This window comes from Microcoleus sp. N3A4 (genome assembly GCF_036701805.1).
GTDB lineage: Bacteria > Cyanobacteriota > Cyanobacteriia > Cyanobacteriales > Microcoleaceae > Microcoleus.
On the sequence record NZ_JAUBRJ010000001.1, the window covers coordinates 114,829 to 172,499 of the forward strand.

Below are 57,671 nucleotides of genomic sequence, written 5' to 3' on the forward strand. Positions count from 1 at the left end.
GGCGTCCCAAGCGGTGTGTTCCGCTTGTATCGAGTCGTTGGTTTCGTCAAATGCGGCGTTGTAGGATTCGATAAAGGTTTTTTGAGCGGCTTCCGACAGGTGCGATCGCACTTCTGGAGACAAATCTGCCGGACTATTGCAGCGACCTTTAACGGCGCGCGGCAGGGTCTTCTCGCTAACTGAAACTTCTTCGCCACCTGCACTTTCTAGCAATAGTTGAAATTCGCCCGATTTATCTGCGGGAACTTCTGCCATCACGAGAAATTCGCCTGCTTCAACGCGGGTTTGATAGATAGTGGCTTTGTCTTCGGGCATTCCCAAAGCGACCAAAGCGGAAACTAGACCCGCACCGGCCGAACCTGCGATCGCCCCGCTAGCTGCACCCAACAGTGCAGCACCCAGCGGGCCCGCCGAGACTACCGCACCAACAAAGGGAATAAACAGCACGCCGACGCCAGTTAGCAAACCCAAAAAAGAACCGAATAAGGAACCAAAAATCGCCCCGCTTCGCAGACCGCCTAATATCACATCTTTTTTAGTAATAAAGCCGGCAATTTTAGTTTTAGATTGAAAGTTTTTTCCCATTACTGAGATGTGGTCGCGGGAAACTCCGCGATCGAGCAACCGCCGAATTACGCCGTCTAATTGTTCTTCTTCCTTAAATACGGCTGAAACTGTGCGTTCGGCTAAATATTCCTCTGTCATTGTTCCTCCTTGATGGTTTTTCCATTAGTTGTATTGGTTTTCAGTATAGGAGGACACCGCAGGGCGATCGCATCGACCGCGAGATAGAGGTCGATCGACGGCTGGTAGATTGAGTCTATATCAAAGGAGTTAAAGAGGCTGCTAGTTTCCGGTGTTATCGGTTATTTCAATCTTTTATTCATATCTAATGTACTCAGCTAAAAATACCAATTCATTGATCATTTCTTCGGCTGATTTAGCAGCAATCAAGTTGAAAAACCCCCGCAACTGATCGCCAATCGAGTACCGCTGTTGCACTCCCATAATAATTCCAGCATGACCGATATCTTTGGCAATAAAGGTACTGTGCAAACGACAAAAATCTTTAGTGTTGAAACTGTATATGGCACGCCCTTGCTCCGCGGCCCAGATCAGTTGTTCCTCATCTGAACAGCTAAGCTTGTTAGCGTCCGAGGTAGTTATTACGTCTACACCAGAGGTTCGCAGAGCGAGTATCAGCGAGCGTTGGAGAATATCCTCATCCATGTATAAACAAATTCGGCTCACGATAGCTTACCTGCCATATATTCTGCTTCCAAACGGTCATACTCTTCGTAGTAAGCTGCTATTTCGGCGTCCGTTGCTTCCTTGTTCGCGTAATAGTAAGTGAGTGCTGCATAAATTTGTGCTAAAGTCAAATGCGGTATTTCATCAATGATTTGCTGTGGAGTCATCCCGGCATTAAAATCAATAGCAATATTCTGTACCGTAATTCTAGTTCCTGCAATTCGCGGGCGGCCGCCGCAAGTTCCGGGCGTGCGGACAATTAGCGTTCCAATATCAACGGCAGTTGTCATATTTACCTCGATTGAGTTAACTTTATCCTATTGTAACGCAGCTTCATTTCTACCCGATCGCACTAAACAACATTAATCAATGCCACTATCACCCCTGTTTCCTGTGATTCATCCCATTCTCAAATCTGCTTTTCCCAGATGTCTGTGGACGGGAGATATCAACAGCCGAGAAATTGCCCTAACATTTGACGACGGGCCGCACCGGCAGCACACACCTCAACTGTTAAAAGTTTTAGATAAATACAACATCAAAGCTAGTTTTTTCTGGCTGGGATTTTGCGTTGACAGGCATCCAGAAACGGCTAAGGAAGTTTGCGATCGCGGACACTGGATCGGCCTCCACGGCTACCAGCATATATCGTTTCCCAAACTCAAAACCCACGAACTAAAACAAAGTTTAGAAGACACGCAAAAAGCAATTGCCAAAGCTTGCGATTTAGACCCAGAATTGATCCGGGACGTGCGGCCGCCCAACGGCATTTTTACGCCGCGAACATTAGAGTTATTGCAGCAGTGGGAATATCGCCCCGTAATGTGGAGCGTCGTCCCGGAAGATTGGGTGCGGCCGGGGGTGAGGAAAGTTATTAGTCGCGTCGTGCAGCAAACTGAAAGCGGATCAATTATTGTACTGCACGACGGCTTTTGCGGTGGCGAAGATGTTGCAGCTTCTGCTGATAAAATAATTCCATTGCTTTTGTATAAAGGTTACAAATTTGTGACAGTAGAGCGACTTTGGCAACAAGCAAACATTCAAATAACCGGAAATTAAGTTAATGAAAAAAACACTGTTTATTGCATCTCTTTGTTTGGCGAGCGCCGGATGGGCGATTCCCTACGGGATAGCTTCGCTTCACGAGCTTTCTCCTGTTTCCCTCAGTGCTGAAGCTCCACTTGTAGTGCAGCAGCCAGCCCCTGGCGTATCCGCGCCTGCTCCCAACTCTAAAACCCCGCAAGTGGAACTGCTAAATCCGGGAGTGGAACCCCGACAGCAACTGCGCTTAAAACCAGCTATCGATGTCAAAGAAACAAGTGTTATCACCGTAAAAATGGATATGGAAATATCCGCATCCGGTCGGTCTTCGCCTGGGGGTAAAATTCCAGTATCGGTGATGACTTTCGAGACCAAAGTCACTAAAATCGATCCCAACGGCGATATTTACTACGACTTTGCTTATACTAATGCAGATATCGTCGGTGATACTGGAAATACCCAGCCCGCCGCCCTAGATGCCATGCGTTCTGCACTCAAAAACATTGTGGGAGTGAAAGGATCTTTCATCATGGACAATCGCGGTTTTCATAAAGGAGGTGACATTATTTTGCCCGAAGGAGCTGACAAAAACGTCAAACAAATGGTTGGACAAATGTCTAAATCTCTAGAGCAAATTGCCTCGCCGCTGCCTGCAGAAGCAGTCGGAAAAGGAGCCAAATGGCGCGTTTCTTCTTCCTCTGATTTCAGTGGCATTAATGTGAATCAAATTGCTACTTATGAATTGGCTAGCTGGCAAGATGGAGTTGCCTCTATGAATGTAAGCATAGAGCAGCAAGCAAACCCCCAAAATATTACCTCTCCCCTACTGCCTGCTGGAACTACCTTAACCCTAAAATCTTTTAGTTCTCAGGGTCGGGGAAAAGTTACAGGGCGCTTGGATAGATTAATTCCTTTTCGCTCTACTGTGTCTATTAGTTCAAATAGCGAAATGAGTGCTAAAAATGCTGGCAGCTCAGAAGAATCAACAATCACAACAAAAATGGCGATGGAGATGACTTTAGAGTCGAAGTAAGCTTTATACCAACTCGAAAAAGTAGGGACACGGCAATGCCGCGTCCCTGGCGGCAGCTAAATTTTTAATAAATGGTATTAAATCGGGCTAATATACTTGATATTATGTAAAATTTCCGAAAGTTTCGATCGCAAATTTGGAAGTAGAGGAGGCTGTTCTATGGTTCGATCGCACAGATGGCAAGCTATCATCACTTTAGTGGTAGCCCTGGGGATAATCATCGGGAATTTAGTGTTTCCGGGCCTGAATGTAGCGCCGGCATTTGCTGAACCCAAATTTAAGGATGTTAACGACCATTGGGCGCAAGCTTGCATTGAGGAGTTAGCAGAGAAAAAAATTATCACCGGCTACTACGAAGACGGCACTTTTCGCCCGAATCGCCCCGTCAGCCGCGCTGAGTTTGCGGCAATGATTCGCATGGCTTTTCCCGATGCCAAAACCGTCCGCAATCCGATCGACTTTGCAGATATTCCTACAAATTACTGGGGTTTTAAAGCGATTCGAGAAGCTTATCAAACAGGTTTTATGTCTGGATACAGCGGGAGTATTTTTAACCCGACTTTGAATGTTACCCGCTGGCAGGTTTTGGTAGCTTTAAGCAGCGGCTTGAAATATACACCTGCGGGGCCGGCGGCTGAGACTTTGGATGCGACTTTTGAGGATGCACCGGAAATTCCCGAACTGGCAAGAAATGCGATCGCCGCCGCCGCAGAAAAACAACTTGTGGTCAATTATCCCGCCGTCAAACAGCTAGAACCTACACGCAATGCTACTCGCGCCGAAGTAGCAACTTTTCTCTGTCAGGCGATCGCCAAACCAGGTCAAACTGCCTTAGTTCCTGCCCAATATATCGCCCAAGTTCCGCCGAATATCGGCCCGCCGAGAACAACAGAAATCTCCGAAGCTGCGAAAGTTCGGGCGGAAGTTTCTTTCGTAAAAGAAGCAGAAGATGCTAAAAATCTCCGCATCAAAATTATCCGCGACGGTAAAACTTTATTAGAAGAACCAGTGCTGATTCCGACTCGTTCTCTAGTAGATAATCCCGACCAAAGAGCCAGCGAAGAAGTATCAGAAGGACGTTTTTTATCGCTGCTAATTCGCGATTTTGACGGCGACAAGGAACCGGAAGTGCTAGCAGATTTAGTTTCAATCAAAAGCGGCGTCCGCTGCTGCAATTATTCGTTTATTTACCGCTACGATTCCGGCGCTAACAAATACACTCATATCAAGCATTTCTGGGGCAATGTGAGTTACGAAATTGTTGATTTTGGGAAAAATGATATCCCAGAGTTCAAGAGTCAGGACGGGCGATTTGCCGAGGCTTTTACAAATTATGCTGATTCTCGCTTCCCGCTGCAAGTTTGGCAGTACCGCGCCGGAAAAATGCAAGATGTTAGCAAACAGTATCCGGTGGAAGTATACACGAATTCTGCTGAGCTTTGGCTGGAATCTAACAAGCGTCTGAGTGAAAATGGGGAGGCGAAAGGGGTTTTGGCGGCCTTCATGGCAACCAAGTATGTCATGGGCCAGGAGGCGGAAGGTTGGCAGTTGTTGGAGAGGGTTTATCAAGGGCGCGATCGCACTCAATTCTTTGGGAAGTTGCGGGAGTTTTTGGTAAGTACGGGTTATGCTAGTAAGTAGATTTGCAGGTCTTTAACCGCTGATTTAAGGATCGTGGATTAAATAACTTCCGTAGGTTGGGCCCGTGGCACGAACCCTCCGTTTCACTCCGCCCAACAATCAAGCGTGGGGTTGGGTTTCGTTCCTCAACCCAACCTACAAAAAATGCAAGTTATTTAATTCTCATTCCTAAGCGGATAAACGCTGATAATATCTGTGGGGGCGGGTTTATTTAAATCTTTAGTTACAGCCACGTATGGTGGGTAAAACCAGCCCCTACAGAATTCAAATATTCATCTAATTTGCGATCGTGCGGCTGAAAATACTCGCGCAATCGCTGGCTGACAACATCATCCGCAGGCTGATAATCACCACCGTTGTACTTTTGATAATTCCCGAGTTGAAAATCTGGCAAATCTAAAAACTCAAAAACTTGTTTGAGTGTCGCAGCCGGATTGGCATAAAATTCTTCACTCTGCAAAATCAAAAACTGTTCCCTGGGAAAAATTCTCATCCACTGTTTGAGACTGCAAGCATAAAGACTCTTATAAATATAATGACAATCTTTCCAATGATTTCTATCTTCTAAGCTGGTTTCGGTTGCGCCATCAAGCAATTGCAACTCGGAACCGATCGCCTTTTCAAAACTTCTGCCTTCCGTACCGCGTCTCACTAGCATTTGATAGTGCGAAAAAGCCCGATCGACCGGATTTCTCAAAATCACAATCAGCTTAACTTTGGGCAAACAACCGTGCAATCTTTCCGCAGCCAGCGGGTGAGTGAGATAAGTCGGAGTTGCTTCTCCTGTCAAAAAATGATGCGCGTCTATTGATGGCGGGAAATGCGATCTATACCAAGCTATTCCCTTGTTGAAATGTTCTGAAAAAAAACAGATTTCTTTATTGGCTGCCGGTAAAATCTGAGGGTGCGAAGTGATATATTTGTAGAGAGAAGTTGTGCCGCAACGGGGAGAACCGATGATAATGAAATCTGCCGATCGCGATGAGGCCCAATTCCATTCTACTTGCGACAGTTGCGGGCGAGATGCGACTGTTTGCAAACGAACCGCGGTTTGAAAAAGCCCGATCGACTCCTGAATTTTTCCCTGCTTGCTCAGCGCTACAGCCAAGTTAATGTAAGCTAATGGAAAATTTGGCAAAATCTCGATAACTTCGCGGTAAAGAGCAACCAGGCTGTCAATCAAAGGAGAATCTTTAGGCAGCGGCGCGTACAGCAAGGGGAAGTAAGCAGCAGTAAAGTTTGGTTGGAGGAGAATGGCTTTTTGGTGACAGGCGACAGCTTCGGCAATTTGCCCGTTTTGTTGCAGCGCTTTTCCCAAATTGTGGTAAGCTGAGGGCGAATTGGGATTTTGGGCGATCGACTGTTCGTAAAGGGCGATCGACTCTTGCAATTTTCCCTCATCCTTCAAACTATCTCTAACAGTATCTGTAAAAGTGCGATCGTCTCCGAGGGCTTCGCTAACGGCAAAACTCATGCTGGAATCCTGTAATAACCGCGCATCATCACCTTAACATCTAAATGCTTCATTTCGGCAGTAGAAGCATCGTGAATCATATTCTCAGTCGGTGCAATATAAGCCTCGCCCGGTGCAATTCTCAGCTTCACCACCGGATATTCTGGATAGCGCTGCATAAACTCATTGGTTAACTGTCGCGTCCAAGGTTTTCCAATATCAGAATCACCGCACCCCAGCATTTCAAAAATGTCCATCTCAGTCAAATTCACAAACAAAAAGTAACGGCTATCCCGCCCTAAATTCACGCAAATCCGATTAGTAGCCTCCTGCTTTTTCACCAGCGGCAACCCGTCCCAATTATCAGTATGCAAACCGTTGCGGCAGCCCCGTTTATTATCAATTGTTGCCGTACTCAATCCCGGTTGCCTGCCTCCCATACCGTTAATAATCGGCGGCGCATCCGACAGACAAAAAGGCTGAAAATACTCAATTAATTTATCGAGTGCCTGCCGACATTTGTCCTCGGATTTAAACTCAGCAACCTGTAGCGGAGTTGTTAGCGAAGCGATACCGGCAGCAGCAAACAAAGCTAAAACATCCGCAGGTAAACGCACAATTCCTACACCAGAATATTGCGGTGGGGGTTCATGAACCCAAAGCAGTGCAGACTCTGCCGGTGTCGGTTCCCTCCAAGGTTCTTTTGGCATAAAAGCCTCTTGGCAATACTGAATGCGATCGGGTACGCTGTCAAAAGCTAGCTGCGTGCCCGAACTCAGCCGCACTCTAGGAATTTGCAACTCTGGTTCTGTTGTTTCTGACTCCAGATTTTGGCAGCGATAAATTACTATACTTTGACGGAGACTGGACATTATTTAATATTGATTAATCGCAATTCTCAAAAAAAAACAGTTTTTAGTCTGGACTTGAGTTTTTTCTTCTGAGTTTCAGAACTTAGGTAAAAAGTGGTTTGAGGTGCTACTTATAGCGGTAAGGTGCGAAGTGCAAACCTGCAATGCAGCAGATTCCAAGTTTATGAAGTACACCCGCCTATCGCTCCCCGTAGGGACACGGCACTTCCGTGTCCCTACCTCTGCCATGTACTTTTTATCCTTTAGTAATCTTCCTCATCCCTCATGAGTGCAATGGGTGCAGTGAGTGCAGTGAGTACACATCGCTCCCACCTCAAACCCTTCAGCATGGGGAAACTGCCAGAGAGTTTGCGTTAAAGTTGCGGGGTCAATATCCGGCCGGGGAACTGAGGAAAGAGTCAAAACGCGGGCTTCATCGTCTGTACTTTCTACCAAAATTTCGCCCTCAGCAACTTTAATTGCATCTCGGTGCAAAATGCTGATGCCGAACATATCAGTCATCCCCAATTCGGACAGTTTACCTGCTATTTCATTGAGAAATTCTGAGTTATTGACAACTGCTTCTGACCGTTTAATTGCTGCCGACACAGCTTCACTAACGCGGACAAATTCTAAGGGAAACCAAACCCAGTTGCCTGATGCTCGATCTTTTTCAACCTTCCACATATATGGAATAGCATCGCCGTATTCTGCCGTCGGCTTGACATAAGCACTGTTGCCGTCAAACTCTTCGACCAACCTTTCGTTATCCGCCAGGTCAAAGTGTTTGTGAAGCAAGCAAATACCTACTTGCTTTTGCAAGCCGTGACGGCGGATAATAGCACCCAGTTCTGTCATGTTGTCTTGGGCTTGCTCTAGCAGGTCTCTAGCCGTAAAAAAATGCTCTAAACTATCGAAAACATCTGGTTTGTAAGATGTCAGCATACAGGTTTAGGTTTCCTTCTAAATATTCACTAGATAGAGCATATTTAACTTGATCTCGAATGTCAACTGTTTGCCTGCCATCAATACATTAATCTTTTTTATATGTAAAATTACTAAGATTTTGTAAAGAGATACCAAAAACTGTTGCTTTTTGATAAGCCAAGTTAAAATAAATATCAAATTATACATTTGAGCGCTAAAAATGGTATATCCACCTGCACCTTGGAATCTGCAAGGTTATGCTGTTCAGACTTTACAATTGGTAGATGTGGCACGAGTGCGCCCCTTGGTTCCTTCTGAGTTAGAAATTGTCTCTTTATTGCCGGGAAAAACGCTAGGTGGCATTTATATATCCTCCTACGGCTTGGGTTCGGTGATGGAGTACAATGAGTTAATTGTAGTGAGCGCGATCGTCAATTATGCAGGAAAATGGGGCGCTTGGATTTCCCACATCTACGTAGACAATCCTAACTCGGTAGCCGGCGGGCGCGAAATTTGGGGACTTCCTAAAGAATTAGCTACATTTAGTTGGGAAGGCAGCGATTCGGTAAAGGCAGCACCGCTAGGCTACCGCGTCACAGTTCGCCAAGAAAACTGTCAACTGTGCAGTCTCAATTACACCCAGCAAAGTTTAGCTTTACCGCTGTCTTTGAGCGGAAAGTTTTTTAGCGCTAACCGCAGCAATTTGCTGTTGTTTAAAGGAGAATTTGGCTCTCGAATCGGCTTGATTAGAGGCCAGTTAGAAGTGGCAGAAGAAAGTCCTTTTGCCAGTTTAAACTTAGGTCAGCCATTGCTAACTCTTGGCTGCGAAGATATGCGTTTAATTGCAGGTGCGCCGGAAGTTGTGGGAAACAGATCCCTTGAATTCAGTTATTAGCTGTAAAGTGCGGATATTCGCAGTAAACCTAAAAAAACAGAACAGCCAGAAACCCGGTTTCTGGCGCGGCGTATTAGTTTGAGCTACTTACTAATACAGCAGATTCCACATTTATGAACTACACCCGCCAGTGAGCTTCCCTGTAGGGACACGGCACTGCCGTGTCCCTACACTTCACAAACCTGGAATACGCTGTATTTTTGAGGACTTACGCATCAAACGGCTAAAAACCCGGTTTCTTCCTAGATGCCTCGTTGTCGCACCCAATATTCTCCTAGAAACCGGGTTTTTTTTCGTAATACCAATTCTCGCCTCCACAAAGCAACAATGATGAGTGTGGGTTTGTTTACGCTCATTATTCTGCACCGGTGCGTCGCTCAAAGATTGTGGATATTATTTAAAATTTTTGATGGCGACGCACCCTACAGATACTGTTGCATGAGTTTGGAGAATTAGTATAAGTCCTATTTTTAAATGCCAGCACCCGGAGCGGCTTCAGCACCCATTTCTAAAATTGTGCCGCGAAGGAAATCAATTTGCTGCTGGAAGTCCATGCCCTCAATCTTTCCTAATAAAGCTTTTCCTGCTTCGGGAAGTTGATAGTCGGGAGGCACGGGAATAATAGTTCCTTCGTCCATTCCTACTGCTAGGAAATACCAAAAAGCCAGCTTGGTTTCAGGACTCATTGAACCGTACATCCGGCTGATTTCTGTATTGGCTTTTGAGGCAATGTCGCGCATTACTTGTAGTTGTGCTTCGTGGGGCAGCGGCTTGACTTGCTCGAACAAACCCTGAGCGATTTCGGAACCGGAAGCACCGGGAGCTGCTGGCGTTATTGACTTGCCCATTTTCGTGTAAACAAACCACAGCAAACCTAATTGGTCGTCTACACTCAAGCTCTGAATATCTGCTTTTCCTTGGTCGTAAGCACTGGTAGTAAAAGTCATTCAAGCCTCCAAAATAATATGTATTGCTCAGTTTTCTTATTTGTGAGAAAACTTTTGTTTGCTACTTAATTAAAGTATCTAATAAATAGTGATGCTAGAATCTTGCTTAAGACAGAGATGGTTCCCAACATAAGTTCGTCAAGTAAATTCACCAAAATAGGGAAAATTTGCAACCAAAGGATGAGGCAAATTTGACAATATTGTTGTGAGCTGTACTCCTGATTAGCATTGTTTAGCCGATCGACGATCGCCTATAATCGCAACAGACCTGTATTGAGGTGGCTGTTATGTCGATCGCAACTGCAAAACGCTTCACCATAGCGGAATATCACCGCCTGACAGAACTGGGGTTCTTTGGTGAGGACGATCGAGTTGAGTTAATTAATGGAGAACTTGTGAAAATGGCAGCTAAAGGTACCGCTCATTCAGTTTGCGAGACACGCTTGGAACGCGAGTTATTTAAGCTGCTGGGAGAACGGGCGACACTGCGAGGACAACAACCGATTATTCTGCCGGATGACAGCGAACCAGAACCCGATCGCGCGATCGTCCAAAATCGCCCTGATGACTATTTATCCTCTCATCCCACAAGAGCGGATATATTGTTACTGATTGAGATTGCAGACTCTTCTTTGAGTTACGACAAACAGGTCAAGTTGCCCCTTTATGCTGAAGCGGGTATCTCTGACTATTGGATATTTAACTTATTAGAAACTTGTTTGGAATGTTACAGCGATCCGTATCAGAATTCGCAAGGCAAATTTGGTTATCGCGTCAAGAGAATTTTTCTGCCTAACGAGACAGTTGCCCTCCCTAATTTTGGGGATTTGTCCCTAGATTTATCTAAAGTATTTCCTCCTAATTTTATCGGCGATAAATAATATCATTTCCGGTGGCATCGGAATCATATATTTGGATAATGTCAGCGCTCACGTCGTCCTCGCTCGCGGTATAGATCGCGAGCGAGGACGCTCGCACTGCATAGTAATTCCAATGCCACTAAATCATATCAATTCCGTTAGCATCGGAATGATATAAACGGAGGACACGGCAGTGCCGTGTCCCTACAATTGATCGTGGTAGGGACACGGCAGTGCCGTGTCCTCGCTTATCATTCCGGTGCAGCCGGAATTGATATCAACCCGACATATGATAATACGCATTCCCAAGAAAATAGGGTTCTACCGAACCTAGTATGTAAAACTAACTAGCAAAATGCCAATGTAAGAAGCTCCTAAGAATAAAGTTGTCAAAATTTCTAAACCCATAGCCTTTTCTTTTGATGAGCTTTAATTTGTTATTAATTCCTTCCACAACTCCTTGAGTAGTCCTCCGATCAAAATACGCAATAATTTCTCCAATCCACCTAATAATTGTCCCACAGCTTTTGGGGAAAACGGAAATTGCATCTTTTAACCAATCACTTAAACTAAATAATCCTTCTACCCAATCTTTTGGGGCTTCAAAAATTTGTCTAAACTCTTCTTTCATTTGATGCATTTTTTGTAATGTAGGAGCAACTTTTTTGAGTGATTCTAACTGCTCTTTTTCGAGGTCAGTGAGATCCTCTTCATTTTTTAGTAAGACATATTTACTTTTTTTTATTCCGGAGAGTAGTCGCGATTTTTCCGAGTTATTTTTTAAGGCAACGGCTGCTTTCTTAATCTTTTTTCTAGCTCCATCTAATTCTTCATTTACTTGCTTCATAACATGAAATCTATCGGCCACAACTTCTGCTTGTGGCATTAAAGCTTCTGAGACATTTTTATAAGGTTTCCACATATCTATACTGACTTCTTCTATTTGGTCTAAAACCTCTTCTCCCCAGGCTTCTAGGTATTTTTGTATTTCCACTTGAGTTCGATTTTTGACCATTCCTACTATAATTTTTTTATCGATATCTACTAAAACTACACAATAATTTTTCTGTCCTTTTACTAGAGCAATTTCATCAATTCCTAGCCTTTTTAATCCTGATGGTTTTTGTCCGATCAATTCCTTTCCCCATTCTTTTAACATGGTTTCTATTTCTTGTTCGCTGACTCCATTCCTTTGAGCCACATTTTTAATATCGCTTTCTAATAATTCTGACAAAATCTTTTTTTTCAACCTCTCTGTATAGGTTCTAGTTTTTTTAACAAATTCTAAGTCTTCACTAAATTTTTTTGGGCAACCTTCACACCTCATCTGACGGCGATTTACTTGTAAATATACTTTTTGCTCTCCAAACGGCAAATCCCTCACTACATAATAATGATTTTGATGGAGTTTATCAGTTTTCTTCCCACAGTCGGGACAAATGGCTTTTTTGTTGTTATTATCTAAGTAAATCGTGATTCCTATATTTTCAATAATCTGATAACTTTTGACGGTCACTCCCTCAATATTAAGGAGTTTCGTCATTAGATGAAGTTGAGGATTGGAAGCCATAGGTATAATTTTTATCTTAATTTCTCTAAAATCTAACTTTATTATACTACAAAAAGCCCTGTAAGTCAATATATAACTGCTTTGCCAGCGCCTAATGTTTATATTTTATAGTTAATTTTTATAAAAATTATTAACTTTTTTACATACTAGGTTCGGTAGAGCCGAAAATAGGCTGGCAAATAGCCAGCCTAGAAGAATCAGGAGAAAGTTAATTGAAACTCGTTTAAAGTCTAGCTAAACAAACCCGAAATACCGCCGACTGCTATTGCTCCAGCCAAAGCCGAAACAACCACAGAAGTTAGAGCCGTACCGAACAGCCACCAAGCTGCGGCTGCTGCCGCTTCGCGCGCATCTTCTGCTTGCTGCTTGGTCTTTTTCTTGATCTCTTTGATGCGTTTTTTGGCTTCAGTTTGCAGGCGTTCCGAGCGCAATAAAACGCTGTCCCGGGCTCCTTCAATTTGGTCAACAATTCGGTGAGCGTCTGTCTCGGAAATATCGGAACGAGAACTCAGCAGGGCAACTAAAGTACCGCGATCGAACTCACCTAAACGCTCTTTAATCGCGTCAAATCCGGCCTGCGGGTCGTCAAACACTTTGCGGAAGTCCCGCTTGATGCCTTCGTAGTTGAGCTCCGGTCGATCGAGCGAATTGAGGTAATCCCGAATTTTCGCGAAAATACCGTCGATTGCTGACTGAAACTTGTCCTGAACCATTTGAACTTGTTCGACAATTTGGTTGCGGACAGATTCAATTTGGTCGGCAATTTTGTTAGCTTCCTCTTCCGAGATGTCTTCCCGCTGCGACAGCAATGCTACCAGAGTCGATCGATCGAACTGCTTCACGCGATCGCCCAAACTTTGCATCCCCGCTCCCGGTTCGTTAAACAGCAACTGCAAATCGCGTTTGATCCCTTCAGGATTCAGCTCTTCCTTGTTGGTATTCTGCAAGTAATTTTCCAAATTTCCTTGGAAATCCCGGACTGTTTTTTGAGCGCGAGATGCCAAGCGGCGGGGCGATTTCACGATGCTGCGAATCGAATTTTGCACGCGATCGATCGTCCGATTTATCTGTTCTTCGCTCAAATCTTCCCGCTGCGAAAGCAGCTTAACTAAAGTTTCGCGATCGACCTGAGAAAGTCTTTCCCGAAGTGCCAAAGCACCCTCTTTCGGATTTTCAAACAATTTAGTCAAATCCCGATTGATGGCTTCTGGATCGAGTTCTTCCAGGTTTGTATTCCGCAGGTACTCGCCAATTTTTGCAGTAACTTCCTCGTACTGCTTCTTAGCTTTATCCGCCACTATTTGCGGCGCGTTGATAATGTTGTCGCGCACAGATTCGATCCGGTCGATCGCCTGATTTACCTGTTCTTCGCTGAGGTCTTGGCGCTGTGACAGCAACTGCACCAGCGTATCGCGGTCGAATTGAGACAAGCGTTCTCTCAGCGCTTTAAATCCGGCTTCCGGGTCGTTTAACAGCGTTTGAAACTCGCGCTCGATCGCTTCAGGATTGAGTTCTTCCTTATTAGTATTGCGGAGATAGTCTTCCACCTTTTGCCGCAATTCTTGCGCTTTCGATTTCGCTTGCTCTTGCAATTCTTGAGCTCTTGAAATTACTCGATCGCGCGAACTTTCGAGCTGCCCGATTAACCGATCGGCTTCCTCTGGACTGAAATCTTCCCGCTGACCGAGCAACTGCACCAAAGTATCGCGGTTAAACTGGGACAGGCGATCGCGCAAAGCCTCAAAACCAGCATCCCGGTCTTCCAAAAGCGCTTGGAAATCCCGCTCGATACCTTCAGGATTCAATTCCTCCTTGCCGGTCGATCGCAAATAATTCTCAATCCGGCTCCGCAAATCTTGAGACTGTTCTTTACCAGCAGCATCTCGCACAATTTCCAACACTTCTTGGCGGACACTTTCAAGCTGTTGAGCAATTTCCGTCGCCTGTTCGGGAGCAAACCCCTCGCGGCGGCCCAGAATCCCTACAAAATAATCGGGATTAAACTGCTCTAACTGGCGCAAAACTGCCCCAGGAGAAGCCTCCGGGTCGTAAATCACATCCCTAAATTCCTGCTTGATTGTCTCCGGGTTGAGATGCCAAGGTTGGGCATTCATCAAGTAGTTTTCCACATCAGCCTTAGCTGTATTGAAAGGCAGCGCAGGCACTTTGTCGCCCACCTGAGAAGCCAAAGATTTAGCTTTTTCCGTGCCTTTTGCTGTCAGTTGCTGCAACTGACCGGAGATTTTTTCCACATCCAAATCCGACAAATCCGTCCGCGATAAAACAGTACCCACAAGAGCTTCGACACCCAACTGCATCGCTCGTTTCATGCCGCTGCTGGATTCCGATTTGTTTTCCCTACTTTCCAGAATTTGAGACAGCTTGGCGTTTAGTTCGTCAGACTTCAGCAAATCGGGAGCCGCAAACTTGAGAAAATCAACCAACTCTAAATTCGGGTCTTTCTGCCCTTGCTGCTTGCCGAATGTTTGCTTCCAAACGCCTTCGAGTTGGTCGGAAACTTGATTTATTTCTTCCTTAGAAAAGTCGGTGCGGCTGCTAATTAAATCCACAAAAGTCTGGCGGTTAACATTCTTCAGAACATCGCTTCCCGCAAGAGATTTGATATCGGCATCGCCCAGCAACTTTTCAAATTGACTGCGAATTTCCTTAACATCTAGTTTCGGTAACTGCAAAGAACCCACATAATCTTGCACTGTTTCGCGAATGCTCTCCGTGTCTACAGCCGAACTCAACTCGCGGCGGACAGCGGCAACAGATGCCTCTACAGTGTTGACCATTTGGTCGCTGGCCATCTTGCCGCCGATCGCTGCACCAGCAGTACCCATGACGCCTTGAACGCCTGAAAAAGCAGTTTTTATCAAGGAACCGATCATAGAACCGACGGCGCTAGAACCTAGCCACACCAGCGTTAAAAAATACGCAGACCAAATAACTACACCAATAATTGCCGCTCCGTCTACCGAGGCAATTGAAGTTAGTTTGACTGCCAGAAAACAAGCTAAAAATAAAGCCAGATTAACTGTGACTAAAATCCAACCCCCGACTAGACCTTCAGTCTTGCGAATTTTAGTGCCTAAACTTTCGGACTCGCCATCATCGTCATCGTCGGGTAAAGCCTCGTCCCAATTTGAGATTTTGGCGGCGATAGAGAAATTTGTTAACAGGAATTGGAAGCCGAAAGCCATAATGACTCCGGCGATTAATGCCACGAAAAACTGCGGGCTTAAAAACATCAGCCCTCCGATATCGGGGTGGTCAAATCGCGCATCTATTTCTACTGGCATTTGAGCAATATTGAATTTGGGACTGTACAGCGACATTAATAACTCGCTTTCAAACATAAATTACCTCCTTCAGTTTGTTTTATGCCTAACTCGGCAGATAGAAAATATCCCCCAATTTTTTTAGAGGGTATTTTGTAATCTTTAGATGATGGTTTGTTTGGGTCAGGCTTAATCTTACGGAAGCCCTTATTAGTGAAATCAGGATGAGTAGTAAATTTAGTTCTCTAGTGTTCTCATCCTTACTGCTTATTATGCCTGTGGAAGCTAAAAAATAAATCCGTCTAAAGTCAGAAATTAGTTTTTATGCGACTGGTAGCAGCCGAGTTAGCATAAAAGCGGCAAGTTTGAGGCGGGGGGCGATCGCCACCAATTATCTATAGTAGTAAAGTGCGAGGCACTTGACTTGATATTGTAGAGTTCGCTATTAACTTAGGATTCTGTTTGATTTTTAGGCTCAAAACGAGCGAGTAATTGCGGGCGATCGAGCTGCATACTCAGTCGCGCGATTTCAAGAAATTCTAGTTGAATCAAAGGCTCAATTATTTGGGCTAATTCTTCATCAATTTCGCCAAATCTTACTTGTAATATACTCTCAAGAATCTCGCGTTTACTTTGCTGAATACCTTGTTCGATACCTTGCTGAATAACTTGCTGAATACCTTGCTCGATACCTCGCTGAGTTGCTTCTTCAAGCCGTTGTAAATAGAGGGGTGATAGTTCCATAATTAACTCCAGATTTTCTCGATAATAAATAGTAAAGTGATATTTAGCGCACCCTACATATCGTAGAGCGCGCTGCTGAGTTAGGATTCCGGTTGGTTTTTCGACGCATCGAAACGAGCTAGTAATTCAGAGCGATCGAGCTGCCTAATTAGTCGCGTGCGATCGAGGGTTTCTAGCTGAATCAAAGGCTCGATTATTTGGGCTAATTCTTCATCAATCTCGCCAAATTTTACTTGTAGCATACTCTCAACCATCAGGCGTTGAGCGCGCTGCATACCTTGCTGAATACCTTGCTGCATACCGCGCTGAGTTGCATCTTCCAGCCGTTGCAAGTAGAGGGGTGACAGTTCCATAATTAACTCCCGATCTTCTCGATCTATGTCTTGGCGGACTTCTAAAATAGTTCGCAAGTTGTACAACAATTCTAACGCACTCACCCGAAACACATTATCTGAGGGTAATTCTCTCAATTCGGCAATAGCTTGCTTCTGCATGTTTCCCTTCCCTAAAACTCTCAGCCACAGCGTTTCGGGAGTGCGGGGCAGTTGGTGAATGGCAACGATCGCTGCTTTCAGAGATGGGCCCAAAAAATAAACTCCATTTACCCAATTTTCCGGTTCGGGAAGGGCTCGAAATCCAGCTAGCATCGTATCGGAAACAGTCGGCGACAGTATCCAGAGTTGGGGCAAGTCTGCCTCTGCAATCCGGGTATTGTCTCTAACTGCGGCCCGTTCAAATTCGGCGTGGATATCGAAGAGTTTGCCCAGACAACTGCGAATTTCTCCGATCTGGACTGGACTGCGGAAGGGTTCAAATACAGCGGGTTGTGCTGCTATTTGACCCAGAATGCCGAGGGCTGTTGGTTCGACTTCCGGTTCCGGTTTCGGGGAAAATAAAACGTCAATCTGCCTCACTTCTCCAGCAACATCCCGGCTGGTTTCTACATTACCGAGAGGGGTTAATAGTTCTTTCAAATACTGTTTGGCAAATTGGTCGTGGATGAATCTGGTCATGATAATTTTTAGCTATCAACTGTTTAAAAACCTCGCCATCAACTGTCAACTGTCAACTGTCAACTGTCAACTGTCAACTGTCAACTGTCAACTGTCAACTGTCAACTGTCAACTGTTTGCAGCATTTACCCTCACAGTTGCGAATGCTGCGAATACATCCGTACTCCTCGAAACGTTTGCTGTGTTTGCGAACAGTAGGATAGGCCAGTAAATATAAGGGAATTCCGATTATTTTGTAAAGCAATCGACCAGCAGCATGAACAATATCCCAAATTTCGCTTAAATTAGGTTCTCGAATAAATTCTCCTATTTCATCTTTTAAGGCAAGCCACTGAGATTGCACAGTAGGAGAGTGACAATTATCAAATACTGCCATACCTTTTTCGTAGTTTTGCCAAATTTTATTCATATATTTAATCAAATCGGGCTTAGTTCTGATAATATCAGAAGTTGATCTAAAATTACAATCATCCGGTATTTTAAGGAAATCAGCTATGCGACTCTCTCAAATGCTTTTTGTCACCCTGCGCGAAGACCCGGCAGAAGCAGAAATTCCCAGCCACAAACTATTACTCCGTGCCGGATACATCCGGCGCATCGGTAGCGGCCTTTACGCTTATCTCCCTTTGATGTGGCGAGTTCTCAAAAAAGTATCTCAAATTGTGCGCGAAGAAATGGACGCTACCGGCGCTCAAGAATGCCTCCTCCCGCAATTGCAACCGGCAGATTTGTGGCGGGAATCCGGCCGCTGGGATACCTATACTCAAGCGGAAGGTATTATGTTTTCCATGACAGACAGGCAGCAGCGAGAATTGGGACTGGGGCCAACTCACGAAGAAGTAATTACTACAATTGCTAAAGATATGATTCGTTCCTATCGGCAATTACCTGTGCATCTTTATCAAATCCAAACTAAGTTTCGCGATGAAATTCGCCCGCGTTTTGGGTTGATGCGCGGTCGCGAATTCATTATGAAAGATGGCTATTCTTTCCACACTAACGAAGAAAGTTTGAAAAAAACTTATCAGGATATGGCTCAAGCTTACAGCAATATGCTGCGCCGATCGGGCTTGCAATTCCGAGCAGTAGATGCTGATTCTGGAGCAATTGGCGGCTCTGGTTCTCAAGAGTTTATGGTGTTGGCTGAAGCGGGAGAAGATGAAGTTCTCTATACTGAAGACGGTCAGTATGCAGCTAATGTGGAAAAGGCTGTATCGATGCCTGCTGATGCCGAACCGTCGCCCTTTGCCACTTTTGAAAAGCGGGAAACGCCGGGAACTGAAACAATTGATAAACTTTGCAAATTTTTGAAATGTTCTCCGACGCAAGTTGTCAAAAATGTGCTTTACCAAGCTGTTTACGACAATGGCATGACTGTTTTGGTATTGGTAAGCATTCGCGGCGACCAAGATGTGAATCAGGTAAAGTTGCTGAATGAGTTGACGAAGTTAGCGGGCAATTATCAAGCTAAAACTGTTTTATTTCTGACTGTTCCCGATGCGGAAGCTCAGCGGAAATGGGCTGCTAAATCTTTACCTCTCGGTTATATGGCTCCCGATGTTGCTGATGATTATATCGCTGGAAGCAAGGAGGTAAACTCTAAGTTTTTGCGTTTAGTCGATCGCACCGCAGTTGACCTGACAAACTTTGTCACTGGTTCTAACGAATCAGGATACCACGTTGTCGGGGCCAATTGGAATCAAGAATTTCCGCTACCAGCAACGGTTGTGGGTGTCAGAACTGCCAAAAAAGGCGATCGGGCCGTGCACAACCCCGAACAAACGTTGCAAAGCGCCAGAGGCATCGAAGTGGGTCACATCTTCCAATTAGGCACCAAATACTCCCAAGCAATGGGCGCCACCTACACCAGCGAACAAGGCGAAGAAATGCCCTTTCTTATGGGCTGCTACGGCGTCGGCGTGTCGCGGCTAGCTCAATCGGCCGTAGAACAATCCTACGACAAAGACGGGATAATTTGGCCGGTGGCGATCGCCCCGTATCACGCCATTATTAGCATCCCCAATATTTCCGACGCCCAACAAATAGAAGTCGCCGAAAAACTCTACGCAGAACTCAACCAATCTGGCATTGAAACCTTACTCGATGACCGCGACGAACGAGCCGGAGTTAAATTCAAAGATGCTGATTTAATCGGCATTCCCTATCGCATTGTTCCGGGTCGTTCGCTGAAAGCAGGCAAAGTTGAAGTCGTGGAAAGAGCCAATCACAAATCACATGAAATTCTCATTGATGAAGTAAATTCTACTTTGAAACAGTGGATTGAAGCCGCCATCAACTAAGACTTTTTAATTGGTAAAGTGCTGTGTGCATCGCCCTACATTAGCGCCCTACGTATAGGGTAAGGTGCGGTGTGCATCGCCCTACATTAGCTTGCTTATTTGTTTTTCCCTCTTCCTTCTTCCTTCTGCTGTGAACTTTAAAGACCAAATGTGAAATTCCCTAAAACTTAAAACTCGATATAAATCTGAAGCTAAATCATTTTCTTCGATTCCCAGCAGTGGCGATCGCCCAAATGGCCCTCGATATGCAGCAGGCTATTACCGAATTTAGCAATACCCACAGCCAAGCTTTCAGCATCAGAATCGGCATCAACAGCGGCCCGGTTGTCGCCGGAGTCATTGGCATCAAAAAATTTATCTACGATTTGTGGGGAGACACCGTTAATACCGCTTCCCGCATAGAATCCCACGGCTTGCCGGGGTATATTCAAGTCACGCCTGCAACTTATGAGCGATTGCAAGACAAGTATTTATTGCAAAGTCGCGGCACAATTAAAGTCAAAGGCAAAGGAGAGATGAACACTTATTTTCTTACAGGCATGAAAGTATAGCAGAAGGCAGAAGGAATAAGCAATATAAGAACTCATGTTTCAGCAATTGAAAATCTCCTAATAGTCCGGCGCGGTTGCTATAGTTAGTTAAAAATATAAAACTCAGTATGAACCCAAACAAAAATCTGTTTCTGCGATTTGCTCAATCTACAAATTGGCAATACTTAGCAAAAATAGCTGCCGTTGCTTTTGCTTACGCTTTAGGAGCAAAAATAGCAGTTTCAATCCCAGGTGTAAATAAATTAGCTACCTGCGTCTGGCCGCCCGCAGGAATTGCACAAGCTGCAATTTTATTATTTGGTCGGCGCGTTTGGCCGGGAATAGCTTTAGGCGTATTTTTTTACGAGACTATTAACCTGAATATCTCCTTAACAAGTGCAACAATTAGTGCTTTGTGCGCTTGTTTACAAGCTTTGTTCGCATTTACTTTGCTGCAAAAGCTCAAGTTTCGCCCCTCACTCGATCGGCTCATCGATGTAGTCAATTTAGTTTTTTGCGGTGCTGTAGTTGCCACTCAAATCAACTGCACTCTCGGCACGCTGCGCCTCTGTGTAACTGGTTTAGTTGACTGGAGCGAATATTGGCAAATTCGGTGGAATTGGTATCTGGGAGATACATTGGGAGTTTTGATTTTTACTCCCTTGCTGCTGATTATATACAAAAAACAAGCGGCACGCAATTCACAAAATACAGGCAGGAAAACAATTGCAAATCGAATTGGTGCCGGAATATGCCTGCTGTTATTAGTAACAGTCAGTTGGCTAGTATACAACTCAAAAAGTGAAGGTAATCTCTCCGGTTATCCCCTCGAATACTTGCCATTTCCATTGGTAATTTGGGCAACCATTCAATTCGGCCAGGGCGGGGCTGTTTTAGCATCTTTCATTGTATCCAGTATCGCCATTTGGGGCGGTTCTCAGGGAGGCGGCCCCTTTATTGCCAAAGCGGAAAATATCAATCAGGCTATCTTGTTTTTGCAGGCTTTTATGAGCGTAATTGTAGTTACATCACTGCTGTTGGCTGCCACTGTAGCCGAACGCGCATCAGCAGAGGATTCGCTGCGGCAAAGCGAAATTAAGTATCGGGAATTAGTGGAAAATGCTAACAGCATTATTTTAAAAATAGATACGGAAGGAAATATTACTTTTTTTAACGAGTTTGCACAGAAGTTTTTCGGTTACGACGAAAAAGAGATAATTGGCAAACACGCAGTGGGAACAATTATTCCCGAGATAGATACAAAAGGAAATGACTTGGGAGCAAAGTTGAGAGATATTTTGCAAAACCCAGAACAATACACGCGAAATGAAAATGAAAGTATGCGGCGCAGCGGCGAGCTGGTTTGGGTATCGTGGGCAAATAAACCGCTGTTTGACGCGGCAGGAAAGTTTGCGGGAATGCTGGGAGTCGGTACGGATATCACAGACCGCAGGCGAGCTGAAATGGCGCTTTACAAGCTGAATGAAGAGTTAGAATTTAGAGTAAAAGAACGAACTAATGCTCTCAATGATACTTTAAATGCACTGCGAGTTCAACAGGAACAATCAGAACGCTTGCTGTTGAATATTTTGCCTGAAGAAATAGCAAATCGTTTGAAGCGGGGAGACAGTACGATCGCAGATACTTTTGCTGATGTTACGGTCTTATTTGCCGACATAGTAGGTTTTACTCAACTCAGTTCGCGAGTTTCTCCAACGCAATTAGTTTCCTTGCTGAATGACATCTTTTCGACATTTGACAACCTAGCAGAAAGGCACGGTTTGGAAAAAATTAAGACGATTGGCGACGCTTACATGGTAGTTGGAGGGCTGCCAGTTCCTCGCCAGGATCACGCAGAAGCGATCGCAGAAATGGCTTTGGATATGCAGCAGGCAATTACTGACTTCAGCAATACGCACAGCCAAGCTTTCAGCATCAGAATCGGCATCAACAGCGGCCCGGTTGTCGCCGGAGTCATCGGTATTAAAAAATTTATTTACGATTTGTGGGGAGACACCGTTAACACCGCTTCCCGCATGGAATCTCACGGCAAGCCAGGGAGTATTCAGGTAACAGAGACAACTTATCAACAGTTGCAAGAAAAGTATTCCTTTGAAAACCGCGGCGCGATCGAAGTTAAAGGCAAAGGCCAGATGACTACTTATTTACTGAAAGCCAGAAAATGGCTCTAGTAAAGGTTTTTCTCTAAAAGTAAGGGCGATCGCGCGAGTTAATTTGCACGATCGCCCTTTTTATAATAAATTAACCAAGTTTTTTTAAAGCTTGTAAAGGTTAATTCCAGCTTCCTTCGCCATTATTTCCAAACCCTTGTGTTGCAAAGTTTTAATCGCCTTCGTAGAAAGGTGCAATCTTACCCAGCGCTTCTCTTGCGGCCACCAAATCCGCTTCCACTGCAAATTTGCGTCTTGCAACTTGTGAGTGCGGTGGTGCGAGTGAGAAACCGCAAAACCGTTATTCGCCTTCTTTCCCGTTAGCTGACATTTCCGTGACATATTGCCCTCCAGATTACCGTTTTTTTGCGTGCAGCCTTTTATTATATAGCAACAGCGCAGAACCCCCCTAGCCCCCCTTGTTAAGGGGGGGACAAAAAACACCGGATCGCCCGCTCAGCAATAGAAATAAACTCTTGCTCCCCCCCTTAGCAAGGGAAATAAACTCTTGCTCCCCCCTTAGCAAGGGAAATAAACTCTTGCTCCCCCCCTTAGCAAGGGGGGGTTGGGGGGGGTAATTACATTGCACGTTCAGTCAATTTTGTCAACACTTGATTCGATCGCTCGACAAAATCCTTCATCCCTTCAGCATCGAAACCCTTCTGGGCCATCAAAGCCAAGTCGTAAACGTGGTGACAAATCATACTCGCCAACTCGGCAGACGGAGACTCGCCGCCACCTTGAATAATCGCACCCTGACTCAAACTAGCCAAATTTTGAATCAGCGGGTGAGACGTATTCACCAGCAAAACGTGTTCTTCGGGGAATTCTGCCGCTTGCTGCTGCAAAAGCGCCGTCATGTCGCGCATCCGGCGCAAAGCTTCCGGCAAAAGTACGATCGCAGGTGGCGTCGCCTCCGCAGAGTCAGACTTCAAAGCTTCTGTGCGAATGTTCACTTTCGGCTTGTTGAGAGCTTTTTGGAACATTTCTTTAACTTGTTCGCTGCGAGTTTTATTGGTCGCCGGATCGACAATTTCCGCTTCTTTCTCTTTGTCAATTAGCGTGTCGTCGATGTCGGAATCAACCCGCGAGAACTTGACATCTGAGTATTCTCTTTCCAAGAAACTGATAAAGTGCGTGTCGATGAAAGAATCCATAAATAGCACTTCTAAACCTTGGCTTTTGTGCAGTGCGACATAAGTTGCTTGAGACGCAGGTTCCGTACAGTAAAACACGCGATTTTCGTGGCGTTTTTGATTGCGTTCCAAATATTCTTTCAGCGTGGTGTAAGGTTGCCTCGAAGTAGAACTTTCCGACTTCGGAGTTACATCTTGCCACAAATCTCCTTCCTCAGTTTGCACCTGCACTTCTGGCGTTACAGTTTCTGGCTTGTCCGCTGTTGGTTCGTAGGTGCTGCGGTAGATTAAAATATCTTCGACTTGCTTTTTGAACTTGTCATCGTTGAGAGTGCCAAACTTGACAAAAGTGCCGATATCTTGCCAGCAGCGGATGTATTCGTCACGGTCGTCGCGGTAGAGTTCTTTCAGGCGATCGCCCACTTTTTTCGCAATATAATCAGCGATTCTACGCACAGTCCGATTGCTTTGCAAAGAACTGCGAGAAACGTTCAGCGGAATGTCGGTACTGTCAATGACTCCCCGCAGCGGCATCAAGAATTTCGGAATAATTTCTTCGCAGTGGTCGCTGACAAAAACCTGGTTGCAGAATAGCTTAATATTGCCTTGGGTAACATCGACATCCGGGCGCAGTTTGGGAAAGTAAAGAATCCCGTTGACAATGAAAGGATAATCTGTATTCAGGTGTACCCACAGCAGCGGCTCGTCTTGGAACGGGTAAAGGTAGCGGTACAGTTCTAAGTAATCTTCTTTTTGCAAATTGCTGGCTGATTCCCGCCAAATTGCTTTGTGCTTGTTGAGTTCCTCTCCCTCAAATTTGATGGGAACTGGCATGAAATCGCAGTAGGTTTTGATTAACTGCTTGATGCGGCTGGGTTCTACATATTCCTGTTCTTCATCTTGGAGAGTAAGAGTAATAGTAGTGCCGCGTTCGGTGCGGGAAGATTCTGATAGTTCAAAAGCGGGGGAACCATCGCAAGACCAGTGTATGGCTTGCGCGCCTTCTTGGTAAGAAAGGGTGTCAATGTCTACTTTCTTCGCCACCATGAAAGAAGAGTAGAAACCGAGACCGAAGTGACCGATAATTGCGTCGTCGCCGCTGCCTTGGTATTTTTGAATAAATTCTTCAGCGCTGGAGAAAGCGACTTGGTTGATGTATTTTTTTACCTCGTCGGCGGTCATGCCGATGCCGTTATCGGAAATTGAGAGGGTTTTGTTTTCTTTGTCGATCGCAATGTTGATTTGCGGTTCGCCCATGTCGCCGCTGTATTCGCCGGAACGAGAAACCATTTTGAGTTTGGCAATGGCATCGACGGAATTAGAAATTAGTTCCCGCAAGAAGACTTCGTGGTCGGTGTATAGCGACTTCTTGATAATCGGGAAAATATTTTCGGTATGGATTGAAATTGTTCCCTGTTCTAAAACTGTCATAATTTTTCGCTAGGTACTTTTTAGGAGTCAGCAGTCAGCAGTCAGCAGTCAGTTGTTATTAGTTATTAGTTATTAGTTATTAGTTATTTGTTATTAGTTATTTGTTATTAGTTATTAGTTATTCGTTGCTCAGTCCAACAAATAACAAATAACAAATAACTAATAACAACTGTCAACTGTCAACTGTCAACTGTCAACTGTCAACTGTCAACTGACTACTTAATGATTTTCGGCGATCGCGCTATCTTCTGCAAAAGGGATTACCCTAAAAAGACGATTCGGTTTCCCTCACATAGTAACTCACAAAGGCAACCGCAGGAGAAAGGTGCTGCCGGAACCCAATTCGCTGCGGGCGCTGAGACTGCCGCGGTATGCCCTAGCTATGGTTTGGGCGATCGCCAATCCGAGTCCCGAACCGCCGGTATTGCGCGATCGATCGCTGTTGACTCGGTAAAATCGATCGAATATTCGCTCTAAATCTGCCGCCGCCATCCCAATACCAGTATCTTGAACCTGAACGATCGCCTCCTGGTGACTGCAATCTAAAATAACTGTTACTTTTCCCCCAGCCGGAGTGTATTGAATGGCATTAACAATTAAATTAGCAACCAAACGGTAAAGTCGATCGGCGTCGCCGACAACATTTAATTGCTGCTGTACGCGGATTTCGGATGTTAGCGCTACCTCTGAGGCGATCGCCAAAGCTGCCAATTCCTCTACTAAATCACTAACCAGGTCATTCAAACAACAAAGCTGAGGGCGATTCGATATCGCTTGAGAGTCCATCCGCGCCAACAGCAACAAATCAGCCACTAACTGAGTCAATCTGCGGTTTTGCCGCTCTACAGTTCGCAAAATTTCCCGCGCTTCTTTTTCATCCAATTCAGACATCAACAGCGCTGATTCTACTGTTGCTTGGGATGCTGCTAAAGGCGTCCGCAATTCGTGGGCAGCATCCGCTGTAAACTGTTGAATTTGTCGGTAGGAAGAATAAATCGGTTTCATTGCCAATCCAGCCAGCCACCAACTAGAAAATCCTACCAAAATTAACGCAGTCGGCAATCCCAACTTTAAAATTAGTTTGATTGTACGGAGATAATTTTTGAATTCTTGCAGGCTCCGACCAACTTGAAAATATCCCCAATCTTGCTGTGTTTTGGTGTGTAGCGCTACAGAAATTTGGTGATAAACATTGCCTTTGGTGTCAGTTATTGTTTGCCAGTAATAGGAGTTAAATTCTGGTGGTAATTCTTCTGGATAAGCGCCTGCGGTCGCAATTAATTTCCCCGAATAATCAAATAAACGGATATAATAATAGCTTTGGTTGATAGCGCTTAAAATATGGCGGTCGGGCAACTGTTCTTTAATGCCGTTAGCTCCAATTATGCGGAGGTTGGGCAAAAGTTCATTGACTATTGGTTCTAGGCGTCCTGGCTGCTGCAATTTGATTTCGAGGCTGTCGTGTAGCGTCCCCGCTACCGATTCTAATTCGCGGTCTATGGCGATCCAGTGAGCGTGGGCGATCGCCTTATATACGCCAAATCCTAGCAAGCTTAAAATCAAACCCATTACTGCCGCGTAGGAAAGGGCTAATTGCCAGCGAGTTCGGTTAAATAGTTTATTTTGATTCATTTAAACTTAGATTTTATATAATTTAGGACTAAGGCCAACTGTTACAAATAAGGGTGCAACTTTAGGTATGTAGTTGCGCTTCAGCGCTCTTAGCTAGCCCTGTCTTGCGTGTTAAATCTGAACCTGACAAACGCCGAAAACCCCTATTTCACGTTCCGATTTTTGAGACTTCAATCAAGGAAAATTGCTTGGGAAAGGGCGCTGAAGCGCAACTACATACCTTTGTAGGCTCGTTACTTACTTTGACACGGCGAGGGGTTCTGAGCTTGGGAAAGAGCGCTGAAGCGCAACTACATACCTTTGTTACTTACTTTGACACGGCTAAGCGCTCTGAGCTTGGGAAAGAGCGCTGAAGCGCAACTACATACCTTTGTGCCAGTTGGCCTTAGTCCTATAATTGTTAAGAACAGGCAAGATGCCTGTTCCACAAAAATTACATTTTATTGTGGGGGCGACCGGAGAGCCCGCCCTAATTTCAATTTCTCATCCGGTATCCGACGCCGTGTACGGTTTCAATTAAATTCGGGCAGCCAACTGATTCGAGTTTGCGCCGCAGCAAGCGCACTTGAGCGGCTACTACATTACTAAAGGTATCTGCACTTGCTTCCCATATCTGATTCCGAATTTGGTCGGTGGTGACAATTTGGTTCGGATGTTTCATAAAATATTCTAACAGTTGAAATTCTTTGTTGGTCAGCGAAATGGTCTGATTTTTGCCGTGGCGATCGAGATGACAAGCAGTTCGATTTCCGCAATCTAATGCGAGATTTCCTACTTGTAGCTGCTGGGGCTGAATTTGGGGCGATCGCCTCTGCAATGCCCGCAACCTTGCTAACAGTTCCGCCATCCCGAACGGCTTGACTAAATAATCGTCAGCCCCGGCATCTAATCCAGCGACTTTATCTTCCATCCGGTCTTTTGCTGTCAGCATCAAAACTGGCAAAAAACTATTTTTTGCGCGCAATTTATGCAGCAGTTCTACTCCCGACAATCCCGGCAGCAACCAGTCAAAAATAGCGAGGGTGTATTGCGTCCACTGACTGTCTAAATATTCCCAAGCTTCATTGCCATCAAGGGCCCAATCAACTATATATTTTTCCTGCTTTAAGGTTCGCTCGATCGCTTTTCCTAAATCTGGCTCGTCTTCAACTAGCAAAACTCTCATAAGATTAATTTACAGCGGTCAATCTCTATACATTGTTAGCGCTCGGCAGCATCTACCCCACATCTAAGATCGCATACTGACATGAAATCAGCATGAAATTTTATGACCGAAACTAATTGGATCGCAAGCCTCCGGATTCATTCCAACGCGCAGGCTGACTGACGGGAATAAATCTAAAATCTAAAATCTCAAATCTAAAATCGATTGACTTCGCAGAAAGAGATGATAATTGACAATTATTGACAACAAGCTGAAAATGTCTTATACTCAAATGCAATCAAATTTTTGAGAATTATTTTCAAGAAGTATGGGAGACTTATCCGATCGTCCCGCCATGAAACAAGCGGGGCACTGGAGCCGCCGCCAACTCCTACAGTTAGGAATAGCTGGCACTGGGGTAGCGGGCGGCGCGATCGCATTGCAAAATTTGACCCAAAAACGACCGGCGGCGGCGAGAATACCGCCAATGCCCGCAGATGCAGTCGCAGTTAGCAATATCAACCCGATGCAAATTGCGCGGGATTTTGATTACGGCACGGTGACGCGCGAAAACGGGCGCACGGTTCGGGAATTTCGCATGGAAGCTAATACTTCGATCGTCCAACTTAACAGTGCCGTCACTTTCAACACTTGGAACGTTAACAATCGCGTGCCCGGGCCGACATTGAGGGCAACTGAGGGCGATCGTATCCGCGTTATTTTTTATAATAAAGCCGGACATTCTCATTCGCTGCACTTTCACGGCGTTCATCCCACAGAAATGGACGGCGTTAAACCGATCAGAAACGGCGCGGTTTTTATCTATGAATTCGACGCACTTCCCTACGGGCTACATCTATATCACTGTCACGTTGCACCCGTAACGCGGCACATCGGTAAAGGACTTTATGGAATGTTCATTATCGATCCGCCAAAAGCCAGACCTCCAGCAGATGAAATAGTGTTAATCATGGGAGGATACGACGTAAATGACGACGAAAAAAACGAACTTTACGCTTTTAACGGGATACCCAATTATTACATGAAAAACCCGATCTCCATATACAAAAATCAGCTAGTTCGGCTGTATGTCCTCAACATGATTGAGTACGAAGCGGCAGTGACTTTTCACCTGCACGCCAATTTTTTTGACGTATATCGCACCGGAATGACTTTAACTCCCAGTGAAAGAACAGATGTAATTACAATGGGAGTAGCTGAAAGACATATTTTAGAATTTAGCTACGGCTACAGCGGCAAATATATGTTTCATCCCCATCAAGATACGATCGCCGAAGCAGGCTGCATGGGTTTATTTGAAGTCATCGCTTAACCCAAATTGCGCTCCCAGAGTGCGGCGATTCTAGTTAAGAAAGTCTTAAATTATCTACCAAATTTTCTCACAAATAGGTAGAATTAGGAGCTCGCAAATAATTGAGAATATTTCTTAATAACTCGCGAATCCAACTGAACCTAACGTAAAAATCATCAACTGCCATGTTACCATCATTTCGTTTATTACCGACAGCCACTGCTACAGCCATCCTCGTTGCTCTCGCCGGTTGCGGTTCCACCCCCACCGCCAGCAATACGGGCAGCACCGCCTCACCGGGCGCCTCACCCGTCGCGACAGCTAGTCCCGCAGCAACAAGCGGTCACAGCGGAAATCACGGAGGCAAGCCCGGCATTAACATCAATACTGCCATTCTTTCGGAGTTAGATAAACTCGAAGCCAAGTTAGGAATACCGGCACTTTCTAACAAAATTCAAGCCAGCCGCCCTTACGGAAAAGTCGAAGAATTGGTCTCAAAAAATGTCATTACTCAAGCCCAATTCGACCAAATCAAAGACTTGGTAACTATTCAGGATATCGTACTCACAGGCGAAGCCAAAGATGTAGACTACATGACTAAACTCGGCTTGATGAAAGGGCATCTTTTCGTAGCCAAAGAACTCTTGGATCAAGGCAAACCTGACCAAGCAGAACCGCACATCGGCCATCCAGTCGAAGAAATTTATGCCGATGTGGAAGATCAGCTAAACGAGCGTAAAATTCCAGAATTTAAGGCTACTTTAATTAAATTGCAGGATTTAGTTAAAGCAGGTGCAAAAGATCCGGCTCAAGTGAATGCAGAATTTACCACATCTATGCAAGCTGTAGATGGAGCAATTGCCGCTCTTCCCGAAGCGCAGCGCAAAGATCCGAAATTTGTGCTGCAAGTGATTAACGGCTTGCTAGATACAGCTAATTCCGAATACGGAGCGGCAGTTGCTAACGGGAAAATTTCCGCAATTATTGAATACCAAGATTCGCGGGGTTTCGTCATGTACGCGGAAATGCTGTACAAAGATATTGCCGCTCAAGTGGCTAAAACTAGCCCGGAAACCGACAAAGCAATTGTTGCAAACATGACTGAGCTTAAGGCAAATTGGCCAACTGCGATCGCACCCCCCGCCCCCGTAAAAACCACCGAACAAGTCAGCCAGCTAATTAAAACGATCGAGAACGACACCCAAAAAGTTCTCAAACCAGCCTCCTAAAAAATCAACTCTCATCAAGAGCGGTAATTGGTAAATAATCTGCCAATTACCTCCCTAATTAACCAGTCCCATTACCACAATAAAAAAATGAATTTGGGCGAAGCATTACCCACATTTGTAATCACCCTCCGCGAAGGAGTAGAAGCCGCATTAGTTGTCGGAATTGTTCTAGCTTGCCTCAAAAAATCAGGACAAAGTTATTTAAATCCTTGGGTTTTCGGCGGTGTTGGTGTAGGACTTATCGCCAGCGCTTTGATAGGTATACTGTTCGGCTGGACTATTCAAATTTTATCCACATCCAATCAGCCTTTTGCGCCGATTATGGAGTCGCTGCTAGAGGCAACCTTTGGGATTTTAGCGATCGCAATGCTGAGCTGGATGCTGATTTGGATGACCAAGCAAGCGCGATTTATGAAAGCCGAAGTCGAAGGCGCAGTAAGTGCTGCCTTAACCCAAAATTCTCATGCCGGCTGGGGCGTATTTAGCTTAGTTTTGATTGCCGTTTTACGCGAAGGATTTGAAACAGTTTTGTTTGTCGTTGCCAAGTTTCAACAAGGCATTATTCCTGCGCTCGGCGCTTTGGCGGGCATTCTCTCAGCCACCGGAATTGGCGTCCTTTTGTTCAAATGGGGAGTGAAAATTAATATTCGCCTGTTTTTCAAATATATGGGCATTTTATTGCTCTTTATTGTAGCGGGTTTAGTGGTATCTACTTTGGGATTATTTGACAGCGCTGTGAATATTTTAGCGCAAACAAATCGCGAATCAGCAGCACTGTGTTTCTATTACGAAAGATTTGCCAAAGTGCACTCTTGCATTCTCGGGCCGATGGTGTGGAATACCTCGAAACTACTTCCCGAAGAAAAGTTCCCCGGTTTGTTGTTGAGTGCGTTGTTTGGCTACACGGATAAGCTCTATGTCGTGCAGGCGATCGCCTATTTGATGTTTTTAGGTACTGTCGGTGGCATCTACTTCCAAAGTCTGGCAGGTCGAGTCTTTTTCCCATTCAAAAAAACACAGGCAACGAAATAGGAAATAAAGTGCGATCGCAATAAATGGTGCATTGATCTAATCGAGTATAATTCGTAAAAATTGACCCGATTACCATCAAGGATTTTTATGATTGGCTTAGCAATTACTTCGGTTTTAGTCAACTCGGGAATGCCTAGTTGGAACTGGCTGGAAATTATCATCGTAGTTTCCTATTATGCAATTCCCACAATGCTAGTTTATGCCCTTTACAAAGGGCGAGATATCCCCTTTCAGTGGATGTTCCTGGTATTTGGAGCTTTCTTCGTCACCTGCGGCACAATCCACGTCATAGAAACATGGTATGTTTGGTTTCCTGAATCTTTAGTGTCAGAGTTCATGAAAGCCATTACAGCTTTCGTAGCCGGAAGTTCAGTTTTGTTGCTATTAACATTGATGCCTTTTGCACTGGCACTTCCCAGTCCTGCAAAGCTAGAAGCCGCCAACTTAGCATTAGAAAATGAGATTTCAGAACGCCGTAAAGCGGAGGCAGCACTTGCTGAACTAGCAGAAGTATTAGAACAGCGAGTGAAAGCAAGAACAGCCAAACTTTCCAGAGCAAATGCTTCTTTAAATAAAGAAATTTTAGAGCGGAAAAAAGCCAAAAAAGCGCTGCTACAATCCGAGTATCAACTGAGAGAAAAAGCCCAAGAACTAGAACTAGCTTTGCAACAACTCCAGCAAACCCAAGCTCAATTAGTACATACCGAAAAGTTATCAGCTTTGGGAGAACTGACAGCAGGAATTGCCCACGAGATTAACAATCCCATCAACTTTATTGATGCAAATATCGCCTACGCCCGCAATTATGTTGAAGATTTGTTAGGGCTAGTCAATTTATATGACAAATATTATCCCAATCCAGCAGCAGAAATCCAAGAAGAAATTGAGAAAGTAGAACTCGATTTTTTAAGGAAAGACTTGCCAAAACTCCTTTGTTCAATGAAGGTAGGAACTGACAGAATCTGCGTGATTGTTTCGTCGATGCGTAATTTTTCGCGTTTAGACACAGACGGTATGAGTTTTGCTTCCATTCACGAAGGAATCGACAGTACCCTGCTAATTCTCCAGCACCGACTGAAAGAAAATGGCAAAAACCCTCCTATCCAACTGATTAAAGAGTACGGCGATTTACCGCTGGTTGAATGTTATGCAGGGCAACTAAATCAGGTATTCATGAACATTATCAGTAATGCCATTGATGTTTTGCGAGACACTTCTAATTCGCCTGTTTTGAATAGCCAGACAAGCTGTCCTAGCATTCAGATTAGCACAGAAGTGGCGGAAGGCGATCGGGCAATCATCCGCATTTCTGACAACGGCCCTGGCATGACTGAAGAAGTCAAAGATAAAATATTTAATCACTTTTTTACCACAAAACCCGCCGGTAAAGGAACGGGTTTAGGGTTATCAATTAGCAGCCAAATTGTTCGAGAAAAGCACTGTGGCTGCTTGGAGTGCCTTTCGGGACTTGGAGAAGGTACGGAATTTGTAATTTCGCTGCCAATAACGCAGAAGCGCCTTGAAACTAGCAGATTAGTGGAAATGCCGGAGGCAGTTTGAATTGCCAATGGTAGATTTCAAATTGCAACTTGAACTAATTGATTCAAATTTTTGACAATTTAAATTATGAAGACTGCATTAATCAATCAGCTATCTATTGATTGAAGGTAAAACGACCGTCAACTTTTTCTCCGTTAATATCTGCAGTCACTTTCACGGGATAACTTCCTGCATCTTTGCCGGGAAACACCACAGCGTAATGTTTGCCCTCAGCATCATACTTGAGGGCTAGAGTTTGCTGCTTTCCATTCGGCAACTGCACTTGAGCCGTCACTTTCGCATTAGGAACTGGTTCCTTTTTATCCCCTTTTTGCAAATAAAGATCTAAATGAGTTCCGGTAGCTTCTTTTTTAGGTACAAACTCTAAATGGTAAGCTCCAGACTCCACCACTTGCCCCCCTTGAGTTGCTGTTTCAGGAGCAGTTGCGGGAGCCGAAGACGCAGGTTCAGAGGCGACAGGAGGGGATGCTGGAGTGCTATTTGGATCGGTTGCTTGCTCGCCTTGACTGCAAGCTCCCAAAAATAACAATCCGACACTACCTAGAACAATTAAATTTGACTTGAGCGTTTTCATTGAACTTAATGTTTGCGTAAAATTATTTGATATAGCAATCCTAAATGATTCTACTCGTTACCAGGCTCTTCCTGGTAACGCAGATCCGGAGGAAGAGCCTCGATTTTCGCGAGGCAGAGCCTCGGGACATTGATTCCCAGGCTAAACGCCTGGGAACCAGTTATTGAAACTGATGCGAGGATTGCTATAGTATAACACCAAAAAATGAAATTAGGCTGAAATTTTCCAGAAGGCAGAAGTTTTTAATCTTTCCTAGTTATTAACTTTTGGTTGCGCGGTTCAACCAAGCTACTGCGTGCGATCGCAGATCCTTAGTGTATGGTATTGGTAATGTGTAAAGCTCATCTTTATACTATTTTAAAAAAAATATGCTACAAGCTAAGTGTTGAGTAAAATACCTCAAGTCAACAACCGATTGCTAATATTTATGAAATTATAGCTACTCTCAATTTGATCGGGTAATAATTTACAGATAAAAGTCTCTATTGACCAGGTTTTAACTGTACATCATCCGATATAGAAATGCTAGAGTATAATGTATCTTATTCAACTTGACTGTCAACCTTGATATTTTTGTTATGCGAATAAAAAACAATCACCAAGCTGTACTCCACAAGCAATCCCGTCGAAAAACATCAAGGGATTTGAAACTTCCCTCCAATTGGTTGCAGCGACTGATCCGCCGCACCCCGATTCGGTGGAAAATTAGCTTGGGTTATGCACTGGTACTCAGTATTGCTGTTTTGGGAACGACTGCTGGACAGCTAGTTGGAAATTTATACACCAAAAAAGCTTGGGATAAACTCAACCTAGAACAAGAAGAGGCACAGCATTTAAGCGAACTAAAAATTGCTGTATTGGAAACTCAATCTCACCAACAAAAGCTAGTTATTCTGATCGGAGATTCCGAATCATTTAACCACGAAAAGGATGAATACTTCGCTCACAACAAACAAGTCAATCAGCTTTTTTCCAAATTAAGAATTTTGGTAGAGCGCAATCTAAACAAAGACGACCCAGAAATAGTAAAGTTGAATCAATGTTTACAGACTTATGACGCGATTCAAACAGCCTACAGCCAACAACTCGATCGACTGCTGCAAGGAATCGATCCGAAACGCTTGTCGCCAGAAAAAGTTACAGCCTCGCAGCAGTTACTTTGGGAATTTACCAAAAGCCAGTCGGCAATAAATTTTAACGAACTTTCAGAAGATTTAACTAAACTTGTTAAGCTTGCTTATCAAGGACAGGATCGAGCAGAAATTGGTATGGAGGACGCGCGGGAAGTTCTCAAAGAAGTAAGCATCGCCAGTCTTTTACTTTCAGCGATCGGCGCCAGTATTTTTGCATTATACATCAGTCGGATGATTTCTCAACCTATAGAAGCATTGACTCAAGTCGCGGAACAAGCAACTAAGGAATCCAATTTTAATCTCCAAGCTGCGGTTACTACTGGCGATGAAGTAGGAGGATTAACGATTTCTTTCAACAGTCTCATTCAATCTGTAAAAGAGCATATTGAAGCATTAGAAATTTCGCAGCAAAACTTAGAAAAGCGCGTGGAAGAAAGGACAGAAGAAATTTCACAAAAAAATCACGAGTTGCAGTCAGCTTACAATCAACTGGCAGATGCCTTGCACAATCTTCAGCAGACTCAAGCCCAGCTAATCCAAGCCGAGAAAATGTCGAGTTTGGGTCAAATGGTAGCAGGTATCGCTCACGAAATCAACAATCCGGTCAGTTTTATTTACAGCAATCTAGAACACGCTAGTAACTACGCTCAAGACTTACTGCGATTAGTGGAATTGTACCAGAAGCAGTACCCTAACCCCAGTGGCGCTATTCAAACTGAAACTGAGGCAATTGACTTGGATTTTCTGGCTGATGATTTCTCTAAACTTATACATTCGATGAAAAATGGCGCTGATAGAATTAGACAAATTGTTCTGTCTCTGCGTAACTTTTCTAGGTTGGATGAATCGCAGCTAAAACTTGCCAATATTCACGAAGGAATTGACAGTACCTTGGTAATTATCAATCAGCGGTTAGAGCCAAGGATTGCAGTGATTAAAGAATATGGAGATTTGCCTTTAGTAAAGTGTTATCCCGCGCTGCTGAATCAGGTATTTATGAACATAATCGACAATGCGATCTGGGCCATTGAGGAACGAAATTTTAATAGTAAAGACTCAAGCTATGCGACTGGGCAATCTACCATCTGGATTCATACGGAAACAATAGATACCGAGCTGGTTAGAATAGGAATTAGAGATAACGGTACTGGGATACCGCCAGAGTTAAAAAATAAAGTGTTTGACCCTTTTTTCACGACTAAAGAAGTAGGAAAAGGAACAGGTTTAGGACTAACTGTTTGTTATCAAATGATTGAAAAGCACAAGGGTAATATAGAGGTTTTTTCGGAACTGGGAGAGGGAACAGAGTTTTTGATTACGCTGCCAATTAAACCATCTGACAGTTCGACATAAACATGATGAAAAGCAGCATCAAGCCGGAAATTTACGATTTTTTTAGGTTTCGCTTAATCTTTCCAAGTTCTTGACATTTGTCCTCTAAAGTGAAACTGCCAAAGTACGATAACCCGATCGCAATCATGAGCAAGCTTCCACAAATCACTGCCTTTTTCTGGATAATGAAAATATGTGCAACCACTTTGGGAGAAACAGCAGGAGACCTTTTATCGATGACGTTAAACGTGGGCTATGCGGTTAGTTCCATGATATTGATTGGAGTGTTTTTAACAACTCTTGTGTCTCAATTGATATCGAAAAGCTATAACCCATTGCTTTATTGGACTGTCATCCTTTCAACCAGCACAGCGGGTACAACCATGTCAGATTACATGGATCGTACTTTAGGGCTGGGCTACGCTACAGGGTCTGCGATTTTAATTACCATTCTCTTGGCTATTTTGGGGTTCTGGCGATTCAGTGTTGGGTCTCTATCTGTTAATAACGTCAAAACCCCTAAAATTGAGCTGCTGTATTGGACTGCAATTTTATTTTCAAATACTTTGGGTACTGCCTTGGGCGATTTTTTAGCCGATACTTCTGGACTTGGATTTGCAGGAGGAGCTTTGCTAATTTCTAGTTTACTTGCTCTAGTATTGGCAGCGCATTATTTTACCCAAATTTCGGAAGTTTTGTTGTTTTGGGTTGCGTTTGTCCTAACCAGACCATTTGGTGCAACACTGGGGGATGTTCTGACAAAATCACACGAAAAAGGTGGCCTCAATTTTGGTACGATCGGCTCATCTATAGTTCTTCTTTCAATACTTGGAGTCTGTGTCCTATTCACAACTTTCAAGCAGAGAAGACTAATCGCGGCTGAGTCTTATAACAATGAATAATACAAATCCGGCTCGGTCATTTCCTTGATGGTGCGGTATCGTGCGTCGCTACTCGATCTTTGTACGGAAGCGAGAATTATCGCAGGCGACGCACCCTACTTTTAGGAGATTGTAAACGGTGTATTATATCCAGATTTGGTATTAGATCCTGTGCGCTCAATAAAAATTCATAGGGTAGCTTGATGTTTGCCCCAACAACAAGCTACTCTTTGGTATTCGCTCAATTTGAGCAAAGTAAAAAGCAATACTAGACTTGTCTGGTTTGCAACTTCAGCATTGTGATGCACAGCATCAGCCAAATATAGCCGACTCCGTAGCCAGCAATTATATCTGTCGGCCAGTGTACTCCTATATATATCCGACTCAGGCCGATAGCAGCGATCGTCACAACAGCTAGACTATAAATAAGTTTAGAAAACTTGGGAAAGTGACTAGAAAGCAGGTAAGCTAGAAACCCATACATGACAAACCCTCCTAAAGCATGACCGCTAGGAAAACTAAAAGATGTTTCAGGAATTAAACTCGGAAAAATATGAGGACGAGGCTTAGCAAAAACTAACTTCATGCCAGTATTCAGAATTAATGCTCCCAAACAAGCAATGGCAAAAATTTTAGCTTCTGAACGGTGATGCTGCCACCAAAGAATTCCCAAGGTGACGACCACAATAACTACTACTACACTGGCATTGGCAAGCTGAGTAATTGTCAACATCACAGCATCTAGACTCGGATTAGCATACCCGTGTACCCAATATATCCAAGCAGTATCAAAGCCAAAAGCTTCTTTTTCTAAGACTTCTTCAAACAGCCACGCTAAAATCAAAGTAATCGACAAACAACTGGCAAGTCCCACGACACCAATTGTCACGATTAAAGTAGTTATATGAGGGTTGATATGCTGCAACCAAAATTGGTAAGACTTGCGTAACATAATATATCTAAGTTTAGCAATTACAAATAATCTACACTCGATCAAAGATTTTGTCAATGATTTCTGACTTTGATAAACAATTAACAATCCCGATTATTCTAATTAAAAAACTGTTAAATAATTAGCAAATTAATCCTGCGAATTATCAGATATTTTAACAGATGGCAATCGCACTGTGAAGCAACTGCCAACTCCTACCTGACTGGTGAGGGTAATTGAGCCGCCGTGATTTTGGGCAATGGTTTTGGCGATCGCTAATCCCAAACCCGAACCCCCTTTCCAATAGGAACGAGATTCATCCGCCCGCCAAAATCGTTCAAAAACGAGTTTAATATGCTCTGGTGCTATTCCCGCACCCGTATCTTGCACGCTAACAATTAGATAGGAACGGACTAAGTTGGCTGTAACTTCAACTGTTCCTCCTGACAGCGTGTAGTGGAGTGCGTTTTCAATCAAATTGGCGAACAGCCGTGTCAGTTGTCCCGCATTTCCTAGCAAGTACATATCCTCGCCAGTTTCAGATTTTAAATCAATCTCTTTAGCAGTGGCTTCAGGCTGATACAGCGATAATAAGTTTGATAAAATCGCGGTTAAATTGACAGAATTTTCGCGGCGATCGCATTTTTTTTCGCTCCTAGCTAACAGCAATAAATCTTCTGTTAGATGCGTCATTTGATTAGCAGCACTAACAATCGCTTGGAACTTTTCCACATCTGATTTTCTCATTTTTTCGGGATATTTCAATGCTACTGCTGCATTACTTTTGATCGCCATTAAAGGACTGCGTAGTTCGTGGGAAGCATCAGCCGTAAACTGTTTTAACCGTTGAAAACTCTCTTCTATTGGCTGCATAGCTTGCCGTGTTAAAATTACTCCGCTAAATCCGCTAAAAATTAAAGCTATAATAATACTACTTCCCAGAATCAAATCTAATTTGGTTAAGGTTTCGTCTACTTCTTCTAAAGATTGACTGACTCTGATATACCCAATTATTTTGCCATTATCGTTACTAATGATTGGCACTACAACTGCTTGGATATTGAAATTTTTGTTGGAAAATTGAATCGGACTTTTACTCAGCGAGAGAGGTAAATTTAATCCAATATTTCCTTGCTTTAAAATTGACTTTTGGTTCAAGTTAAACCACTCTAAACCTTGATTCTTATGAATTAATTGTTGTACAATAAAGTCACTTTCAACTTTGAGGCGTCCATTATCAAATTCTGCATTAGTAGCGGCTCCTTGCCCTAAAGCAGTCAGTCTGTCTGTTAGCTGTTGGGTGAGACTGCGGGCGAACAAAAGCCGAACTCCAGCGGCAAAAATTACTAAGATTGAGGTAAATACTGTCAAATAAGATAACAGCAAACGCCACCGAATTTGGGCAAACATAATTTGATAAATCTGAATTTGTTAGTATTGTATTAATAATTTGTTTCTGAAAGCTGGGAGTTTTAGGGAGTGCGACTGAGACGATAACCAATTCCATAGACTGTTTCGATGAAGTTTTCTGAACTGCCGGCTGCTTTTAGCTTGCTCCGCAAATTGGTAATGTGAGTCTTGACAGTGCCTTCTCCAGAGGAGCGATCGAAATCCCACAATTTATCTAAAATTGCTGCACGGGTCAACACTTGAGCGGGGTTTCTCAAAAAACATTCTAATATCATATATTCTTTGGGTGTTAAAGATAAAGGTTGATTGCCATAGGTAACGGTGCAGCTACTGGGATTGAGTTGCAAATCCCTGTGGCTTAAAATCAGCGGCTTAGTTTCAGGAACTCTCCGAGATAAAGCTCTAATTCTTGCAGCTAATTCTTCTAATTCAAAAGGCTTAACTAAATAATCATCAGCCCCCGCATCCAGTCCGAAGACTTTATCTGAGGTTGTATCCCGTGCTGTCAGCATCAAAATCAGAGCGTTGGACTTAGCTGCACGCAGACGCTTGCACAGCGCAATTCCATCTAATTTGGGCAGCATCAAATCTAACAAAATTAAGTCATAATTAACTGATTGGATGTAATCCCAGCCTTCGATGCCGTCACTCGCTATATCGACGGCATGATTTTGATGCCTTAAATCTTCTGCTAGAGGTTTCGCAATGCGATCGTCGTCTTCAACTAGCAAAATTCTCATAGCTTTGTGCCAATTACATTAACGATATTAGTTTTAAGTAAAACACTATTGTTAGGAACTAAAAACTTACCAAATTGAGCATATAAAGCTGGCAAAACTAACAGCGTTAGTGCTGTAGAAGTAAATAATCCTCCTAAAACTACTACTGACAGCGGTTGCAGGATTTCTTTTCCCGGGCCGCATTCTAAGACTAAAGGTGCTAAACCCAAAGCTGAAGTTAAAGCAGTCATGAGGATGGCGTTGAGCCGTTCCATCGAGCCTTGAATAATTGCTTCCTTAAAAGGCAGTCCTTCGGCAAACTTAGAGTTGTAGTTGTCTACTAATAACAAGCCGTTGCGGGTAGCAACGCCAAATAAAGTGACAAAGCCAACCAGGGAAGCTACGGAAATTATACCGCCCGTCAAAGCTACAGAAATTACTCCTCCCACTAATCCGATCGGCAAATTAATCATAATCATAGCAGTTGAAGCGATCGACTTGACGGACAAGTACATCAATACGGTAATTACCAAAAAGGCGATCGCACTAAATATCATAATATTTTGCGAAGCTCTTTGCTCAGCTTCAAATTGACCGCCGTATTGGATAAAATAGCCAAAAGGCAACGGCACCTCTCGTTTTACTTTAGCTTGAATTTCATTCACAACCGATCGCAAATCCCTACCTTTAGCATTCGCCGCTGCCACAATCAACCGGGAAACATTCTCGCGGTTAATCGTATTCGGGCCCGTACCGTATTTTACAGTAGCAACTTGGGCGAGGGGAATTTTGTTACCGCTGGGAGTATCTACCAGCAAATTCTGAATATTTTCTAAGTTATTTCTAGCTTCAGGCTGCAACCAAACAACTAAGTCAAAAGTTTGCTGCACCTCCAAAACTTGAGAAACAACTTTACCGTTTAAAGCTGTCTCAATTATTTCAGAAAGCTCTCCGATTTTCAAACCGTATCTACCCGCAGCTTGGCGGTTGAACTTAATTTGAATTTGTGGCACAGGCACCTGCGGTTCGAGTTGCAAATCCACAATTCCTTCAACTGTTTTCATTTGCTCTTCAACTTTTGCACCGATGCTGCGAAGCTGATTCAAATCCGGGCCAAAGATTTTGACAGCAATCTGACTTCTGACACCTGACAAAACCTCATCCATCCGGTGAGAAATAAAACCGCCGATATTGGGTGCAACTCCCGGCAATCTAGCAAATTCCTGCCGCAGCGACTCCAAAGTTTTCGGCCTGTTTTTCATGCCCTCCTCGCTCAAACCGATATCGATGTGAGCTAAATTGACACCCGCAGCATCAGCATCACCCGGAGCTCTGCCCGAGCGCACTTGGACGTATTCAAACCTGGTATCATTCTTAAGTGCATCTTCGATCGCAAAAGCCGCGCTATCTGTTGTTTCCAAAGACACCCCCGGATAAAGCAGAATAGTATTCACCAAAGTTTGCTCCTGAAACTCCGGCAAAAACACCCGTCCAAAAGATGGCAAAATAATTAATGCTGCCACCATACTAGCAGCAGCAAAAACTAAAATTATTCCCGAATAACGCATTGACAATTTTATCAAAAAATGATATATTTTCTTGCAAAATCTCGGCAGCCAAGGTTCCGCAGCACTCATGCGTTTGTTAGGCAACAAAATAGCGCAAAGAGCCGGAGATATTAACAGCGATTCCAGACTGGAAATCACAACAACTACCAAATAAGTAATCCCCATAGGCGTAAAAATTCGACCTTCTACACCGGGCAAAGTAAAAATAGGAGAAAACACCACAATCCCAATAACAGTCGCTCCAATTAACGAATCGCGCACCTCTTGACTGCCGTCAAAAATCACATCCATCACCGGGCGCGGGTGAAGAGAAGACGTATTTTCTCTCAAATTGCGGTAGGTATTTTCGGCATAGACGATCGCATCGTCGATCGCAGTGCCGATCGCCACCGACAAACCCCCCAAAGTCATCGTATTCAGCCCCAGCCCCAGCCAATACATCGCCAGCAAACCGAACAGCCAAGTCAGAAAGAAATCCAGCAAAACAACCGTCAGAGTGCGCCAATTCATCAAAAACGGGATGAGAATAACGGTGACGATGATGCTGCCTTCAACTAAAGCCGATCGCACATTCTCCACCGAGGAATTGATATATTCTTCCTGTCGAAAAGTGACAGTAACTTTAATATCTTTGGGCAGAGCTTGCTGCACCTCAGCCATTGCCGCCTCAACCGCTTTAGTTACTGTCGGAGTATCAGCAACTGGCTGTCTGTTTACCATCACAATCACAGCTTTTTTGCCGTTAAAACTGCCATCGCCCCGCTTGATTGCAGCACCAATCTTGACATCAGCGACATCACCAATTCTGACGGGCGTTCCGTGGCGAGAGGCGATCGCAGATTGCTGCAAATCTTCCACAGACTCAATCCGCCCCACCCCCCGGATTAAAGTTTCTCTATCCGGCGTAATTAAATACCCCCCCGGCGCGTTAACATTCGCAGCAGCAGCCGCTTCAGCAACTTGCTGCAACGACACATTAAAAGCTTTCAACTTAGCAGGTTCTACTAATACTTGATACTGCCTTTCTTCGCCGCCGTAAGCCACCACTTGAGCAACACCCTTCACTGCCAAAAGCCGATTTGTGACTTGCCAATCAACCAGACGGCGCACTTCCATCAAAGGAGTAGTTTCTGATGTCAAAGCATAGGTGATAACAGTACCGACAGGAGAAGTTGTCGGAGAAATTTGCGGTATTTCTACGCCAGCCGGGAGTTTGCTTTGCGCTTGCTGCAACCGTTCTGTTATCAACTGCCGCGCTTGATAAATTTCAGTTCCCCAATCAAAGATTACCTTAACCGCAGAAAGGCCCACAGCCGAAGACGATCGCACTGCTGTCACCCCAGGAGTTCCATTAATCGCACTTTCGATCGGCAGTGTTACTAAAGACTCGATTTCTTCCGGCGCGAGCCCCGGTGCTTCCGTCTGAATTTCGACTTGCGGGGGTGCAAAAGGAGGGAAGACATCAAGCGACATTTTGGGGATGATAGAAAATGTCCACAAACTAACAATAATGGTGGCGACAACGACTAGCCAGCGACGGTTAATTACCCATCTAAGAATTGTGCTGAACATTTTATGATTTTATAGAGGTGATGACTACCAGCCACCGTTGGGCGATCGACGTTAAATAGCCATTCAATTTACGTTGACACCCAAAAATGAAATTAGGATGAAATCTTTTAACTTCCAACCTTGATTAATAAGTCATCTAAAATTTCAAATCTCAAATGATATAACCTGTGTTGCTATTTTTGACAATGCAGCTTACAATAGTTATTATGCAAGCACCAAAACACTACTCGCACGCCCCAATCACCGAAGCCTTAATTGATATACAAGTTAAACTTCCACCAGAAGTTAAACTTGACAATTTGGCGCAGGTGTACTCTAGCATTCAGGCTGAGTATCCTCAGCGTGAAGAGGTGTTACTTTTTCAGGGACAAATGATGGCAGGTGCTAGTGTTGGGGCAACAGCCAGCCAATCTCCTATTGGCTATAGAGCCTCCCGCAACGACCAAAAACAAATTCTTCAACTGCGTTTAGATGCTTTCGCATTCAGTCGGCTTGCCCCTTACGACTGTTGGGAAAATTTTCGGGATGAAGCAAAACGACTGTGGAATATCTATCAGTCGCTGATACATCCAGAAGCAATTGTTCGTTTAGCACTCAGGTATATTAACAGGCTAGATATTCCTTTACCGATTGGCGATATCAAAGAGTATTTGAGGACATTTCCGGAAGTGTCCCCTGACTTGCCACAAGGATTAAGTGGCTACTTTATGCAGCTACAAATCCCACAAGAAGACTTGGGAACAATGCTGGTTATCAATCAAGCAATAGTTCCACCTCCCACACCTGATTTTGTTTCTATAATATTGGACTTAGATCTATTTATGGAAGGAGATATTCCTTCTAATGAAATAGCTCTTTGGCACATTTTAGAACAAATTCATGAACAAAAAAACATAGCTTTTGAAGCTTGTATTACAGAACGCACAAGGGAGTTGATTAACTGATGGCTACAATTACCCCCCTACGTCCTAATGGCGTTTCACCATCCTCAAAATTGCTGGTGTTAGAGTCAAAAGCCACAGCTCATTTACAAAGTCCTGAAGGACAAAAACTTGCAGCATTAGTTGATAAAGTGTTGCAAAATTTAATTGTAAAACAATACTTACAAACTCTAGACAGCCTTGGCGAAAGAGACTACAATCCAGTACCGCCAAAGCGATCGGAACGAGTAATGATGCGTGCTCAGTTCAAAGGGCGTAAAAAACCTCTGCCGTATATTTTCGATGAAGAATGAGCGTAGAGCCTTTCTGGGTGCAGGTCAATGAATCCACTCTCAGGCAAGGTGATTACCTGCCTGGGTGTCTCGTACCAATACCAGTATTTGACCCAACAAATTTTGGCAAAAACAGTGAAATTCAAGACGTACAAATAGAAGTTAATGAACTCGATTTAATTGTTCTCACCCAAAGCTGCGATCTGGATAATAAAAAAGTAGCTCAGGTAGTGCTGTGTGCCATTTACCATATTTCAGAATTTGAGGAAAATAACGAAGCATTTAAGAAAAAAGGAAAATGGAATGAAGTTTTAAGAGGGAGAACAGAAGGTTTGCACCTGCTGGCATCACCAACGAACCCAGATAATAACAAAGAATCACTGGTTGTAAATTTTAGAGAGATCCAAACCTTGCCTTACGAATATGTGTTGAAACAGGCTAGTAATTTAAACGATCGCTGGCGATTAAAATCTCCTTACCTAGAACACTTTTCTCAGGCATTTGCACGTTTATTTATGCGAGTTGGTTTACCATCGGCTATTCCGCCTTTTTAAGTCATTTTATGTAGGTTATAATTGCTAGATTAAATAAAATTTTTAGTTCAAGCTCTTGGCTTCTGTCTCCTGACTTTTAACGCGATGGTTGTCATCCCGCAGTGACAATTCATCTACTGTACTCGCGTTTAATGTCGGTGCAGAGACAGAAAAATTATTGTTTCCAGAATCCGCTGCTATTGCTGGCAATTTGCGCCGATTTCCCCACCAAACCCCTGCTGCAAAAGTCAGGGATGCGATCGCAACTCCTCCTCCTATTCCCGCCCACCATAAAGACACGGGTAAATTATTCAAATTAACCTCTGTTACCTTTGGAATTGCCTCTTTTTTGGCCTCGTCTTTTGAAGGCTTGCTGCCGCCCCGCAAAGATTGTGCGTAAAGTTGAGGTGCTCGCTGCGTTACTATCAAATCTCCCTCGAATAAACCCCTCTTAACTTCAACTAAATCTCCGGCCGTTTGACCGAGTTCAATTTCAACAGCTTGATAAGCATTGCCATTTTGGAGGTAAACGGTTTTTTTACCGCTAACATCTACTACCGCCGCACTCGGAATTGCTAAAATATTTGTTGCAGTTTTGTCGGTTAAAATCTCCAACTCAGCAAACAGTCCCGGCTTTAATTCCCCGTTAATATTATCTAGTTCTGCTTTCACCGGCACAACCCGCGTTTCTCCTTCCACGGATGACCCAATTAAGGCGATTTTTCCATTGAAAGTGCGATCGCCCAAATTCGCGACTTTTACCCTGACTTCCTGACCCTGTTTTACTTGATTCAGGTCTTTTTCGTAAATGTTGGCTGTGGCAAAAACGCGGCTGTCATTTAACAGACTCATCAACGGTTTTTCAGCGTTTACTGATTCTCCTGGGGTGATTTCGCGATCGGCTACCGTCCCGGAAATCGGAGCAACTACGGTAACGAGTCCTCGATCGCTGGCAACAGTTCCTAATTGTTGGAGCCGCGCTTGATAGGCTGCGTCAGCCAAGCGAATGCGCGACTGAGCGACTTCGACGGCAGTTTTGCCGCGTTTGAGTTGGTTCTCGGCTTCTAGGACTTCCCGGCCGCTCTGAGCTCTGGTAAGTTGAGCTTTTGCTTCTGCTACTCTGCCTTGAGATTCCCGCAATTCCCGCATCGGCAGGTCTACTTCGGCTTGTTTAACTTCGGTTTGGGCTTTGATAACTTCAGGACGGCTTTTTGCTTTAGCAACAGCGGCTTTTGCTTCGGCGAAGTGGGCTTGCGATTCCAGCATTGTCCGCCGCGCGATCGCCCCTGATGCCGCTAATTCTTTGTCGCGATCGAACTGTTCTTTAGCAATAGTTAATTCTGTTTCTGCCCGCGCTATTTCGGCTTGCGCTATTTCAACTTGACGCTGATAATTTTCTGTAGCGGCTTGCACCACGGAACGATTATTTACTAATTCTTGTTCTCGCTGGTACTGCTTAGTTACCGCTGTCAATTGGGTTTGGGCTTGGGCGATTTCTGCGGCGGATATTTGAAGTTGGCGATCGTAATTTTCTCGTGCTAGTTTGAAATCTCCTTCCGCCTGCTGCAAATCTGCCTCAGCTTCGGCACGTTTTGAGAGAGATTCAACCCGCAACTGTCCTAATTCAGAACTCGATAAAACCGCAACGGGTTGACCTTTTGATACTTTGTCCCCAGGCTTAACCAGCAACTCTACTACTTTGCCAGCAACAGGAGCCGTCACTTCGACTTTTTGGTTGGGCAAAGTTTCAATTTGTCCTGTGGTTTTGATGCCGATATCTAGTCGCTGGCGGGCGGCTGGGGAGATTTTAATTCCTAACCGTTTTGCTGTTTCGGCATCGACAGAAATAGCAGCAGGAGTTTGAGGTGTTTCGCTGCTTTGGTGAAATTCATTTCCGTGGCCAGCGTGGGCAAAAACTGCGGCGGGAGAAGTTAGCAAAATTAGGCTGAACAAAATTCCAGAAAAGCTGCTAATAATTGCCGGAGACTGAGCATATTTGTGAAATATCATCGTTGGCATTGTCCTTGAAATTAGGTTGAGTGCCACAGGTTTAGCGGTTGGTATTTTGCCAAGGTAAGTAAGTGATACCACTTAAGTAAAGCTACTTATTAGCATTTTCCAAGAAGCGACTGCTAAGCAATGACCGAGAGCTAGAAATGCTCTACTCAACCTAAGTATTTCACGCTCAAATGAAATTAGGATGAAATTTCGCCTCAGCAGCCCAGATGCCCACCGGATTCTAAAATACGAATATAAGTTTCGCCTAATGACAAGCGATTTTGCTGTAGATTTTTTTCCGGTTTTTTTATCTCTGCTTGCGCTTCAATTTCCTGTGTCAATTCGCTCACTCGCTCTTCTACGGCTGCATTTGATTTATAAGTTGTGTTTAATTCCAAGCTGTTCAAGATCATAAAGTACCCCGTCTATCTATATAGCTTTTTGCTGACTTATCTACTACTTTAGAGGTAGGATCGATCAATTGTCTACAGTATTTTTACGTAAGTTTTTACTACTTTAGAGGTAGGGCCGATCAATTGTCTACATTTAGGTAATCTCAGGAAACTGAGGTGGAGTCAGACAAACGCTGACAGCCACAGTTGAGCTAAATTACTTTGTCTACCAAGGTTGTCGCCACTTTTTCATTTGCTCAATTTCTGGCTTTTGTGAAGCAAGTATTTCCTGAACTATTGACCTACTGTGATTCATGTCACTCATGTTGTGGATTTGTGTCATCTTTTGTTTAGGGGAGCTAAATTACTGTTTGTACCAAGCTTGCCGCCACTGTTTCATTTGCTCAATTTCTTGCTTTTGCGAAGTCAGAATCTCTTGAGATAATTTCTTCATTTCCGGCCGTTTTGACTTCTTCAAAGCATCTTCAGCCATCACTAAAGCTCCCTCGTGGTGGGGAATCATCGCATTAATAAATCGCAAGTCAAATTGGTCGTCAGCAGCACCTAAATCCATGCTCATCATCATGCTTTGCATCTGTTCGCGAGTCATTGGCATCATGTGACCCATTTGAGCGTGATAAGCCATCGGCGTACTGCTGGCTTTGGAATACCAAGTTTTTCGCCACTCTTTCATTTGATTGATTTCGCGGTTCTGAGCGGCAATGATGTTATTTGCTAGTTTTTTCATTTCGGGGCGTTTTGATTTGTTAAGCACCTCTTTTGCCATGTTTACAGCACCTTGATGGTGTACTGTCATGCCATCAATAAATCGCAAATCGTAGTCCGCATCAGCAGGGCCTAAATCCATTGACATATTGTGATTCATGCCACCCATGTTGTGCTTTTGTGTCACATCTTTTTTGCTGCTGGCTGGGGTTGCAGCCGTAACATTTGGGGATTGAGTTTGAATTGCAGGGGCTGTTGAACAAGCTGCTAGCACTCCGCTGCTGAGGGCGGCTGTCCAGATTAATGTCAGCGCTGCAAAGCGTGTTTTTAATGAAACTGGTTTCATAGATTTTAGATACTTAAAATTGCCATTTATATTCAGCTTTTCACGAAGAGATGAAATTAGGATGAAAATTTTTAGTATTTTTGTAAAAAATTATTGCTTTGCCATTATTTAAAGACGTAATGCGTGCAATGCGTACCCTACAAGTAGAGTCTGTGCGTAAGTCCTGGCAGTAAAAATTAAGATTTATTTACATTTATTTACGAATTCTCCTTGACTCTCCTGTTCACTGGAGACTTTACAATGGAGTTAATTCATTTATTGAGCAGAGTAGTTTCTGCCGAGGTTGAAATTATGACTGTACAGCTAAAAGTTCCTAAGATGGCTTGTTCTGCTTGTGCGAATACAATAACCAAAGCAGTCCAAGCCATTGACTCAGCCGCTGCTGTTGAGGCGGATATCAAGACAAAATTGGTCACGATTCAAACTGCAAAGTCGGAAAGTGAAGTTAGGAAGGCGATCGCATCTGCTGGCTACCCAGCAAGTCAATTTTAGATTTTAGATTTTAGATTTACTTGCAGCTTTGAATCTGGGAGATTTAACAAGAGTCTAAAGTTTTTGATTCTCCACGACAGGAGTAAGTCGCACGTTATCCGTATTTAGGGGAGGTCAATCGATTTTAGATTTTAGATTTTAGATTTTAGATTGAAGCATTGACCCCACGGATAAATTCGGGAGGCAAGTTTCATCGGATACACGTTTTTTATTTCTCCGTCCTGAGTGTGCGAAGGAATGAATCCGGGGGCTTGTATCCTGGGTGCTTTCGGTCATTTGAAGACAGAAGGTAATTGTCTAATTTAGGAGTGCATATATGGACAATCTCACACTTAAATTGCGGGGCATGAGTTGTGCTTCTTGTGCTTCCTCTATCGAACAAGCAATTAAATCTGTTCCCGGCGTAATTGAGTGTCATGTGAATTTTGGGATGGAACAAGCAACCATCCAATACGACTCGAAGCAAACCAACTTAGAAACAATTCAATCGGCTGTTGATGCTGCGGGATACCAAGCTTGGCCGCTTCAAGAAATGGCGGCGACAGAGGATGATTCAGAACAAGCCGATCGCAAATCGGAATCTCAAACCTTGCAGCGGAAACTCTGGACTGCTGGTATCATCAGCATCCTGCTGGTTGTGGGCGCTATTCCGGGGATGACGGGCTTGCACCTGCCATTTATTCCCGCGTGGCTGCACAATTATTGGCTGCAATTAGTCCTGACATCACCCGTACAATTCTGGTGTGGGAAATCGTTTTATGTGGGAGCTTGGAAATCCCTAAAACGGCGGATGGCGACAATGGATACCCTGATTGCTTTGGGTACGAGTGCTGCTTACTTTTATTCTGTATTTATGACATTTTTTCCCGGTTTATTCACAGCCCAAGGTTTAAATTCTGGCGTTTACTACGAAGTTGCCGCTAGCGTTGTCGCCTTAATTTTGTTGGGGAAAACCCTAGAAAATCGAGCGAAGGGAGAGACTTCCGAAGCCATTCGCAAACTCATGGGTTTGCAAGCAAAAACTGCTCGGATAATTCGCAACGGGGAAGAGTTGGAAGTGCCGATCGCCAAAGTGGAAATTGGCGACATCGTGCAGGTGCGGCCCGGCGAGCAAATCCCCGTAGACGGAGAGGTAATTGAAGGCTCTTCGACGGTAGACGAAGCAATGGTTACGGGAGAAAGTTTGCCTGTCAAAAAGCAGCTTGGCGACGAAGTAATCGGAGCCACAATTAACAAAACTGGCAGCTTCAAGTTTCGGGCGACAAGAGTTGGCAAAGATACATTTTTAGCTCAAATTGTCAAGATGGTGCAGGACGCACAGGGTTCAAAAGCACCGATTCAAAAGTTAGCAGACCAAGTGACGGGTTGGTTTGTTCCCGCAGTAATTGCCATCGCTTTAGCTACTTTCATTATCTGGTTTAACGCGACGGGAAACTTGACTCTAGCCACAGTGACAATGGTGGAAGTGCTGATTATTGCCTGTCCCTGCGCTTTGGGTTTAGCTACTCCGACTGCTGTGATGGTTGGCACGGGTAAAGGTGCAGAAAATGGGATTTTAATTAAAGGAGCAGAGAGTTTAGAATTGGCTCATAAAATCCAAATTATCGTGTTAGATAAAACTGGCACTCTCACAGAAGGCAAGCCGACTGTAATTGATTTTGTGACAATTAAAGGAACGGCGAACAGCAATGAGTTAAAGTTGCTGCAATTGGCGGCGTCTGTAGAGCGAAATTCGGAGCATCCTTTGGGGGAAGCTGTTGTTAGATACGCTCAATCTCAAGAGGTAAATTTGACGGATGTTAAGGATTTTGAGGCGATCGCGGGAAGCGGCGTGCGCGGGGTTGTAGGCGGAAAATCGATCGCCCTGGGAACGCTGAGGTGGATGCAGGAACTAGGCTGCGATACTGAATATTTGGAACTGCGCGCGAGAGCTTTGGAAGCTGCGAGCAAAACAGTTGTTTGGATGTCTGTAGATGGCAAAATAGAGGCAATTCTGGGCATTGCCGATGCCCTCAAACCGTCGTCAGCACAGGCCGTGAAAGCACTTCAAAAACTCGGTTTGGAGGTGGCGATGCTGACGGGGGACAACCGCGCGACTGCGGAGTCGATCGCCCGATCCGTGGGCATTACTCGTGTTTTTGCCGAAGTTAGACCCGACCAAAAAGCAGCTCAAATCCAAGCCCTGCAAGGCGAAGGAAAAATTGTCGCGATGGTGGGAGACGGGATTAACGATGCACCGGCTTTGGCCTTAGCAGACGTGGGAATTGCGATCGGCACCGGCACAGATGTGGCGATCGCAGCCAGCGACATTACCTTAATTTCAGGAGATTTGCAAGGCATAGTTACAGCAATTAAACTTTCCCGCGCCACCATGCGAAATATTCGCGAAAATCTGTTTTTTGCGTTTATTTATAACATCGCTGGAATACCGATCGCGGCTGGCATTTTGTACCCCATTTTCGGCTGGCTGCTCAATCCAATTATCGCCGGTGCAGCAATGGCTTTCAGTTCAGTTTCTGTAGTTACTAATGCTTTGCAATTGCGGAATTTTCAAGCCAAATCTAGTAGATAAGTTAGGATTTTCTCCAAACCTCCTGGTAAGCAATGCCCGCCATCCACCGATTTGTCAACAAAAATCTCTTGCATAAACTAGGACAAATTTAAAAATGTTGAACCCTCGCCAAATATTAGGAAGCCTCGCAAGTTTAGGAATTATGCTCGGAATTGCATCGGGAGTGCGAGCAAATCAAATATCAATCCATCCTGCAAATTCAACCGCTCAATTTCGGCATATCGAACAGCCGTTAAGTTTGAAAATTGGCGTAACCGCAGGCGGATTGACATTAATTGGTTTAGAAATGTGGTGGTTTTTGTTCAGTAAAAAGCAAGCTAAAACCAGGTAAACTTTGCCGGCGCGGTTTTTTCCAGCAAGATATCGTTAAAATTGAGAAAGCTTAAAAAATTTGGAGTGAGCTAAATGCAACTACTACACACGATGCTCCGAGTCGGCAACCTGGAAGACTCCCTCAAATTTTACACCGAGGTTCTGGGCATGAAATTGCTGCGGCAAAAGGACTATCCAGACGGTAAATTTACTCTGGCTTTTGTTGGCTACGGCGATGAATCCGACACTACTGTTTTGGAATTAACATACAACTGGGGCGTCGAAGAGTACAATTTAGGGGATGCTTACGGTCATATTGCGATCGGCGTTGACGACATTTACGGTACTTGCGAAGAAATTAAAGCCCGCAGCGGTAAAGTTATTCGGGAACCCGGCCCGATGAAGCACGGTTCAACTGTCATCGCTTTTGTGCAAGACCCAGATGGATATAAAGTTGAATTAATTCAACTGGAAAATCAAAGTAGCAACACCCAGAAAGTAGCAGCAACAACCGCATCCTAAAGTGGGTAGGGACACGGCATTGCCGTGTCCCTACGAGCGTTGGGTGTAGGGGAAGGAAAAACTATCTTCCCTCTTCCGTTTTCCTTCTGACAACTGTCAACTGTCAACTGTCAACTGTCAACTGTCAACTGTCAACTGTCAACTGTCAACTGTCAACTGTCAACTGTCAACTGAAACTTTTAATGCGATCGCACCGACGGTACAAACTGCTGCAAGTAACTCTTTTGCCACAATATAGAAAAACTGTTGCCTATTTGACTTAAACTATCAAATTTAGGAATTAGTTTAGATTCTCGGCGCTTGTCTAAGGCAGCGAGCGCCGAAAAGAATACAGCTAATACTAACAAAAATACCACCATCACAATAAAGAAAATAGTCCAATAAACTAGAAATTCGCTTTTGTAGCTGACGGTGAATATCGAGTTAATCACTGAATCCGATAAATACAAAAGCAGCCCTACTGAAAACCACACCCCGAACAATACCCACATCCACTTAAACATATCTGTTGCAGTCTTGTTATTTTTGGACACAGAAAGTTCTAAATCTCTAATTATGCTGTTAATTTTTGATGTGACTTCATACAAAGTATACTGCAAAGAATCTCTGATATAATTTAGCTCGTTGTCGAGGTTTATGCACTGCTCGGAGGTGCTTTTGTCAAGGCTCAAGTTTTGGAGTTTTTTGCGGTGTACAGACAGTTTATGGCCTAGGGTGTAATCCCATTTTTGCAGCCGCTCTATAGTCAAATGCAAAAGTTCCCTATTAGCATCTAACAAGCTCTGGCAATCTACGATCGACTTAACTAACTTGCTGAGATTGTTGATCTGCTCGTCTACAGTATTTTGGTATTCCCTCTGTTTAGCTGACAAGAAACTTGCCATCTCCACATCCCGATCGCCGCACAGCGACAAAGCCTCACTATACACCTCGTCAATTTCCTTTTTACCTAGATACAGTGACGCTTTGCACTCCTCAATTTCGGGAATAGTCAGAGATTGTAATGGCTGATATTCTACATGAAATTTATATGCCAGTGCTGTCATAATCTGCGCCGATTTTCCGTCTAGCTTGTCTTTGTAAGGTTCTAAAATAATTGCAGCTAGATTTTTGACTCTCGCTTCCGGGTGGTGCAGGAAGTCAAAAATTTTGGCAAGTATTTGGGAGAATTCCAAGTCATTAAAATTATTTTCCGCAACTTCCAAAAAGTTTGTTACCGCTGCATTGTTTTCGGCATTTAATTTGCTGCGATCGCCCGTAACTGCGATCGCAGCAAATACTCGATCGAGCCAAAACAGATATTCCTCGCAATCCATTGGCAGACTTGGCAGCAGCCAGCTAGGGCCGTAAACCCAAAAATCCAGACAATTCTCATATTCCTTAGTGCTGTCATTTCTGCTGCTGTCGCCTAAAGCAAATTTGTTGCTTGCTAACAATTTAATTTGCTCTTCTACAACCCGCCGCTCAATTTCCCTTGCATCGATTGTGAGATTGACAGCACATTCCTTGCCTTGTCCTTGCCCTGCTTCATCCAACCAAATTGACTTAATACTAACAGCCGCAGACCACCGAATTAAAGGAGTCGATCCCTCTCGCGCTTCCTGTTCTAACGCCGCCAGCAGATTTTTGCTAAAATCACTTGCTCTAGCCGCTCTCTCGCGTGATATCAGCAAATCTCGCACCTTCCCAAATGCCTGAATTCCCAAAGCCCGAAACAGCAAATTCGGATGCGCTTTTCTGACAGATTCCGGTATATTTTCTCTGAATATTCCGCTTTTCGGTACGCCCACAACTTCAGCAAAAGGTTCGATCCCGCACTGTTGCACGATTCGTTCAACTGTGTTTATTCTTTGCCAAGGTTGAATATATTTAGTGAGAGTGAAGATTATGGCTGTGCCGCTGCACTCCATTGACTCAGGGATGCTGGTGCGATCGAGTTTCCACTGATTGCTCGTCATAATTTGTCGCCATGACAATTGCTAGATATTGACGCCATTGTTTGATGCTGAATCCAACTTTACATCTAGTGCTGCTTTTTGTCAATATTAGTCCTCGACGCACAGGGAACTAGAAACTCGGTTTCACGAGTAAATTTCTCGTGATTAAACCCCAGATTTTCCCTATAAACTCGGTTGAGCAAGGGAACTGTGCGTCGAGAACTAAATATATAATTTTGCAGTAATCGGTCAACTGTCAAATTTTTAGGTTGGGTTGCGTGACCCTACCTACTATAATGTTTTCTTTTTCGGAGTTTTTAATATTTTGTCCCTCGCCATTTGGTCAACGATTAAGTCGCTGATAATTTTAGCTCCGTGGGAGGTAAAATGCACGCCATCATTAACTTTTACATAGCCTCGTTTTCCAGATTTATCAGCAACTACGGGAACAAATTTCCCTGCTTCTGTAAAACGATCCCAAGTAGAAACAAATTCGATTTTTGCAGAAGATTTACTGGCATTTTTATATGTCTCGTTCATCACTGGAAAATATTTAGCATACCGAGATTTGTTGGATATCGGTTGACCGATCCAATACACTTTTTTCACCGAAGATGAGTCAAGTAATTTGGCATACTTATCTACTCTTTCTTGATAAGCTTTTTGCCATTCCTGTGTTGCGATTGCCCGGTATTTTCCTCGATAGTCAGTGATATCCTGTGGGTCATTTGCTCCAAACAAAACTATCACTACATCCGGCCGATAATCATTGATAATTTGGCTAGTTCTGGCATACCAGTCATAATAATCTATCCGATTTAATCCGCTCGATACTTTGTAGTCAATTTTCGTATCGGCAATATTGTATTTTTTCTTAAGAGTGTACTGGAGTTGAATTCCTAAGTCGAACATTACGGAATCTCCAATAAATAAAAATTTGCGATAAAGTACGGTCAGTTTTGGTTTAGTTGGGGTTGCTTTTTTAGCAGGCTTTTGGGACTCAATAGCCGATTTTATTTCGGTTTTGACAGGAGGAAGTTCTGATTTTTTGGGGAGGCTATCGAAGTTAATATCTTTAATTTTGCTCCAAAAATCTTGTTCGGATTTCCTGAAACCGTCTATTTCGAGCTGGCGCGCGGCTTGTTTAATTTCGGGGCTGGCGAAAGGAGTTGAAGAAAAGCTTTTCAGAAATAAGGATACGTTTGAAAATATTAAAGTGAGAATTACAGAAGTAACAATCAGCAAAATTTCCCGGTCTCTCATATTTCTTAGAAATTAAAGTAAATAAAAGGCGGGACGGTACTCGGCCCCAACATCAAGATAGTATACACGAGCAGCGAAACTAAGACAACTCGAAAGAAAATGTTTTTTAAGGACAATACGGTTTGCAATAGTTGGGCGATGCGATCGCCCCACAAGTTGATCGCGCCGATGACTGCAATTACTAAATACAATTGCCAAAAGTTAAATTGAAAAGTGGCGACGGCAGGATGGACAATTCCTTCAAAAAAACTCACCGCAGTTTCCCAGTTGGGAGTGCCGAAAAATACCCAGCTACCAGTAACAAAACTAAATGTTAACAGCCAACTGCAAAATTTAGCAAATCTGGGAAAGGCACAGTCTAATTTAAAGTGAATAGCTTGGGGGATATCTTTACATAAATGGTTGACAATTAATCCTAAACCGTGAATTGCTCCCCAGAAAATAAAGTTTAAACCTGCACCGTGCCAAAATCCACCGATCGCCATTGTCATCAGTAAATTTACGTACTTCCTCAACTTGCCGTATTTGTTGCCACCTAACGGAAAATAAACGTAATCCCTCAGCCACTCGGAAAGACTGATGTGCCACCTTTTCCAAAATTCTTGCAGACTGAGCGATCGGTATGGCATATTAAAGTTAGCAATGGGTTTGAAACCCAGCAAACAGGAGATGCCGTTGGCTAAATCCGAGTAGCCGCTGAAATCTACGTAAATTAAACAGGAATAGGAAATTGCCGCGAGGATTAAATCGATGCTGCTGTACTGCTGGGGGACTTTGAAGGGCAGTTGAGTGAAGTTAAACAAAAAACTCGATAAAGTATATTTTTTGAACAGTCCAGACAAAATCAAAACTATAACTTCTTCGATTTGATAGTCGTATTTTTTCGGTGAATTTAGCTGCGAGTAAAATTCGCGAGGCCGCGAGATTGGCCCGGAGGCAATTTGGGGAAAGTAGGTAATGTAGGCGGCGTAGTCTACAAATTTCGGACAGGGGATTTTTTGCTGGTAGCAGTCGATTAGATGGGAAATCATTCTAAAAGTGTAGAACGACACGCCGACGGGGGCAATTATTTGCAAAACTTGAAAGCTGGCTGGAATTTGTAGCTGATTCAGTACCTCAAATAAAGAAGTTACAAAGAAGTTGCAATATTTAAAGATGCCGAGATTGGCAATGTTGAAAATTATGCCCGAGATTAAAGCAAGTTTTTTATATTTGCCGTTGCAGGCAGCCCGAAGAATGATATAATTGTAGGCAGTACCTAAAACAAGCAGCAAGAGAAAGTCGAAACTCCAAAAGGAATAAAATAATAAACTGGAAACTAACAAGACAATTTTATACAAATCGACTTGGGGTTTTATAGAGAGGATGGCGCTAAAAATAATTAGGAAAAATACTAGAAATTGGTAAGTGGGAAATAGCATAAATTTCAGCAGATAAAAAATCTTGTTTCTGGCAATATTTTTATAAGTACGCGCGAGGGAAGCTATCTTGAAGGGAATCGCCCGCAAGGAGTCTGACCGCACCAACTTTCGGGGTGGATTGCGGACTGTAAGCTTTTGCAAGAGGTCAATTAGGTCACAAGTTCCGCCTTAGTTAACCGCACTCAGAAATTCACAATCGTGTTTAAAGATTATGATGGTTGTGAGACGATGTATTAACGAATAACAACAGGAATCCCCTTGATTGCGAGGAACCAACGTGCAGCCAACAGACCCTAGCAAATTTACAGATCAAGCCTGGGAAGCCATTGTCAAATCCCAGGATGTAGCCCGCCGCTTTGCCAATCAGCAGCTAGAGGTTGAACATTTAGCGATCGCCCTTCTCGAACAGCAAGGCCAGGCCAACAGCATTCTCAGCAAAGCTGGAGTCGATGCCCCCCGGTTGGCCCAGCAGTTAGATGCTTTTGCCAAACGACAGCCCAGAGTTGCCAACGCTGACCAACTATACCTCGGCCGCGGCTTAGAAGTGATGTTAGATGTTGCCGAGGCCACCAGGGCGACTTGGCAAGATAATTTTATCGCCGTTGAACATTTATTAATTGGCTTAGTAGAAGACGAACGAGTCGGCCGCAGGTTGCTGACAAAAGGCGACGGCCCGCCGGGCCGCCCCGGTTACGATCGCAAACCCCCAGCCGGTACGATCGATCGACCAAAACTCGAAGAAGCAATCAAATTAGCCCGCGCCACTGCTAAAACCCAAGAAAAAAATTCCGAAACGGGGAAAGCCAGCCGCAGCAGCGCTAAAGCCCAAGATCAAGA

The 57,671-nt window shown here is 44.0% G+C and carries 47 protein-coding genes and 2 pseudogenes (2 of these 49 only partly in view); 22 read left to right on the forward strand and 27 right to left on the reverse strand.

Annotation, left to right across the window (positions count from 1 at the left end; translation table 11 throughout):
* From QUA56_RS00590 to QUA56_RS00600, 3 genes are all read right to left on the reverse strand, one after another.
* On the reverse strand, positions 1-705 hold the 5' portion of the coding sequence (locus QUA56_RS00590; RefSeq protein ID WP_333351900.1) for a ChaB family protein. Its footprint begins 63 nt before the window's first position; the window shows 705 of its 768 coding nt (coding positions 1-705); the start codon lies at positions 703-705; its stop codon lies beyond the left edge, outside the window.
* Between the two features lie 174 nt (positions 706-879).
* Entirely contained in the window at positions 880-1,251 is a 372-nt protein-coding gene (locus QUA56_RS00595) for a DUF5615 family PIN-like protein (RefSeq protein WP_333351902.1), read from the reverse strand.
* On the reverse strand, positions 1,248-1,541 hold the full coding sequence (locus QUA56_RS00600; RefSeq protein ID WP_333106892.1) for a DUF433 domain-containing protein: 294 nt from the start codon (positions 1,539-1,541) through the stop codon (positions 1,248-1,250). Before QUA56_RS00600 ends, QUA56_RS00595 begins: the two co-directional genes overlap by 4 nt.
* 79 nt (positions 1,542-1,620) lie before the next feature.
* Between QUA56_RS00600 and QUA56_RS00605 the strand changes: the two genes are divergently transcribed.
* From QUA56_RS00605 to QUA56_RS00615, 3 genes are all read left to right on the forward strand, one after another.
* A complete protein-coding gene (locus QUA56_RS00605; RefSeq protein WP_333351904.1) occupies positions 1,621-2,310 on the forward strand; it encodes a polysaccharide deacetylase family protein in 690 nt (229 codons plus the stop codon).
* Positions 2,311-2,314: 4 nt separating this feature from the next.
* Positions 2,315-3,325 (forward strand): DUF6263 family protein, encoded by a 1,011-nt coding sequence (locus QUA56_RS00610; RefSeq protein ID WP_333351906.1) that lies wholly within the window; start codon positions 2,315-2,317, stop codon positions 3,323-3,325.
* A gap of 159 nt (positions 3,326-3,484) precedes the next feature.
* Positions 3,485-4,966 carry an S-layer homology domain-containing protein gene (locus tag QUA56_RS00615; protein WP_333351908.1) on the forward strand — a complete coding sequence of 494 codons (1,482 nt, stop codon included), beginning with the start codon at positions 3,485-3,487 and terminating at the stop codon, positions 4,964-4,966.
* 223 nt (positions 4,967-5,189) lie between these two features.
* Here the strand turns inward: QUA56_RS00615 and QUA56_RS00620 are convergent, their stop codons facing one another.
* From QUA56_RS00620 to QUA56_RS00630, 3 genes are all read right to left on the reverse strand, one after another.
* The gene (locus tag QUA56_RS00620; RefSeq protein ID WP_333351910.1) at positions 5,190-6,440 is read right to left on the reverse strand and encodes a sulfotransferase; all 1,251 of its coding nucleotides are present in this window, start codon (positions 6,438-6,440) and stop codon (positions 5,190-5,192) included.
* On the reverse strand, positions 6,437-7,291 hold the full coding sequence (locus QUA56_RS00625; protein ID WP_333351911.1) for a hypothetical protein: 855 nt from the start codon (positions 7,289-7,291) through the stop codon (positions 6,437-6,439). Before QUA56_RS00625 ends, QUA56_RS00620 begins: the two co-directional genes overlap by 4 nt.
* 255 nt (positions 7,292-7,546) lie before the next feature.
* A complete protein-coding gene (locus QUA56_RS00630) occupies positions 7,547-8,215 on the reverse strand; it encodes a glycerol-3-phosphate ABC transporter substrate-binding protein (RefSeq protein ID WP_333351913.1) in 669 nt (222 codons plus the stop codon).
* Between the two features lie 202 nt (positions 8,216-8,417).
* Between QUA56_RS00630 and QUA56_RS00635 the strand changes: the two genes are divergently transcribed.
* Positions 8,418-9,092 carry an acetoacetate decarboxylase family protein gene (locus QUA56_RS00635; RefSeq protein WP_333351915.1) on the forward strand — a complete coding sequence of 225 codons (675 nt, stop codon included), beginning with the start codon at positions 8,418-8,420 and terminating at the stop codon, positions 9,090-9,092.
* Between the two features lie 470 nt (positions 9,093-9,562).
* Here the strand turns inward: QUA56_RS00635 and QUA56_RS00640 are convergent, their stop codons facing one another.
* A complete protein-coding gene (locus QUA56_RS00640) occupies positions 9,563-10,039 on the reverse strand; it encodes an orange carotenoid protein N-terminal domain-containing protein (protein WP_333351917.1) in 477 nt (158 codons plus the stop codon).
* A gap of 287 nt (positions 10,040-10,326) precedes the next feature.
* On the opposite strand from QUA56_RS00640, the gene QUA56_RS00645 reads away from it, so the two are divergent.
* Positions 10,327-10,920, forward strand: a complete 594-nt coding sequence (locus tag QUA56_RS00645) for a Uma2 family endonuclease (protein WP_333351918.1) — start codon at positions 10,327-10,329, stop codon at positions 10,918-10,920.
* 322 nt (positions 10,921-11,242) lie between these two features.
* Here QUA56_RS00645 and QUA56_RS00650 read toward each other — a convergent pair whose 3' ends face one another.
* From QUA56_RS00650 to QUA56_RS00670, 5 genes and pseudogenes are all read right to left on the reverse strand, one after another.
* Positions 11,243-12,469, reverse strand: a complete 1,227-nt coding sequence (locus QUA56_RS00650) for an ISL3 family transposase (RefSeq protein ID WP_333351920.1) — start codon at positions 12,467-12,469, stop codon at positions 11,243-11,245.
* A gap of 230 nt (positions 12,470-12,699) precedes the next feature.
* A complete protein-coding gene (locus tag QUA56_RS00655) occupies positions 12,700-15,831 on the reverse strand; it encodes an MFS transporter (RefSeq protein WP_333351922.1) in 3,132 nt (1,043 codons plus the stop codon).
* Between the two features lie 372 nt (positions 15,832-16,203).
* A pseudogene (locus QUA56_RS00660) lies at positions 16,204-16,518 on the reverse strand (hypothetical protein); the annotation flags it as partial.
* Between the two features lie 59 nt (positions 16,519-16,577).
* A complete protein-coding gene (locus tag QUA56_RS00665; RefSeq protein ID WP_333351924.1) occupies positions 16,578-17,510 on the reverse strand; it encodes a hypothetical protein in 933 nt (310 codons plus the stop codon).
* Positions 17,511-17,604: 94 nt separating this feature from the next.
* The gene (locus QUA56_RS00670) at positions 17,605-17,919 is read right to left on the reverse strand and encodes a hypothetical protein (protein WP_333351925.1); all 315 of its coding nucleotides are present in this window, start codon (positions 17,917-17,919) and stop codon (positions 17,605-17,607) included.
* An 85-nt stretch (positions 17,920-18,004) separates the two neighbouring features.
* On the opposite strand from QUA56_RS00670, the gene proS reads away from it, so the two are divergent.
* From proS to QUA56_RS00685, 3 genes and pseudogenes are all read left to right on the forward strand, one after another.
* Positions 18,005-19,810, forward strand: a complete 1,806-nt coding sequence (proS, locus tag QUA56_RS00675; RefSeq protein ID WP_333351927.1) for a proline--tRNA ligase — start codon at positions 18,005-18,007, stop codon at positions 19,808-19,810.
* 215 nt (positions 19,811-20,025) lie between these two features.
* A pseudogene (locus QUA56_RS00680) lies at positions 20,026-20,361 on the forward strand (adenylate/guanylate cyclase domain-containing protein); the annotation flags it as partial.
* Positions 20,362-20,468: 107 nt separating this feature from the next.
* Positions 20,469-22,532, forward strand: coding sequence for an adenylate/guanylate cyclase domain-containing protein (locus QUA56_RS00685; RefSeq protein ID WP_333351929.1), 2,064 nt, complete (start codon positions 20,469-20,471; stop codon positions 22,530-22,532).
* Positions 22,533-22,616: 84 nt separating this feature from the next.
* On the opposite strand, the gene rpmB is transcribed toward QUA56_RS00685, so the two are convergent.
* The 4 genes from rpmB to rppA form a co-directional block, all read right to left on the reverse strand.
* Positions 22,617-22,853: a 50S ribosomal protein L28 gene (rpmB, locus tag QUA56_RS00690; protein ID WP_333351931.1), complete on the reverse strand. Its 237-nt coding sequence runs from the start codon at positions 22,851-22,853 to the stop codon at positions 22,617-22,619.
* Between the two features lie 236 nt (positions 22,854-23,089).
* The gene (gene htpG, locus QUA56_RS00695) at positions 23,090-25,078 is read right to left on the reverse strand and encodes a molecular chaperone HtpG (RefSeq protein ID WP_333351933.1); all 1,989 of its coding nucleotides are present in this window, start codon (positions 25,076-25,078) and stop codon (positions 23,090-23,092) included.
* Positions 25,079-25,378: 300 nt separating this feature from the next.
* The gene (rppB, locus tag QUA56_RS00700; protein WP_333351934.1) at positions 25,379-26,710 is read right to left on the reverse strand and encodes a two-component system sensor histidine kinase RppB; all 1,332 of its coding nucleotides are present in this window, start codon (positions 26,708-26,710) and stop codon (positions 25,379-25,381) included.
* 475 nt (positions 26,711-27,185) lie between these two features.
* Positions 27,186-27,875 carry a two-component system response regulator RppA gene (gene rppA / locus QUA56_RS00705; RefSeq protein WP_333351936.1) on the reverse strand — a complete coding sequence of 230 codons (690 nt, stop codon included), beginning with the start codon at positions 27,873-27,875 and terminating at the stop codon, positions 27,186-27,188.
* Between the two features lie 307 nt (positions 27,876-28,182).
* On the opposite strand from rppA, the gene QUA56_RS00710 reads away from it, so the two are divergent.
* The 4 genes from QUA56_RS00710 (at position 28,183) to QUA56_RS00725 (ending at position 32,987) form a co-directional block, all read left to right on the forward strand.
* Positions 28,183-29,187 (forward strand): multicopper oxidase domain-containing protein, encoded by a 1,005-nt coding sequence (locus QUA56_RS00710; protein WP_333351938.1) that lies wholly within the window; start codon positions 28,183-28,185, stop codon positions 29,185-29,187.
* Between the two features lie 164 nt (positions 29,188-29,351).
* On the forward strand, positions 29,352-30,395 hold the full coding sequence (locus QUA56_RS00715) for a helix-hairpin-helix domain-containing protein (protein WP_333351939.1): 1,044 nt from the start codon (positions 29,352-29,354) through the stop codon (positions 30,393-30,395).
* An 87-nt stretch (positions 30,396-30,482) separates the two neighbouring features.
* Positions 30,483-31,427, forward strand: coding sequence for an FTR1 family protein (locus tag QUA56_RS00720; RefSeq protein ID WP_333351941.1), 945 nt, complete (start codon positions 30,483-30,485; stop codon positions 31,425-31,427).
* A gap of 87 nt (positions 31,428-31,514) precedes the next feature.
* Positions 31,515-32,987, forward strand: a complete 1,473-nt coding sequence (locus tag QUA56_RS00725; protein WP_333351943.1) for an ATP-binding protein — start codon at positions 31,515-31,517, stop codon at positions 32,985-32,987.
* A 94-nt stretch (positions 32,988-33,081) separates the two neighbouring features.
* On the opposite strand, the gene QUA56_RS00730 is transcribed toward QUA56_RS00725, so the two are convergent.
* Entirely contained in the window at positions 33,082-33,561 is a 480-nt protein-coding gene (locus QUA56_RS00730; protein WP_333351945.1) for a hypothetical protein, read from the reverse strand.
* A 578-nt stretch (positions 33,562-34,139) separates the two neighbouring features.
* Between QUA56_RS00730 and QUA56_RS00735 the strand changes: the two genes are divergently transcribed.
* Positions 34,140-36,047: an ATP-binding protein gene (locus tag QUA56_RS00735; RefSeq protein WP_333351946.1), complete on the forward strand. Its 1,908-nt coding sequence runs from the start codon at positions 34,140-34,142 to the stop codon at positions 36,045-36,047.
* A gap of 125 nt (positions 36,048-36,172) precedes the next feature.
* Entirely contained in the window at positions 36,173-36,928 is a 756-nt protein-coding gene (locus QUA56_RS00740) for a hypothetical protein (RefSeq protein WP_333351948.1), read from the forward strand.
* Between the two features lie 247 nt (positions 36,929-37,175).
* Here QUA56_RS00740 and QUA56_RS00745 read toward each other — a convergent pair whose 3' ends face one another.
* The 4 genes from QUA56_RS00745 to QUA56_RS00760 all read right to left on the reverse strand — a co-directional run bounded on the left by QUA56_RS00745 (position 37,176) and on the right by QUA56_RS00760 (position 43,107).
* A complete protein-coding gene (locus QUA56_RS00745; RefSeq protein WP_333351949.1) occupies positions 37,176-37,859 on the reverse strand; it encodes a phosphatase PAP2 family protein in 684 nt (227 codons plus the stop codon).
* Positions 37,860-37,988: 129 nt separating this feature from the next.
* Positions 37,989-39,248, reverse strand: coding sequence for a HAMP domain-containing histidine kinase (locus QUA56_RS00750; protein WP_333351951.1), 1,260 nt, complete (start codon positions 39,246-39,248; stop codon positions 37,989-37,991).
* Between the two features lie 62 nt (positions 39,249-39,310).
* Positions 39,311-39,988, reverse strand: a complete 678-nt coding sequence (locus QUA56_RS00755; protein ID WP_333351953.1) for a response regulator transcription factor — start codon at positions 39,986-39,988, stop codon at positions 39,311-39,313.
* Entirely contained in the window at positions 39,985-43,107 is a 3,123-nt protein-coding gene (locus QUA56_RS00760; protein WP_333351955.1) for an efflux RND transporter permease subunit, read from the reverse strand. The genes QUA56_RS00755 and QUA56_RS00760 overlap by 4 nt, the downstream gene beginning before the upstream one ends.
* Positions 43,108-43,313: 206 nt before the next feature.
* Between QUA56_RS00760 and QUA56_RS00765 the strand changes: the two genes are divergently transcribed.
* Genes QUA56_RS00765 through QUA56_RS00775 form a run of 3 tightly spaced genes read left to right on the forward strand, consistent with a single transcriptional unit; the run spans position 43,314 to position 44,874 of the window.
* On the forward strand, positions 43,314-44,051 hold the full coding sequence (locus QUA56_RS00765; RefSeq protein ID WP_333351957.1) for a TIGR04255 family protein: 738 nt from the start codon (positions 43,314-43,316) through the stop codon (positions 44,049-44,051).
* Positions 44,051-44,341: a hypothetical protein gene (locus tag QUA56_RS00770; protein WP_333351959.1), complete on the forward strand. Its 291-nt coding sequence runs from the start codon at positions 44,051-44,053 to the stop codon at positions 44,339-44,341. Before QUA56_RS00765 ends, QUA56_RS00770 begins: the two co-directional genes overlap by 1 nt.
* Before the next feature lie 17 nt (positions 44,342-44,358).
* Positions 44,359-44,874: a hypothetical protein gene (locus tag QUA56_RS00775; protein WP_333351961.1), complete on the forward strand. Its 516-nt coding sequence runs from the start codon at positions 44,359-44,361 to the stop codon at positions 44,872-44,874.
* 42 nt (positions 44,875-44,916) lie between these two features.
* Here QUA56_RS00775 and QUA56_RS00780 read toward each other — a convergent pair whose 3' ends face one another.
* From QUA56_RS00780 to QUA56_RS00790, 3 genes are all read right to left on the reverse strand, one after another.
* Entirely contained in the window at positions 44,917-46,863 is a 1,947-nt protein-coding gene (locus QUA56_RS00780) for an efflux RND transporter periplasmic adaptor subunit (RefSeq protein WP_333351962.1), read from the reverse strand.
* Positions 46,864-47,066: 203 nt separating this feature from the next.
* Complete coding sequence (locus QUA56_RS00785; protein WP_333351964.1) at positions 47,067-47,249, reverse strand: hypothetical protein; 183 nt, start codon at positions 47,247-47,249, stop codon at positions 47,067-47,069.
* A 358-nt stretch (positions 47,250-47,607) separates the two neighbouring features.
* Positions 47,608-48,315: a DUF305 domain-containing protein gene (locus QUA56_RS00790; protein ID WP_333351966.1), complete on the reverse strand. Its 708-nt coding sequence runs from the start codon at positions 48,313-48,315 to the stop codon at positions 47,608-47,610.
* Positions 48,316-48,606: 291 nt separating this feature from the next.
* On the opposite strand from QUA56_RS00790, the gene QUA56_RS00795 reads away from it, so the two are divergent.
* The 4 genes from QUA56_RS00795 to gloA all read left to right on the forward strand — a co-directional run bounded on the left by QUA56_RS00795 (position 48,607) and on the right by gloA (position 52,213).
* Entirely contained in the window at positions 48,607-48,807 is a 201-nt protein-coding gene (locus tag QUA56_RS00795) for a heavy-metal-associated domain-containing protein (RefSeq protein ID WP_333351968.1), read from the forward strand.
* A 316-nt stretch (positions 48,808-49,123) separates the two neighbouring features.
* Positions 49,124-51,379: a heavy metal translocating P-type ATPase gene (locus tag QUA56_RS00800; protein ID WP_333351970.1), complete on the forward strand. Its 2,256-nt coding sequence runs from the start codon at positions 49,124-49,126 to the stop codon at positions 51,377-51,379.
* A gap of 94 nt (positions 51,380-51,473) precedes the next feature.
* Positions 51,474-51,710 carry a hypothetical protein gene (locus tag QUA56_RS00805; protein ID WP_333351972.1) on the forward strand — a complete coding sequence of 79 codons (237 nt, stop codon included), beginning with the start codon at positions 51,474-51,476 and terminating at the stop codon, positions 51,708-51,710.
* A gap of 74 nt (positions 51,711-51,784) precedes the next feature.
* Entirely contained in the window at positions 51,785-52,213 is a 429-nt protein-coding gene (gene gloA, locus QUA56_RS00810; protein ID WP_333351974.1) for a lactoylglutathione lyase, read from the forward strand.
* A 179-nt stretch (positions 52,214-52,392) separates the two neighbouring features.
* Here gloA and QUA56_RS00815 read toward each other — a convergent pair whose 3' ends face one another.
* The 3 genes from QUA56_RS00815 to QUA56_RS00825 form a co-directional block, all read right to left on the reverse strand.
* Positions 52,393-54,171 carry a hypothetical protein gene (locus QUA56_RS00815; protein ID WP_333351976.1) on the reverse strand — a complete coding sequence of 593 codons (1,779 nt, stop codon included), beginning with the start codon at positions 54,169-54,171 and terminating at the stop codon, positions 52,393-52,395.
* A 270-nt stretch (positions 54,172-54,441) separates the two neighbouring features.
* Complete coding sequence (locus QUA56_RS00820; protein WP_333351978.1) at positions 54,442-55,413, reverse strand: DUF459 domain-containing protein; 972 nt, start codon at positions 55,411-55,413, stop codon at positions 54,442-54,444.
* Between the two features lie 5 nt (positions 55,414-55,418).
* The gene (locus QUA56_RS00825) at positions 55,419-56,936 is read right to left on the reverse strand and encodes an MBOAT family O-acyltransferase (RefSeq protein ID WP_333351980.1); all 1,518 of its coding nucleotides are present in this window, start codon (positions 56,934-56,936) and stop codon (positions 55,419-55,421) included.
* 175 nt (positions 56,937-57,111) lie between these two features.
* Between QUA56_RS00825 and QUA56_RS00830 the strand changes: the two genes are divergently transcribed.
* Positions 57,112-57,671: the 5' end (the start) of an AAA family ATPase gene (locus QUA56_RS00830; RefSeq protein ID WP_333351982.1), read on the forward strand. Its footprint extends 2,380 nt past the window's final position; 560 of the gene's 2,940 nt are visible here — the first part of the coding sequence; the start codon lies at positions 57,112-57,114; its stop codon lies beyond the right edge, outside the window.

Bases quoted from the DNA above. Each gene is read 5' to 3' on its own strand.
- QUA56_RS00800 (WP_333351970.1), top strand. From the start codon at position 49,124: ATGGACAATCTCACACTTAAATTGCGGGGCATGAGTTGTGCTTCTTGT.
- QUA56_RS00620 (WP_333351910.1), bottom strand. From the start codon at position 6,440: ATGAGTTTTGCCGTTAGCGAAGCCCTCGGAGACGATCGCACTTTTACA.
- QUA56_RS00635 (WP_333351915.1), top strand. From the start codon at position 8,418: ATGGTATATCCACCTGCACCTTGGAATCTGCAAGGTTATGCTGTTCAG.
- rppA (WP_333351936.1), bottom strand. From the start codon at position 27,875: ATGAGAGTTTTGCTAGTTGAAGACGAGCCAGATTTAGGAAAAGCGATC.
- QUA56_RS00665 (WP_333351924.1), bottom strand. From the start codon at position 17,510: ATGACCAGATTCATCCACGACCAATTTGCCAAACAGTATTTGAAAGAA.
- proS (WP_333351927.1), top strand. From the start codon at position 18,005: ATGCGACTCTCTCAAATGCTTTTTGTCACCCTGCGCGAAGACCCGGCA.
- QUA56_RS00805 (WP_333351972.1), top strand. From the start codon at position 51,474: ATGTTGAACCCTCGCCAAATATTAGGAAGCCTCGCAAGTTTAGGAATT.
- QUA56_RS00655 (WP_333351922.1), bottom strand. From the start codon at position 15,831: ATGTTTGAAAGCGAGTTATTAATGTCGCTGTACAGTCCCAAATTCAAT.
- QUA56_RS00760 (WP_333351955.1), bottom strand. From the start codon at position 43,107: ATGTTCAGCACAATTCTTAGATGGGTAATTAACCGTCGCTGGCTAGTC.
- QUA56_RS00735 (WP_333351946.1), top strand. From the start codon at position 34,140: ATGCGAATAAAAAACAATCACCAAGCTGTACTCCACAAGCAATCCCGT.
- QUA56_RS00795 (WP_333351968.1), top strand. From the start codon at position 48,607: ATGACTGTACAGCTAAAAGTTCCTAAGATGGCTTGTTCTGCTTGTGCG.
- QUA56_RS00715 (WP_333351939.1), top strand. From the start codon at position 29,352: ATGTTACCATCATTTCGTTTATTACCGACAGCCACTGCTACAGCCATC.
- QUA56_RS00600 (WP_333106892.1), bottom strand. From the start codon at position 1,541: ATGACAACTGCCGTTGATATTGGAACGCTAATTGTCCGCACGCCCGGA.
- QUA56_RS00710 (WP_333351938.1), top strand. From the start codon at position 28,183: ATGGGAGACTTATCCGATCGTCCCGCCATGAAACAAGCGGGGCACTGG.
- QUA56_RS00645 (WP_333351918.1), top strand. From the start codon at position 10,327: ATGTCGATCGCAACTGCAAAACGCTTCACCATAGCGGAATATCACCGC.
- QUA56_RS00615 (WP_333351908.1), top strand. From the start codon at position 3,485: ATGGTTCGATCGCACAGATGGCAAGCTATCATCACTTTAGTGGTAGCC.
- QUA56_RS00815 (WP_333351976.1), bottom strand. From the start codon at position 54,171: ATGACGAGCAATCAGTGGAAACTCGATCGCACCAGCATCCCTGAGTCA.
- rpmB (WP_333351931.1), bottom strand. From the start codon at position 22,853: ATGTCACGGAAATGTCAGCTAACGGGAAAGAAGGCGAATAACGGTTTT.
- QUA56_RS00790 (WP_333351966.1), bottom strand. From the start codon at position 48,315: ATGAAACCAGTTTCATTAAAAACACGCTTTGCAGCGCTGACATTAATC.
- gloA (WP_333351974.1), top strand. From the start codon at position 51,785: ATGCAACTACTACACACGATGCTCCGAGTCGGCAACCTGGAAGACTCC.
- QUA56_RS00765 (WP_333351957.1), top strand. From the start codon at position 43,314: ATGCAAGCACCAAAACACTACTCGCACGCCCCAATCACCGAAGCCTTA.
- QUA56_RS00650 (WP_333351920.1), bottom strand. From the start codon at position 12,469: ATGGCTTCCAATCCTCAACTTCATCTAATGACGAAACTCCTTAATATT.
- QUA56_RS00640 (WP_333351917.1), bottom strand. From the start codon at position 10,039: ATGACTTTTACTACCAGTGCTTACGACCAAGGAAAAGCAGATATTCAG.
- QUA56_RS00605 (WP_333351904.1), top strand. From the start codon at position 1,621: ATGCCACTATCACCCCTGTTTCCTGTGATTCATCCCATTCTCAAATCT.
- QUA56_RS00755 (WP_333351953.1), bottom strand. From the start codon at position 39,988: ATGAGAATTTTGCTAGTTGAAGACGACGATCGCATTGCGAAACCTCTA.
- QUA56_RS00610 (WP_333351906.1), top strand. From the start codon at position 2,315: ATGAAAAAAACACTGTTTATTGCATCTCTTTGTTTGGCGAGCGCCGGA.
- QUA56_RS00625 (WP_333351911.1), bottom strand. From the start codon at position 7,291: ATGTCCAGTCTCCGTCAAAGTATAGTAATTTATCGCTGCCAAAATCTG.
- QUA56_RS00820 (WP_333351978.1), bottom strand. From the start codon at position 55,413: ATGAGAGACCGGGAAATTTTGCTGATTGTTACTTCTGTAATTCTCACT.
- QUA56_RS00685 (WP_333351929.1), top strand. From the start codon at position 20,469: ATGAACCCAAACAAAAATCTGTTTCTGCGATTTGCTCAATCTACAAAT.
- QUA56_RS00720 (WP_333351941.1), top strand. From the start codon at position 30,483: ATGAATTTGGGCGAAGCATTACCCACATTTGTAATCACCCTCCGCGAA.
- rppB (WP_333351934.1), bottom strand. From the start codon at position 26,710: ATGAATCAAAATAAACTATTTAACCGAACTCGCTGGCAATTAGCCCTT.
- htpG (WP_333351933.1), bottom strand. From the start codon at position 25,078: ATGACAGTTTTAGAACAGGGAACAATTTCAATCCATACCGAAAATATT.
- QUA56_RS00770 (WP_333351959.1), top strand. From the start codon at position 44,051: ATGGCTACAATTACCCCCCTACGTCCTAATGGCGTTTCACCATCCTCA.
- QUA56_RS00730 (WP_333351945.1), bottom strand. From the start codon at position 33,561: ATGAAAACGCTCAAGTCAAATTTAATTGTTCTAGGTAGTGTCGGATTG.
- QUA56_RS00750 (WP_333351951.1), bottom strand. From the start codon at position 39,248: ATGTTTGCCCAAATTCGGTGGCGTTTGCTGTTATCTTATTTGACAGTA.
- QUA56_RS00745 (WP_333351949.1), bottom strand. From the start codon at position 37,859: ATGTTACGCAAGTCTTACCAATTTTGGTTGCAGCATATCAACCCTCAT.
- QUA56_RS00780 (WP_333351962.1), bottom strand. From the start codon at position 46,863: ATGATATTTCACAAATATGCTCAGTCTCCGGCAATTATTAGCAGCTTT.
- QUA56_RS00740 (WP_333351948.1), top strand. From the start codon at position 36,173: ATGAGCAAGCTTCCACAAATCACTGCCTTTTTCTGGATAATGAAAATA.
- QUA56_RS00725 (WP_333351943.1), top strand. From the start codon at position 31,515: ATGATTGGCTTAGCAATTACTTCGGTTTTAGTCAACTCGGGAATGCCT.
- QUA56_RS00670 (WP_333351925.1), bottom strand. From the start codon at position 17,919: ATGAATAAAATTTGGCAAAACTACGAAAAAGGTATGGCAGTATTTGAT.
- QUA56_RS00630 (WP_333351913.1), bottom strand. From the start codon at position 8,215: ATGCTGACATCTTACAAACCAGATGTTTTCGATAGTTTAGAGCATTTT.